Below are 57,554 nucleotides of genomic sequence, written 5' to 3'. Positions count from 1 at the left end.
AGCCAGTCCTCGACCTCTTCAGTGAGGTTGACTTCCCAGCTGCCCATGGGTGGACTATAGCCCACCGCATCACGTCTGCGTTATGAATTCATCCGCTGCCGACGACGAGCCCTGAATGCGGCCGCCGGGTCCGGGGGCCGTGCGCGGGTCAGCGGGCGACGGCCCAGGCCAGGATCGCCGCGAGGATCAGCCCGTTGAGCGCCGCCAGGACGAGGTAGGCCGCAGGCGGGATGCGACGACCCTTGCGGACGAAGGTGACCAGTACAGCGGCGTAGCCGATCAGCAGGACGGCGATGGCGACCAGGAAGTAGAACACCCGAAGACCTTAGCGGTCCTCCCGCAGGCCGAGCCGACGCAGCTCCAGCGCGGCGAGCGCGTCGACGGTGGCTTCGTCGCCGCGTCGCCACGCCTCGGCCACGTCGGGCGCGATCCGGGTCAGCCGGCCCAGCGGCTGACCGGCCAGCGCGCGTAGGGCGAGCAGGTCCCGCCCGGCGGGTGCCGCGGCCAGCTTCGCGGCCGACCCGGCGCGGCGCATCCAGCGCACCCGCAGCGGCAGCCAGCCGACGAGCACCAGGCCGAGCGGGAAGATCAGCACGGCCACGGCGAGCGCGAGGGCCAGCTGGTCGACGAGTTCCTGCTGGTCGCGGCCGGCCTCTGCCAGCGCCCGGGCCGCATCGGCGGCGCGTTCGAACGGAGCGGTCAGCTCGTCGCCGACCAGCGGCACCCGGCCGACTTTGCCGCCGGCGTCGGCCAGGTTGTCGGCGAGCCCACCGCCGGCGCCCTCCAGCTTCTGACCGGGCACGGCGAGCTTCTGCACCAGGTCGTGCAGCCACAGCGCGCCGCGGATCGCGGCGTACACCCAGACGACGACGAGCAGGTCGGTGAGGAACTGTCGGACGGCGGTCGGGAAACGATCGGCATAGATCTTCACGCCGGACAGCGTGTCACGGGCGACGACCGGCGGCGAGGGTCAGCCGGCGCAGCCGGGGCAGGTGCCGAAGATCTCCATGGTGTGGCTCACGTCGGCGTAGCCGTGCTGGGCCGCGACCCGCTCGGCCCAGCTCTCCACGGCCGGGCCCTCCACCTCGACCGTCCGCCCGCAGACCCGGCAGACCAGGTGGTGGTGGTGTCCCTCGCTGCACCGGCGGTAGAGGTGTTCGCCGCCCGGCGGGCGCATCACGTCGATCTCGCCGGCGTCGGCGAGACCCTGAAGCGTCCGGTAGACCGTCGTGAGACCGACCCGCTCACCGCGGTCGCGCAGCATCGAGTGCAGGTCCTGCGCGCTGTGGAACCCCTCGACCTCGGCCAGCAGGGCGCTGACCGCACTGCGCTGACGGGTGTTGCGCAGGGTGGCGTTCATCTCGCTCATCGAGGACCCCCTCCCGCCCGTCGCTTCGTCATGATCCCTCCCCGGCGTGGCTGACGGCGTCCGCCACGATGTGCGCGACGTGCTCGTCGACCAGGCAGTACGCGATCTCCCGACCCCGTCGGGAGCCGCGCACCACACCCGCCCCCCGTAGCACCCGCAGGTGCTGGGAGACCAGCGGCTGCGCCACGCCGAGCTTCTCCACCAGTTCGTGCACGCACCGCTCGCCCGCGGCGAGTTCGCTGACGATGGCCAGCCGGATCGGGGCCGAGAGCGCGCGCAGCAGCTCGCTGGCACCTTCGAAGCCGTCGTAGCCCGGTCCGTCGCTCACCTCGCAACGATAACCACTTCCGCCCGGCTCGTGCGCGCCGCGGTCAACCGATCAGGACCTCGTGCGGCTCCGGGGCGGCCGGCGCCGCCGCGGGCACCCGCCGGCGACGCAGCACCCGCCAACCCGCGGCGGCCAGCGCGATCACCAGGAACGAGGCGATCGCCATCAGCACCACCGACGCGCCGGGGGCGGTGTCGGCGTTGGCCGCCACCCAGACGCCCGAGCCGGCGGCGAAGAGCCCGAGGGCCATCGCCGCCGTCATGGTGCTCCGGAACCCGCGGGTGACCTGCTGGGCGCTCGCCACCGGCACCACCATGAGCGCGCTGATCAGCAGTACGCCTACCGCGCGCATGGCGATCGTCACGGTGACCGCGGTGGTGATCGCGATCAGCATGTTCAGCGTCCGCACCGGCAGGCCGGAGACCCGGGCGTACTCCTCGTCGTGGCTGACCGCGAAGAGCGCCGGGCGCAGCACGAGCATCGCGACGAGGATCACCACGCCGAGCACCACGATGGTGGTCAGGTCGGTCGGCGAGATGGTGGTCAGCGACCCGAAGAGGTACGCGTTGAGGTTCGCGCTGGGGCTGTGGGAGAGCCCGACGAGCATCACGCCGCCGGCGATGCCGCCGTAGAAGAGGAGCGCCAGGGCGAGGTCGCCGGAGGTGCGTCCGCGGGAGCGGACCAGCTCGATGGCGATCGCGCCGAGGGTCGCCACGATCACCGCCACCAGCACCGGGGAGCGGTTGAGCAGCAGCCCGGCGCCGACGCCGGTCAGCGCCACGTGCCCGATCCCGTCGCCGATCAACGCCAGCCGACGCTGCACCAGGTAGATGCCGAGCGCCGGGGCGGCGAGACCGATGACCAGCGCCGCGATCAGGGCGCGCTGCATGTACGGGTACTGGAAGAGTTCCATGGGGTCAGATGCTCCAGAGCCGTGCCGGCTCGTCGTCACAGTGTGGGTGAACGTGGTCGTGGTCGGGCTCGGCGTGGTGCCCGGCCGGCTCCGGCACCGGGCCGTCGTGGCAGATGCCGCCGTCGTGGACGACGATCGCCCGGCTGATCACCGGCCGCAGCGGGCCCAGCTCGTGCGCCACCAGGAGCACCGTCCCGCCGTCGGTGACGAACTCGCGCAGCGCTCCGGCGAACGCCTCCTGGCTGGCCGCGTCGACGCCCGCGGTGGGCTCGTCGAGCACCAGCAGTTCGGGCCGGCCGGCGAGCGCCCGGGCGATCAGGGTGCGCTGCTGCTGGCCGCCGGAGAGGGTGGCGACGGCGTCGTTCGCCCGGTCGGCGAGCCCCACCGCGTGCAGGGCGCGGTCGACCTCGGTCCGGTCGGCGGCACCGGGCGGGCGGAGGATGCCCCGTCGGGCTAGCCGGCCGGAGGCCACCACCTCCCGGACCGTGGCCGGTACGCCACCGCCCGCGCCGAGCCGCTGCGGGACGTACCCGATCCGCTCCCACTGCCGGAAGCGGCGCAGCGGGCGGTCGAAGAGCGTGACCGACCCGGCGCTCAGCGGCACCAGCCCGAGCACGGATCGGACGAGGGTGGACTTGCCGGACCCGTTGGCACCGAGTACGGCGACCACCTCGCCGGCGGTGACGGTCAGCGAGACGTCACGCAGCACGGCGCGGCCGTCGTAGCCGACGGCCGCGTGTGCGACGGTGATCACGGGTGGGTTCACGAGCAACCCAGCGCCGTACGCAGCGCTTGCAGGTTCGTACGCATGACTGAAAGGTAGTCCGCCGAGCCGCCGTCCTCGGTGAGGCCCTCGATCGGGTCCAACACGGCGGTCTTCGCGCCGACCTCGGCGGCGATGGTCTCGGCGATCTTCGGGCTGACCAGCGTCTCGAAGAAGATCGTGGTGGTCTTGTGCTCCCGCGCCTCCTCGGCCACCTCGGCGAGTCGCTGCGGCGAGGGCTCGCTCTCCGGGGTCAGGCCGGTGATGCCGACCTGCTCCAGCCCGTACCGCTGCGCCAGGTAGCCGAAGGCGGTGTGGCTCGTCACGATCTCCTGGCGCTGGCAGGTCTTGAGCCCGGTGGCGTACTCGGTGTCGAGCTTCGCCAGGTCGGCGTGGAGCGCCTCGGCGCGGGAGGTGAAGTCGGCGGCCCGGTCCGGGTCGGCCTTGCCCAGCCGGTCGGCGAGCTGGTCGGCGACGGTGGCGAGCCGGGTCGGGTCGAGCCAGAAGTGCGGGTCCTTGCCGCCGAGCGCGGCCGTCTCCTCGGCCTCCTCGCCCTCCTCACCCTCGTGTTGGTGGCCACCGGCGGCGGCGTCCCGCAGCGGTTCCACGGTCGCGACGTCGAAGGACCGGTCGGCGGCGTTCTGCTGGACCGCCTCGTCCAGCGCCGGCTGGAAGCCCTTCAGGTAGACGACCACCTCGGCCTGGCTGACCTCGCCGACCTGGCTCGGGGTGAGTTCGAGGTCGTGCGGCTCGGCGCCCGGCTTGACCAGGTTGGTCACCCGGACCGCGTCCCCGCCGATGCGCTCGGCGATGAACTGGAGGGGGTAGAACGCGGCCACCACGTCCACCCGCTGCGGGTCGGCACCGGCGCTGCCGCCGGAGGAGCAGGCGGCGGCACCGCCGAGAGCGAGCAGTGCGGCGGTGGTGGCGGCCAGGGTGCGGACAGCGGCGCGGTTGTTCATGTCGTCAACTGTCCGCGATAACGACAATGATTGTCAAAAACGCATGTGTGCATGTCACAGCAGCTTGACCAGGGCCACCGCCACCAGCAGCGTCAGCATCAGCAGCCGGATCAGGCGGGTCTGCGGCGCCTGCACCGGCCAGGTCTTGGCCAGCAGCGCGACGAGGCCCCCGGCGAGCGCCAGCAACAGCACCCCGCCGACCGGACCCGGCGCGAAGAGCGCGACCAGCACCAGCGCCAGGGTGATCAGGAACACCGCCGTCGGGTTCACCCGGGCCAGCCGACCCAGCAGGGGGCTCTGCGTACGCTGCATCCCACAGACTCTACGAGGAGGACGCCCGTGCTGGTGACCAACCGGTTCGTGGTCGACGTCGATGTCGCCGACGAGTTCACCGAGCGCGCGCACGCCGCCCTCACCGCGCTGGCCGCCCGCCCCGGCTACCTGCGCGGCCAACTGGTCCGGGCGCTCGACGACCCGGCGCACTGGTGCCTGGTCACCGAGTGGGAGTCGGTCGGGGCGTACCGGCGCGCCCTGGGCGGCTTCGAGGTCAAGGTCAGCGCCGTGCCGCTGCTCGCACAGTCGCTCGACGAGCCGTCCGCCTACGAGGCGCTCGCCACCGCCGCGCCCGGCGGGGCGGTGGTGATCACCGCCAGCGATCGTGCCGCAGGTCCTTACCGCTGAGCCGGCGGGCACTAGATTGCTCGTATGACCGCTCCCGGACCGGCAGCCCCACCGCCGCACCACTCGCCGCCCGGGCCCCCCGGCGAAGAACCTCCCGCCGTGCCCGGTCCGCCGGCCGGGCCACCGGCCCCGCCGCCCGGGCCCGGGGTGTCGCCGCCGTTCGCCGCACCCCCCACCGAAGGACGCCGGGCCCGGCTCTGGCTGGGCCTCGGAGTCGGCGCGCTGGCCGTGCTGCTCTGCTGCGGTGGTGGCGGCGGCGCAGTGGTCGGCCTCGCGGTGAGCGGCGTGCAGGCGGTCCGTGAGCAGGGCCGGACGGTCTCCACCGACTACTACCAGGCGCTCGTCGACCGGAACTTCGGGCAGGCGTACGACCAGCTCTGCGACGACGCGCAGCGGCGCGAGTCGCGGACGGACTTCGAGCGCCGGGTGGCCGCGGAGCCGCAGGTGACCGCCTACCGGCTCGGTGAGGTCGACACCAACAACCTCACCGTGCCGGTCGACGTGACCCTGGAGGGCGGCCGGCGGGAGCGGCAGCAGGTCGTCCTCGGCCAGGACCAGCAGTCCGGCGGCCTGGAGGTCTGCGGGATCAACTGAACGGTCCCCGGTATTCTGCTGGGCTCGGGGCGCCGCCGTGGCTAGCGTTGTCCCGAACTGCTCGTTCCGTTCCCAAATCACGTCCCCGCCGACCGCCAGCCGGCGTAGGAGGAAACATGCCAGTCGACCGTATCGACGCCGTCGTCAGCCTCGCCAAGCGCCGAGGCTTCGTCTTCCCCTCCAGCGAGATCTACGGAGGCACCCGGTCGGCGTGGGACTACGGTCCGCTCGGCGTGGAGCTCAAGGAGAACGTCCGCCGGCAGTGGTGGAAGACCATGGTCCAGCAGCGCGACGACGTCGTCGGCCTGGACTCGGCCGTCATCCTGGCCCGCAAGGTCTGGGAGGCCTCCGGTCACATCGCCGAGTTCGTCGACCCGCTCACCGAGTGCCAGTTCTGCCACAAGCGGTTCCGCGCCGACCACCTGGAGGAGGCGTACGCCGAGAAGCACGGCAAGCCGCTGACCTCGCTGGCCGAGCTGAACTGCCCGAACTGCGGCAACAAGGGCACCTTCACGGAGCCGAAGATGTTCAACGGCCTGATGAAGACCTACCTCGGCCCGGTGGAGAGCGACGAGGGGCTGCACTACCTGCGCCCGGAGACCGCCCAGGGCATCTTCGTCAACTACAAGAACGTGGAGACGGTCGCCCGCAAGAAGCCGCCGTTCGGCATCGCGCAGACCGGCAAGTCGTTCCGCAACGAGATCACCCCGGGCAACTTCATCTTCCGCACCCGCGAGTTCGAGCAGATGGAGATGGAGTTCTTCGTCGAGCCGGGCACCGACGAGGAGTGGCACGAGTACTGGCTCCAGGAGCGCTGGAACTGGTACCTCGACCTCGGCCTGTCGACGGACAACCTGCGCCTCTACGAGCACCCGAAGGAGAAGCTGTCGCACTACTCGAAGCGGACCGTCGACATCGAGTACCGCTTCCAGTTCGGCGGCACCGAGTTCGCGGAGCTCGAAGGCGTTGCCAACCGGACCGATTTCGACCTCTCCACGCACAGCAAGCACTCCGGCGTCGACCTGTCGTACTTCGATCAGGCCAAGAGTGAGCGCTGGATGCCGTACGTGATCGAGCCCGCGGCCGGCCTCACCCGGGCGGTGCTCGCCTTCCTGCTCGAGGCGTACGACGAGGACGAGGCGCCGAACACCAAGGGCGGCGTGGACAAGCGGACGGTCATGCGTTTCGACCCGCGGCTCGCGCCGGTCAAGGTCGCGGTGCTGCCGCTCTCCCGCAACGAGGCGCTCTCGCCGAAGGCCAAGGAGCTCGCCGCCAACCTGCGCAAGCGCTGGGTGGTGGAGTTCGACGACTCGCAGGCGATCGGCCGGCGCTACCGCCGCCAGGACGAGATCGGCACGCCGTTCTGCGTGACCGTCGACTTCGACACCCTGGACGACAACGCCGTCACCGTGCGCAACCGGGACACGATGGGTCAGGAGCGGATCTCCCTGGACCAGGTCGAGCGCTACCTGATCGAGCGCCTCCCCGGCTGCTGAGCTGCGCTGCGGGGCTCCGGCGCTGCGCGAGAGCGCCGGCCGGAGCCCCGTACACTTGTGCGGTGAGTGCTCCGACCCTGCCCCGCCTGCGCCCGCTCACGCTCGGACGTCACCAGGTGTGGCCACCGGTCGTGCTGGCGCCGATGGCCGGGATCACCAACGTCGGCTTCCGGCAGCTCTGCCGGGAGCAGGGTGGCGGCATCTACGTCTGCGAGATGATCACCACCGTCGCGCTGGTCGAACGGAACCCGAAGACCCTGCGGATGATCGCCTTCGGTGCGGACGAGCAGCCCCGCAGCCTCCAGCTCTACGGCACGGACCCGGAGATCACCGCGGCGGCCGTGCGGATCGTCGTCGAACGGGATCTCGCCGATCACATCGACCTGAACTTCGGCTGCCCGGTACCGAAGGTGACCCGCAAGGGCGGGGGAGCGGCGTTGCCGTGGCGGCGTCGGCTCTTCGCCCGACTGGTGAAGGCCGCGGTGGACGCCGCGTCGCCGGCCGGGGTGCCGGTCACGGTCAAGATGCGCAAGGGCATCGACGACGACCACCTGACGTACGTCGAGGCGGGGCTCGCTGCCCAGGACGCCGGGGTGGCCGCGGTGGCGCTGCACGGGCGCACGGCCGCGCAACGCTACTCGGGCACCGCCGACTGGGACGCCATCGCCACCCTCAAGCAGGCGCTGGACGTGCCGGTGCTCGGCAACGGCGACATCTGGGAGGCAGACGACGCGCTGCGGATGGTCGCCCACACCGGCGTCGACGGGGTGGTGGTCGGCCGGGGTTGCCTGGGCCGACCGTGGCTCTTCGCCGACCTGGAGGCCGCCTTCAACGGCCGACCCGAGCGCCGGCTGCCCACCCTCGGCGAGGTGACCACGACCATGCGTCGGCACGCCGAGCTGCTGGTCGAGCAGTTCAGCGCCGGGGCGCGTACGCCGGAGCGGGGCGAGCGGGACGGCTGCACCGACTTCCGCAAGCACGTCGCCTGGTACCTGAAGGGGTTCCCGGTCGGCGGCGAGCTGCGCCGCGAGCTGGCGATGATCGAGAGCCTCGCCCAGCTCGACGACCTGCTCGCCAAGCTCGACCCGAGCGTGCCGTTCCCGGTGGAGACCCTGGGCCAGCCGCGCGGCCGTACCAACTCGCCGGGCAAGGTCTTCCTGCCCGACGGCTGGCTCGCGAGCCGGGACGACGACACCGTGCCGGAAGGCGCCGAGCTGGCCGACTCGGGCGGCTGACCGTCGGCGAGAATCCGATGCGGCGCCCGGCCGAAGTTCCGGACCCGGCCTTCGGCGAGACGACGAAAGGGCCGGCCCCGTTTGGGGCCGGCCCTTTCGGTTGGTGCTTCGGTCAGTTGGTGGAGTAGCCGCGGGTGGCGATCCAGTCGGCGAGGTGCTCGACGCTGATGCGGTAGGAGGCCATGTTCGGGTCGGCGCTGTCGGCGATGGTGACGGTGTTGCCGCCGTCGCGGTAGCCGATGACGCTGATGTAGTGGCCGCCTTCGTAGGAGTGGGTGTTGCCGTCGGTGTCGGTGCTGGTGCCGGCGATGTTGGCGACTACGGCGTGGCCGTCGTCGACGGTGCGGACGATGTCGTCACGCAGCTTGTCGGTCTGCTTGTCGTCGGCCATCTTGCTGGAGATTTCGACGGAGTGGTAGGCGTTCTTGCCGGTCTCCTTGTTCAGTACGGGGGTGATGTCGTTGATGGAGTTGGTGCCTGCCTCGGTGGTGCCCATTTCCTTGGCCATGGCGTCGACGTTGATGTCCTTGCCCTGGACGGAGAGGGCGTTGCGGGTGGCGGCGGGGCCGCAGTAGTAGAAGTTCGGCTGCGCCTCGTAGCGCACGTTCAGCTCACGTTCGCTGTGGCCCTTGCGGTCCTGGACCTGGCTGGCGGGCTTGGACTCAGCGGGGGAGGCGTTGGCGGCGATGGCGGGGCCGGCGATGCCTCCGCCTGCGGCGGCGATGCCGGCGGCGGTGAGGACGGTCTTGCGGATCAGATCGGTACGCATGATGTGTGCCTCTCTGTTCGGGGGTGCACGCGGAAGTGTGTCGGGGTCCGCGTGTGGTGAGGGGGAGGTTCGAAGGCCCGGCGGCGTGGCCTGCTCGGGCGGGTCCGGGGTGTAACGCGGCCGGGTCGGCCGGCATTCCGGGGCGTCTCGTGCGGGTGGCCCGACGGGTGGTCGGGGCGTGTCCCGTGGGGGTGTGCAACGGCCTCGGGCGGCCGGTCATTCCCGGGGGCCCGGCGGGGCGGCCCTGGTGGGGTGTGTTGCCGGGGTGTGCAACGGCCTCGGCGGGCCGGTCGTTCCCGGGGGCCGTCGCGGATAGCCCGGTGGTGCGGGGCTGGCGGCGGCGAGGGGGTTCAACGACCCGGGGCCGGTGATGATTCCCGGCCGGGCCGGTCCCTCGGGGGCTGGCGACCGGGGTCGCGCGCCTCGACCATGTTCAACGACCCGGGCCCGGCGATGATTCCGCCGCCGGGGTGGCCCCGACCACGGGACGCCGACCCCGAACCGGGCTATTCAGGCAGGAGCCGGCCAAGTCGGAACCGGACATCTCTCGCGAAACTCTGCGGACGTCGCGCGGCGGGGTCGCGGTTCCGTGCATGTCGTGGTGGCCGCCGAAGCGGACAGCCCGACATCCCGGTACCCGAATCGGCCCCGACCCCGATCCGCCTGATGGTCAACTCGGGTTCATTGATGTCGGGGCGTCCCGATGACGCGGATACCCCGACATCAAGGAACTCGAGTCGATCATCGGCCGGACGCCGGCTCGGCACGCCCGACTCGCTAGGCCGACGTCCCCCCGGCCCGACACCGGCGTCCCTGGATGGCACCCGCGTCCTCCGCCGGCACCCGCGCCCCGGCCCCGGCACCCGTGTCCCGGCCCGGCACCCGTGTCCCGGCACCCGTGGGGCGGACGCAGAATGGACGTCAGGGTGCATTTCGCCGCCGCAGACCTTCGGCGGCCGTTGATCGACTCGGGGTACGCGCATGTCGGGGTCTCCCGGTGGGCGGATACCCCGACATCAAGGAACCCGAGTTGACCATGGCACGGATCGGGCCCGCGCCACCGGATCAGGTCGGCGGTACGAGCCTGGATCGCGGACGGGCCGCGCTCGCTCAGGCGGGCCCGGCACGACTTCCGTGCATGTCGGGGTGACCGCCGAGGCGGACAGCCCGACATCCCGGTAAATCGAGTCGATCATGGCGTGAACGGCCCGCCAGCCACCGGTTCCCTCCGCGTCGACGGTCGACGGGGTTCCGGCCGGTCGCCGGATCGGGGCGGCCGGTCGATACCGGCGGCTGGTCAGGCGGGATCGGGCGCGGTGTCCGGTCTTGGCTGGCTGGGGATCGCGGCGGACTCCGTCACCGGTGCGCTGTCCGTCGCCCGATCGGCTTCCGGCGCCGGGTCGGTGCTCGTTCCGAGAGCCGCCGCCGGGTCGCTGGACAGAGCTGCGCCGGATGCGCCGGTGGCGTTGGCGGCGGCCACGGGCCAGGGCAGCTCCGGCGACGCGTGGTACGCGATCCCGGCGGCCGCCCAGCGTGGGCCGTGCCCGGCGAGCCGCTCGCGGAACCCGTCCCAGTCGTGCGTCGAGCGTGGTGACCAGCCCAGCTCCGCGAGGGCGGGGAGCCGCGGGAAGAGCATGAACTCGATCTCCGGCAGCGTGGTCACCGACTCGGTCCAGAGCGGCGCCTCCACGCCGAGCACCGCCTCGGCCGGTACGTCGGCGAGGTGGCTGCCCGGATCCCAGTCGTACGCCCGGCGCACGTCGACAAGTCCCGCCCAGTCCTGTCCGAGCGGGGTGTCCGGCGCGTACTTCATGTCGAGGTAGGCGTGGTTGCCGGGGGAGAGGATGAGCCGCGCGCCCCGGCGTACCGCCTCGGCGGTCGTCGGGTCGTCGCCGTCGGTGCCCCACCACTGCACGACCCGTCCGTCGAGGTGCGCGGCCGGGGCGATCTGGTGCCAGCCGACGACGGTCTTGCCGGTGTCGGCGACGATGCGCTGCACCCGCTCGACGAAGTCGGTGTACGCCGTCCCCTTGACCTTGAACGCCTCGTCGCCGCCGATGTGCAGGAACGGGCCGGGGCTGTTCGCCGCGACCTCCCCGAGCACGTCGGCCACGAACTCGTAGGTTCGTTCGCTCGCCGGGTCGACGTAGCTGAAGCCGACCTCGGTGCCGGTGTACGGCTGCGGCGCCACCCGGTCGGGGGCCAGCTCGCCGTAGGCGACGAGCGCGGAGTTGGTGTGTCCGGGCAGGTCGATCTCGGGTACGACGGTGATGTGCCGGGCGGCCGCGTACGCGACGATGCGGCGGTAGTCGGCGGTGCTGTAGTGCCCGCCCGGCCCGCCGCCGACCTCGGTCGCGCCGCCCACCTCGGTGAGGCGCGGCCAGCCGGGCACCGGGATCCGCCAGCCCTGGTCGTCGGTGAGGTGCAGGTGCAGCTGGTTGAGCTTGTACCGGGCCAGGTGGTCGAGGACCCGGAGCACGTCGGGGACCGAGAAGAAGTGCCGGGCCACGTCGAGCATCGCGCCTCGGTACGCGTAGCGGGGCCGGTCGAGGATCGACCCGCCGGGCAGCGTCCAGCGTCCGGCGACCGGCGTCCGGCTCTCGACGGCCGGCGGTAGCAGTTGGCGCAGGGTCTGCACGCCGTAGAAGAGGCCCGCCGGCTGCGCCGCCGTGATCCGTACGCGGTCGCGGGTCACGTCGAGGCGGTAGCCCTCGGGGCCGAGGGCTTCGTCGCCGGTGAGCGCGAGGACGATTCCGCGGTCCGAGTCCGGGTCGGCCGTGTCGGTCACCGGGAGCGGATAGCCGGTGGCCGGTCGGAGCAGCTCGGCGAGGTGCTCGGCGACGGGGAGCGCGCTCTCGGCGCTGACCCGGATCACCGTGTCGGCGGTCAGCAGGTGATCGTCGGCCGGCTCCGGGCGTACCTGCTCCGGCGCCGGGACGACGTCGGTGAGGCGTACCGGGGCGGCGGGGGCGAGCAGTTCGTCGGCGACTCGGGCGGCGCTGCGCGCGAGGTCGCCGGTTTCCGGCGTGCGCAGCGACAGCTGTTCGCGGTCGGCGGCGGAGGGGAGGGACGACACGGCGGCGGCTCCGGGGGTGTATTTGCGTCGGTTGTGGCAAATATGACGTTCACCGAAATCTGTGCCGTCAAGGGTACGGCGAAGGGCGGATCTGCGTGATCTTGCGCGTGGAACCGTTCCCAAAAACCGGTACGAACGCGGATAGTGGTGATGGCTGTGCCTATTGTCACCGAACGGTCCCAGTCCACGCTTTGTTCGCTTAGCCTTCGCCCACCGATTGCTGACGACACCGGGATTAACGGTGATCGCGCCCGGGGTATGTCCGAACTGAACCTTCGTTAAGTGTCGATGGCGTGCGGGAGGCTCTGGTGGCAGCGCAAGAGACGGTGGACCACAAGTACGTCTACGACTTCGCCGAGGGGAACAAGGACCTCAAGGACCTGCTCGGCGGCAAGGGCGCCAACCTGGCCGAGATGACCAACCTCGGCCTGCCGGTGCCGCCCGGCTTCACGATCACCACCGAGGCCTGCAAGGCGTACCTCGCCACCGGTGAGGAGCCGGCCGGGCTCGCCGACCAGATCGAGGCGCACCTGGAGGCGCTGGAGCGGGAGATGGGCCGGCGGCTCGGCGATCCGGACGACCCGCTGCTGGTCTCCGTCCGCTCGGGCGCGAAGTTCTCGATGCCCGGGATGATGGAGACCGTCCTCAACGTCGGTCTCAACGACCGCAGCGTCATCGGCCTCAGCGCGCAGGCCGGGCGGAACGACCGCTTCGCCTGGGACTCGTACCGCCGCCTCATCCAGATGTTCGGCAAGACCGTCTGCGACGTGCCCGGCGAGGAGTTCGAGCACGCGCTCGACGAGGCGAAGCGCGCCAAGGGCACCACCGACGACCTCGACCTGGACGCCGACGACCTGCGTGGGCTGGTCGACGCGTACAAGAAGATCTTCGCCAAGCACACCGGGCGCGAGTTCCCGCAGGCGCCCCGGGAGCAGCTCGACCTCGCCATCCGGGCGGTCTTCGAGTCGTGGAACGCCGAGCGGGCCGTGGTCTACCGCCGGCAGGAGCGCATCCCGGCCGACCTGGGCACGGCCGTCAACGTGGTGGCGATGGTCTTCGGCAACCTCGGGCCGGACTCCGGCACCGGCGTCGCCTTCACCCGCGACCCGGCCAGCGGCGCGCAGGGCATCTACGGCGACTACCTCGCCAACGCGCAGGGCGAGGACGTCGTGGCCGGTATCCGCAACACCGTCCCGCTCCAGGAGCTGGAGCGGATCGACAAGACCTCCTACGACGAGCTGCTCAGCTACATGGCCCGGCTGGAGGAGCACTACCGCGACCTCTGCGACATCGAGTTCACCATCGAGCGCGGCAAGCTGTGGATGCTCCAGACCCGGGTCGGCAAGCGGACGGCGGCCGCCGCCTTCGTGATCGCCGGCCAGCTCGTCGACGAGGGCCTGATCGACCTGGACGAGGCGCTGCACCGGGTCAACGGCGCCCAGCTGGCCCAGCTGATGTTCCCGCGGTTCCGGCTCGACCACGAGTTCGAGCCGGTGGCGAAGGGCGTCGGGGCCTCACCGGGGGCGGCCTCGGGGAAGGCGGTCTTCAGCTCCGACCGGGCGGTCGAGCTGGCCGCTCAGGGTGAGTCGGTGATCCTGGTCCGCCGCGAGACCAACCCCGACGACCTGAACGGCATGATCGCCGCCAACGGCATCCTCACCTCGCGGGGCGGCAAGACCAGCCACGCGGCGGTGGTCGCAAGGGGGATGGGCAAGACCTGCGTCTCCGGTGCGGACGCGCTGGACGTCAACGTCCCGCAGCGGAGGTTCACCGTCGGGGAACACACCGTCGGGGAGGGGGACGTGATCTCGGTCGACGGCACCACCGGGAAGGTCTACCTCGGCGAGGTGCCCGTCATGCCCTCCGAGGTGGTGCAGTACTTCGAGGGCAACCTCGAGCCGGAGCGCAGCGAGAACCCACTGGTCCGGGCCGTACACCGGATCATGACCCACGCCGACCAGCGGCGGCGCCTGGCCGTGCGGACGAACGCCGACACCGCCGAGGACGCGGCGCGGGCTCGCCGGTTCGGCGCGCAGGGCATCGGCCTGTGCCGTACCGAGCACATGTTCCTCGGCGACCGGCGGGAGCTGGTCGAGCGGCTGATCCTCGCCCGCACCGACGACGAGCGTGAGCAGGCGCTGGCCGCGCTGCTGCCGCTGCAGCGGGCCGACTTCGTGGAGATCTTCCGAGCGATGGACGGGCTGCCGGTCACCGTCCGCCTGATCGACCCGCCGCTGCACGAGTTCCTGCCCCCGCTGGAGCAGCTCGCGGTGAACGTGGCGGTCGCCCAGGAGCGCGGTGAGGACGTGGCCAAGGAGGAGGCGCTGCTCGCCGCGGTGCGGCGGATGCACGAGGAGAACCCGATGCTCGGCCTGCGCGGCGTACGCCTCGGGCTGGTCATCCCGGGCCTCTTCGCCATGCAGGTCCGCGCGATCGTCGAGGCCGCCGTCACGGTCGTCCGGGACGGCGGGTCGGCCCTCCCGGAGATCATGGTGCCGCTGGTCGGCGCGGTGCAGGAGCTGGAGACGGTACGCGCCGAGGCCGAAAAGATCATCACCGAGGTGGTCGGGGAGAGCGGCGTCGAGGTGCTGATCGGCACGATGATCGAGGTGCCCCGGGCGGCGCTGACTGCCGGGCAGATCGCCGAGGCCGCCGAGTTCTTCTCCTTCGGCACCAACGACCTCACCCAGATGGGCTGGGGCTTCTCCCGCGACGACGTGGAGGCGGCGTTCTTCTGGCGCTACCTGGAGCTGGGCATCTTCGGCATCTCGCCGTTCGAGTCGATCGACGCGGAGGGTGTGGGCCGGTTGGTCCGGATCGCCGCCGAGGAGGGGCGGGCCGCCCGACCCGGGCTCAAGCTGGGCGTCTGTGGTGAGCACGGCGGCGACCCCGACTCGGTGCACTTCTTCCACTCCGTCGGGCTGGACTACGTCTCCTGCTCGCCCTTCCGGGTGCCGGTGGCGCGGCTGGAGGCCGGCCGGGCCGTCCTGGAGGCGGCCGGCTCGGACAGCCGTTGAGCCGCGCCTGCGGCGGGGCGCCGTCCGCCCCGCCGCAGGCGGTCCTCAACGCCACCCGATCCGGGTCGCCGAGGCGGATTCACCCGGCCCCGACCCGGGAACTGTCACTCCGCGAGCGGGGATCGCCGGCGCGCCGTACGGCGGTCGCGGGCGTAACCTTGGCTCGCTCGTACTCCGTCGATGCGGAAGGGTGGCTGCATGACCAGCGTCTGGGAGAGCCTGACCGTCGACGCCCACGACCCGCCGCGGCTGGCCCGGTGGTGGGCCGAGGCCCTCGGTTATCAGCTCGTCACCGAGAAGCCCGACGAGGTGGAGATCCGACAGTCGTCGCAGCGGCTGCCCGGCATCGTCTTCGTGCCGGCCACCGAGGGCAAGGAGACCAAGAACCGCCTCCACATCGATCTGCGTCCGGACGACCGGGAGGCCGAGGTCGAGCGGCTGGTCGACATGGGTGCCCGGCACGTCGACATCGGGCAGGCCGACGTCGAGTGGACCGTGCTCGCCGACCCGGAGGGCAACGAGTTCTGCGTGCTGCGGCAACGTGACTAGGTCGGCTGTCGAAGTCCGGGCCGGGGACTTCGGCCCGGGCGCTCGGACGACCGGTTGAGCGGGCAACCGTCCGCCGCGCCGGACGCGCAGCGGCGGGTCGCGGAGACGCCCAAGGACACCGGGCACGGCCGGTCCCCGTACGAGCGGGATCGCGCCCGGGTGCTGCACTCGGCGGCCTTCCGGCGGCTGGCCGCGAAGACCCAGGTGCACACGGCGGGCACCGACGACTTCCTGCGTACCCGGCTGACCCACTCGCTGGAGGTGGCGCAGATCGCCCGGGAGATGGGTGCCCGGCTGGGCTGCGACCCGGACGTCGTCGACGTGGCCGGGCTCGCCCACGACCTCGGGCACCCGCCGTTCGGGCACAACGGCGAGGCCGCGCTGGACCTGCTGGCCGGGGAGTGCGGCGGTTTCGAGGGCAACGCGCAGACGCTGCGGGTGCTGATCCGGCTGGAGGCGAAGGTCTTCGCCCCCGACGGCTCCTCCGCCGGCCTGAACCTGACCCGGGCCTCGCTCGACGCCGTCGGCAAGTACCCCTGGCCGCGCAGTCCCGGCCGACGCAAGTTCGGGGTGTACACCGACGACGCCGAGGTGTTCGGCTGGGTCCGCGCGGGCGCGCCACCCGGGGAGCGGCGCTGCCTGGAGGCGCAGGTGATGGACTGGGCGGACGATGTGGCGTACTCGGTCCACGACGTCGAGGACGGCATCCACGGCGGGTACGTGTCACTGCGGCCGCTGCTCGACGACGCCGACGAGCGGGCGGCGCTCTGCGCCGACGTGGCGGAGATCTACTCCGGCGAGTCGCCGGCGGATCTCGGTGCGGTGCTGGTCGAACTCCTCGCCGACCCGGCGCTCGCCCCGCTCGCCGGGTACGACGGCAGCCACCGCGCCCAGGCGGCGCTCAAAGCCACCACGAGCGTGCTGACCGGCCGCTTCGTCACCGCCGCGGTGGCCGCCACCGAGGAGCGGTTCGGCGCCGGCCCGCACCGCCGGTACGGGGCCGACCTGGTGGTGCCACGGGAGGTGCGGGCCCGCTGCGCGCTGCTCAAGGGGATAGCGCTGCGCTACGTGATGCGCCGCCCCGGTGCGCACGCCCGGTACGACTGGCAGCGGCAGGTCCTCGCCGAGCTGGTCGCCGCCCTGCTCGCCCGGGCGCCGGAGGGGTTGGACCCGGTCTTCGCCCCGCTCTGGCGGGCGGCCGCGAACGACACCGCGCGGCTGCGCGTGGTGATCGACCAGGTCGCCTCGCTCACCGATCCGGCGGCCGTGGCCTGGCACGATCGCCTGGTCACGGATGAGGTACCCCGCCGAACCGGCATCGGAAGTTAGGGTAGCCTAACCGCATGACGGAGCGCCGCACGAAGGTCAAGTCCGCCCGGGTCCTGCGCACCGAGCGGCTCACCCCGCACCTGATCCGACTGGTCCTCGGTGGTGAGGAGCTCACCGGCCTGCCCCTGGGCCACTGCACCGACCACTACATCAAGCTGGTCTTCCTGCAGCCCGGTGTGGCTTACCCGACCCCGCTCGACCTCGGCGATATCCCTCGTGCCCAGTGGCCCCGGCTGCGGGCGTACACGGTGCGGGCCTGGGACGCGGAGGCCGGCGAGCTCACCGTCGACGTGGTGCACCACAGTGACGAGGGGCTGGCCGGGCCGTGGGCGGCGGCGCTGCGCCCCGGCGACCCGGTGCGCTTCATCGGCCCCGGTGGCGGGTACGCCCCGAGTCCGGAGGCGGACTGGCACCTGCTGGTCGGGGACGAGAGCGCGCTGCCGGCGATCGCCGCGTCGCTGGAGCGGCTGCCGGCCGGTGCGCCCGCGAAGGTCTTCGTCGAGGTCGACGGCCCGGCCGACGAGCTGCCCCTGATCAGCCCGGGGAACGTGGAGCTGCACTGGCTGCACCGGGACGCCCGGCCGGTCGGCGAGGCGCTGGTCGCCGCGGTGCGGACGCTCGACTTCCCGCCCGGGGCGGTGCACGCGTTCGTGCACGGTGAGGCGACGTTCGTGAAGGAGCTGCGCCGGCTGCTGCGCATCGAGCGGGGCATACCCCGGGAGATGCTCTCCATCTCCGGCTACTGGCGGCGGGGCATGGACGACGAGGGCTGGCGGGCCTGGAAGTCCGAGTGGCGGCAGCAGGCCGAGGCCGAGGAGGCGCTGGCGGCCGCCTGAGCCGACGTACGCACGGTGGGGTGGGGCTTCGGTCCCACCCCACCGGTGTCTCCGGCGGCGGTTCGGAGATCCGCCGATGGCAGCGGTCCTACCCCGAGACGTAGTAGGTCTGCTACATTCTGGCGCAGTGATTCGTCAGTTAGGGAGGGCCATGACCGCCGTCGAGCTCCCCGGAACCGTTGCCGCCCCGCCCCCGCCCGACGGGGACCTCGTCCTCGACGTGCGCGACCTGCGCATGCGCTACGGCACCGTCGACGTCCTGCACGGTGTCGACCTCACGGCCCGCCGGGGTGAGGTCCTCGCGCTGCTCGGCCCCAACGGCGCCGGCAAGACCACCACCATCGAGATCCTCGAAGGCTTCCGGATGCGCTCCGCCGGGGAGCTCCGCGTCCTCGGCGTCGACCCGGCCCGGGGCGACGAACGCTGGCGCGCCCGGATGGGCGTGGTGCTCCAGTCCTGGCGCGACCACGGCAGGTGGCGCGTCCAGGAGCTGCTGACCCACCTGGGCAGCTTCTACGCCCCGTACTCCACCGACCGGGTCCGCCGGCCGTGGCCGGTGCCGGAGCTGCTGGACGCCGTCGGTCTCGCCGAGCACGCCCGCAAGCGGGTGAGCCAGCTCTCCGGCGGCCAGCGCCGCCGGCTCGACGTGGCCGTCGGCATCGTGGGCCGCCCCGAGCTGCTCTTCCTGGACGAGCCGACGGTCGGCTTCGACCCGGCCGCCCGGCGCGAGTTCCACGAGTTGGTGCACCGGCTGGCGGACCTGGACGACACCACGATCCTGCTCACCACGCACGACCTGGACGAGGCGGAGAAGCTCGCCGACCGGATCCTCATCCTGGCCGGTGGCCGGATCATCGCCGAGGGCTCGGCGGACGAGCTGTCCCGCCGGATCGCCGGGAACGCGGAGATCCGCTGGAGCCGCGACGGCGAACGGTTCGTCCACTCCGCGGCCGACGCCACCGCCTTCCTCCGTGAACTGTTCCGGCAGCACGGCGACGAGGTGCAGGAGCTGGAGGTCCGCCGGCCCAGCCTGGAGGACGCGTACATGGCACTGGTCTACGAGCAGGAGTCCGGGGCCCGCGACGGCGGGGCGGCCCGGGCGTGGCAGCAGGGGAGCCAGGGATGAGCCCGACCACAGTGGCCGTCCGGGCCGGATTCCGGCGCGGGGCGATCGAGCTGCGCAACACCTTCACCAACGCACAGGACCTGTGGGGCTACCTCTTTCCCACCCTGATCCTGGTGGTCACCATCTTCTTCATGCGCGGCTCGACGGTGCCCGGCACCGACTTCTCGCTCGGCGCCCGGACACTGCCCAGCGCCCTCGGGATGGGGTTGGCCTTCGGCGGCCTGATCGCGCTGGCGCAGCAGCTCGTCGTCGAACGGGAGGACGGCACCCTCCTGCGGGCGAAGGCCACTCCGAACGGGATGCTCGGCTACCTCGTCGGCAAGCTCACCCTGATGTCGACGACCGCGTTGGCGAGCATGCTGATCCAGCTCGTACCGTCGCTCTTCCTCGTGGACGGGCTCCGGCTGACCAGCGCCGGCGCCTGGCTCACCCTGCTCTGGGTGGCGGTGCTCGGCCTGGTGGCGACCCTGCCCCTCGGCGCGGTCATCGGGTCGCTGATCGAGAGCGCCCGCAACCTCGGGCTGGTCATGCTGCCCATGATGGGGCTCATCGCGCTCTCCGGCATCTTCTACCCGATCAACGGCTACCCGGGCTGGCTCCAGGCCGTCGCGCAGGTCTTTCCGATCTACTGGCTAGGGTTGGGGATGCGCTCGGCGCTCCTGCCGGACGCGCTGGCCGCGGTCGAGCTCGGCGGGTCGTGGCGGCACCTGGAGACGCTCGGGGTGCTCGGTTCGTGGGCGGTGCTCGGACTGGTGCTGGCGCCCGTCGTGCTGCGGCGGATGGCCCGTCGTGAGTCCGGCTCGCGGGTGGCCGCCCGCCGGGAACGGGCCATGCGGCAGGTCTTCTGAGAGGGCGTCGATGAGCGAGACCGTGCACAACCGCCTCGCGGTGCTGCGGGCCGAGCGGGGCATCTCCCGACGGCAGCTCGCCGACGCGTTGGGTGTGCACTACCAGACCATCGGCTACCTGGAGCGCGGCGAGTTCCGCCCCAGCCTGCACCTGGCGCTGCGGATCGCCGCGTACTTCGAGGTGCCGGTCGAGGTGGTCTTCTCGATCGAGCCGTTCCCCCGGATCGGGGACGCCGCCACGGGGGCGCGCCGCCCGGCGTGAGCCCGCCACACCGGGTCAGCTCCGCCCGGGTGACGCCCCGGTGTGGGCGTGTTCGCGGCTCAACCGGTTCAGCTCACGGGTACGCAGCACCGCGTACCCGAGCATCGCCGCGGCGAGCAGCGCCAGCAACAGGGCCGGCGACGGCACCAGGAAGACGACGAGTCCCACCGACGTGACTCCGTACGCGGCAACCGCCCAGCGCTCCCCGCTGATCGACGCGACCAGCGCGCGCAGGGCCAGCTCGCAGCCCATCCAGACGAAGAGCGAACCGGCCAGCACCAGCCGCAGCTCGATCGACATCCGGGTCGCGTCGGAGTCGATCACGCGAACCGTCTGGCCGAGGGCCCAGCCGAGCAGCAGCAACGCGCCGAGCAGCGGGGTGTGGATGTAGGAGTACGCGTGCCCGGCCTTGAGCCGATCGACGCCGACCCCGGTGCCCACGAACGCCGTGTAGATCCACCAGATGCAGGCCGGCACGACGAAGGCGAGCGCCGCGTACAGGATCATGATCGTGCCCGGGTAGCGCGGTATCGCCCCGAGCAGGTCCGCGACCGAGCTGCCGAGCACGATGATGGTGAACTGCCCGATGCGCTCCGGCAGGTGGCGGGCGTCCACCGGAAACCGGTTGAGCCGCCGGTAGCCCACCCACGGGGTGGCGAGGTCGACGCAGATGCCGACCACCCAGAACCATGGCCGCAGGTGCGACGGCACGAAGAGGGAGACCAGCCAGATCAGCCAACCGGCGCCGAACCCGATCAGGTAGACCGTGGTCACCATCCGGGCGCCCTCGCTGGTCGGTCGCGCCCGCAGGTAGAGCAGGAGGAGCACCCCCCGGACGATCAGGTAGCCCACCGGGAAGAGGAGCCCCTTCGGCACCTCGTCGACGCCGAGGGTGATCGCACCCGCCCCGAGCAGCGCGCCGAGCATCATCAGCCGGTGCACGCTGTCGTCCGGGTCGTACCGGGTGTCGTAGTAGACGTGACCCACCCAGGCCCACTCCACCACCACGAAGATCCCGGCGGCGGCGAGCACGCTGGTCAGCCGTGGTGTCGGATCGTGTCCGAGCCGGCCCGCCACGGCGGCCAGGGCGAAGACGAAGACCACGTCGAAGAAGAGCTCCAGCCAGCTGGCGTGCCGGTGCCCGGCCTCGTCCCCGAGGACCGCGGGACGGCTCTGGACCAGGCGGTCGGTCAACCACCGCCACCGGGAACCGTCATCGGGCCGTACCGTCCGCACCTGGTCATGATTTCCGTAGCCGGGCGATCCCGGTGGCGGAACCGGCGACTCGCTCGCGGCCCCCGCCACACGCCGTGCCCCCGGGGGCACGATCGTCGGCCCGGCAGGGCAGGATGTAGGCCGAGGAGGTGGCGGAGATGGCGGGGCGGATCCGGGACGAGGACATCGCGTTGGTCCGGGAACGCACCTCGATCGAGGAGATCATCTCCGAGACGGTGACGCTCCGGTCCGCCGGTGGCGGCAACCTCAAGGGGTTGTGCCCGTTCCACGACGAGAAGAGCCCCTCGTTCAACGTGTCCCCGGCGCGCAACGTCTGGTACTGCTTCGGCTGCGGCGCCGGCGGCGACGCGATCAAATTCCTGATGGACGCCGACCACCTCAGCTTCGTCGAGGCGGTCGAGCGGCTTGCCGGCCGCGCCGGGATCCAGCTGCGGTACCTGGAGACGGACTCGGGCCCGTCGCGGAGCCGCCCGCAGCAGGGGCAGCGGCAGCGGCTGGTCGCCGCGCACGCCGCGGCCGTCGAGTTCTACCAGTCCCAGCTCACCACGGCCGGCGCGCGACCGGCCCGCGAGTTCCTGGCCGCGCGCGGCTTCGACCGGGCGGCGGCCGAGCGCTACGCCTGCGGCTTCGCCCCCGACGCGTGGGACCAGCTCACCAAGCATCTGCGCCAACGTGGGTTCACCGCCGACGAGCTGGTCACCGCCGGGCTGTCCCGCCCGGCCCGGTCGGGCTCGCTCATCGACCGGTTCCGCCGCCGGCTGCTCTGGCCGATCCGGGACCTCACCGGGGACGTGATCGGCTTCGGGGCGCGCAAGCTCTTCGACGACGACGACGGCCCGAAGTACCTGAACACCCCCGAGACGCCGATCTACAAGAAGTCGCACGTCCTCTACGGCATCGACCAGGCCAAGCGGGAGATCGCCAAGCAGGGCAAGGTCGTCGTCGTCGAGGGCTACACCGACGTGATGGCCTGCCATCTGGCCGGCGTCACCACGGCCGTGGCCACCTGCGGCACCGCCTTCGGCGCCGACCACATCGGCGTGCTGCGCCGGCTCCTGCTCGACACCGACGCGGTGGCTGGCGAGATTATCTTCACCTTCGACGGGGATGCCGCCGGGCAGAAGGCCGCCCTGCGCGCCTTCGAGGACGACCAGCGCTTCGTGGGGCGTACCTTCATCGCGGTCAGCCCCGACAACATGGACCCGTGCGAGCTGCGCCTGGCCAAGGGCGACCTCGCCGTCCGCGACCTGGTCGCGCGCCGCGAACCGCTTGTCGACTTCGCGCTGCGACACGTCATCAGCCGCCACGACCTCGACACCGTCGACGGCCGGGTGGAGGCGATGCGCCGGGCCGCACCCCTGGTCGCCAAGATCAAGGACCGGGAGAAGCGCCCCGAGTACGTCCGCAAGCTCGCCGGCGACCTCGGCATGGAGATCGAGCCCGTGCAGCGGGCCGTGCAGGCCGCCGCCTCGGGCGCGGGGGAGCGCGAGGCGCCCGCCCGGACACCCCGACCGGCCGCCGAGCCCGGCGTGGACAGCCCGCAGTCGATGGTCGAACGCGAGGCGTTGAAGCTCGCCCTCCAGCAGCCGGTGCTCGCCGGCCCGATGTTCGACGCGGTGGAGGCCCCCGAATACCGGCACCCGGTCCACGTGGCCGTTCGCGAGGCGATCGCGGCGGCCGGTGGTGCGGTGGCGGCGGCCGGCGGGGCGGTGTGGATCGAATCGGTCCGGGACGCCTGCGCCGACCTGGCCGGCCAGGCCCTCGTCGCGGAACTCGCCGTCGAACCGCTGCGGATCGACGGCGAGCCGGACCCCCGGTACGTCTCGGTGACCATGGCCCGGCTGCAGTGGGGTTCGGTGACCGCGCGGATCAAGGACCTCAAGTCCCGGATCCAGCGAATCAACCCGATCAGCAACAAGGACGAGTACTTCGCGCTCTTCGGCGAACTGCTGTCGCTGGAACAGCACGCCCGGGCGCTGCGCGAGCAGGCCGCGGGAGGACTGTAGATGGGACTGTTCAACCGTCGACCGAAGCTCCGCCCGGCCGACCGGCCACCCCTCGCCCGCGACGAGCGGGTGCTCGCCTGGGCCTCGGCCGGGAACGGCGAGGGCGGCGGAGTCCTGGTCGCCAGCAACCTCGGCATCTGGCTGCCCGGCCGGTCGGAGCGGGTGGGCTGGCACGAGCTGATCAAGGCGACCTGGTCCGGCCGGGAGTTGACGCTCACCGTGGCCGAGCACGTCGGCGAGCGGGACGGCTACCTGGTGGTCGCCGACGCCGCCCCGCAGACGTACCTGCTGCTCGACCCGGGTGACCTGCCGCACCAGGTGCGGGCGCGGGTCACCCGGTCGGTCGCGTACACCCAGCACCACCGGGTGCCCGGCGGCGCCGGCCGGATCGCCGCCCGGCGGGCCCCCGGCGTCGACGGCCTGACCTGGACCGTCCGCTACGACCCGGGGACCCCACCCGACGACGCCGAGGTGACCGCGGAGACCGACCGGTTGGTGGAGGCGGCCCGGGCCGCTACCGCCCCCGCCGACGTCTGAGCCGCAGCGGCCGGCGACCGCGGATCAGCGGGCGCCCAGGTCCTGCAGGGCCTTCTCCGCGCCCCGGTGCAGCGGCACCGGGTCGGTGCGCCGGGCGTTCTCCAGCGAGATCCCCTTCGCGGCCGGGTTCGCCTGCGCCAACGCGTCCTTGCGGTCGAAGACCGTACGGGTGATGGCGCAGGCGACGTTCGCGTCCAGGTTCGTCCGCACCAGCAGCACGTTCGGCACCACGATGGTCGGGGTGTCCGCGGCGGTCCGGTACGCGTCCCGGCCGATCGTGCCGGCCTGGTAGGCCGGGTTCAGCTCGGCCATCTTCGGCAGCAACGGGGTGATGTCGAGGAACCGCACCCGGTCACCGGCGGTGGTGAACAGGTCGGTCACCCCGCCCGTGGGGAGCCCGCCGGACCAGAAGAAGGCGTCGATGCTGCCGTCCTTCATCCCCTCGACGGTCTTGGTGAGGTCGAGCCGCTGCGCCTGGATGTCCTTCGCCGGATCGAGCCCCGCCGCCTGGAGCAGCCGGTGGGCGATCACCTCGGTGCCGGACTTCGGCGAGCCGGTGGAGATCCGCTTGCCCCGCATGTCGGCGACCGAGGAGATCCCGGCGTCGTTGCGGACCACGACCTGGGTGTAGTTGTCGTAGATGCGGGCCAGCGCCTGCACCGGCTGGGCGGCGGTGAAGCTCTCCTTGCCCTGGACCGCGTTGACCGCCGTGTCGAAGAGGGAGAAGGCGACGTCGTACTGGCCGGCGACCAGCTGCTCGATGTTCTGCACCGAGGCGCCCGTCTCAGCGGCGGTGCCGCTCAGCCGGCCGCCGGTGGCGTCGGGGAGTTGACCGGCGAGGGCGTTGCCGACCACGTAGTAGACGCCTGTCGAGTTGCCGGTCGCGATGCCGACCCGGGTGTCCCGGTCCACCTCGCAGCTGACCTCGCTGGCGGTGTCGTCCTCCGCCGCGCCACCCTGCCGGCCACCGCAACCCGCCAGTCCCGCGGCCGCGACGGCGAGCACGCCCACGCCCGCGAGGAGCCGAACCTTCATCCCGCTCACCGTGTTACCTCCCTCAGCTCAGCAGTTGTCCCGGCCTGCCCGCCGGACCGACCGGCGGAGCCGCGTCGTACGAGCACCCCCGCGACGGCCACGGCGGCCAGCCCGACACCGATCGCCACCGACACCGGCTCCAGGCGGAGCAGGACCACGCCGGCGAGCGCGGCGAGCACCCGTTCCGGCGTACCGGCCGGTCCCACACCGGGCAGCCAGCCGCCGGCCGCGACGGCGAGTACGGCGACGCTGAGCGCGAGGACCACGGTGGCCGTCAGGATCTGCCGCGGCCCGCCGATGCCGAGCAGCCCGAGGCCCGCGGGTGTGATCACGAAGGCGATCGGGATGAGGTACGCCGGCAGCGCGTAGCGCAGCGTCTGCCACATGGTGGGCACCAGCCGGCCGCCGGTGACCGCCGCCGCGGCGACAGCGGCGAGGGCGGTCGGCGGGGACGCCTCGGAGAGCACCGCGAAGTAGAAGACGAACATCGCGGCGGCCGGCGTGGCCACCCCCAGGTCGAGCAGCGCCGGCCCGATGATCACCCAGCCGATCACGAAGGAGGCGGTGACCGGCACGGCGAGCCCGAGCAGGGTGAGCGCGACCGCGGCGAGGAGCGCGGTGAGCACCAGCACCACGGCCGGGTCGTCGGTGACCGCTCGGGCGCCGTCCAGCAGCAACGCCGCCGTCTGCGGGCCGAGCCCGGTCTTCGTGGTGGTCGCCGTGATGATGCCGGCGGCGGCGCAGACGGCGGTGACCGCCAGCACGCCGCGTACGCCGCCGACCAGGGCGGCGGTCAGCCGGCCCGGGGTGAGCCGGTGGGCCCGGTCCAGGAAGGAGAGTGCGGCGGCGAGCACTGTCGCGAGCACCACGGCCCGGGTGGCCGACATGCCCACGGCGAGCAGCACGATGATGACGACCAGGGACGCGAAGTGGTAGCCGAACCGGCCGAGCAACCGCCACGGGGAGGCCACGTCGACGAAGACCGCCCGGACGCCCGAGCGGCGGGCGTCGATCTCCACGGAGAGCAGGATGCCGAGGTAGTAGAGGACGGTCGGCACGGTGGCCCAGCCGAGCACCTGCAGGTACGAGACGCCGAGGTACTCGGCGATGATGAACGCCGCCGCGCCGAGCGTGGGCGGGGAGAGGATCGCGCCCACCCCGGCCGCGGCCAGCATGCCGCCGGCGCGCTCCGCCGGGTATCCGGCCCGCCGCAGGATCGGCCAGGTCACCGCGCCGATGCTGACCGTGGTGGCGGCTCCCGAACCGGAGACGGTCCCGAGCAGGAATCCGGAGGCGACCGCGGTGCGTCCGGCGGCCGTCCGGGACCGGCGGAACGCCGCGCTGGAGAGCTCGACGAAGAACCGGCCCGCGCCGGAGAGGTCCAGCACCGCGCCGTAGATGGTGAAGAGCACGATGTACGACGCGGCGACGTCCAGCGGGGTGCCGTAGAAACCGCTGTCGGAGTTGTAGAAGGCGTCGACGAGTTGGCTGAAGTCGAGCCCGGCGTGGGCCACCGGCCAGGACTGCGGGAGCAGGCCGCCGTAGTAGCCGTAGCCGAGGAAGAGCAGGCAGACCGCGGGCAGGATCCACCCGGTGGTACGCCGGCACGCCTCCAGCAGCAGCAGGAGCAGCACGGTGCCCATCGCCAGGTCGGCCGGGGCGAGCAACCCCTGCCGGTCGAGGAAGGCGTCGTAGCCGCCGCCACCCGAGCCGAACGGGATCGGTAGCACCGGGTAGAGGCAGGCGACCAGCGCCAGCGCGGCGAGCGACCAGTCCGCCACGGTGGGCCGGGACCGGCTGCCGGCCGCGCCCGGTCGTACGGTTCGCGGTTCGGGTTCGGCCCCGGCCGGTGGGCGCTCATCGGACCGCCGCCCGGCGTGCTCGTGCGTCGGCTCACCACTCGGCCCGGCGTGGTCGTGCGTCGGCTCACCACTCGGCCCGGCGTGGTCGTGCGTCGGCTCACCACTCAGCCCGGCGTGGTCGTGGGTCGGCTCGGCACCCGGCCGGGCGTGGAATCCGGCGGGCTGATCGGCGCGGCGGCGCAGCCGCAGGCCGGAAGGGTAGGCGAGGAAGACCAGCGGCAGCACACCCGCGAGGAAGATGATCAGGTAATACTTGCTGCCCTGCGGCAACGGCCGGAAGACCTGCCAGAGGGCGAGCACGCCGACGGCCACCGCCGCCGCGCCGACGAGCAGGTTGACCGTGCCGGTGAGCGCCCGGCCGGGCTTCTCGTCCTCGAACTGCGCGGCCAGCTCGGGCAGCCCGTCCGGGTCGGGCCGCGGCACCGTGCCGGAGCGTCCACTGTGTTTCCCGGCCGGAGCCTCGTCGACGGCGGCGCGCGCGGTCTCGCCGGGCGCGGCGGATCCCTCGGGCGCGCGGGCCGGGTCCGGGCCGGTCGCGGCCTCGGTCGGGCCGTCCACGGCCTCCTCCGGGGCCGGGCGGCGCGGTGCCGGCGGCGAACCGTCGGGAGAGCGGGTGGACGCCACAAAGGGAAGATACACGCCTATTGATGGCCGGCGGGGGTGGCGCCGCCCGGGTAAATCGGGTGGAGCTGTCGGACCCGGCGGTTAGGGTCGGGCGGTGACCAGGGCACTCATCGAGGCACGTCGGCTGGTGAAGAGGTTCGGTGACTTCACCGCGGTCGATGGCATCGACGTAGCGGTTCTTCCCGGGGAGGCGTTCGGCTTCCTGGGGCCCAACGGCGCCGGCAAGTCGTCGACCATGCGGATGATCGGTTGCATCTCCCCGCCGAGCGGGGGCGCGCTGCGCATCCTGGGCATGGACCCGGTCCGCGACGGGCCGGCGATCCGGGCCCGGCTCGGGGTCTGCCCGCAACTGGACAATCTCGACCCCGAGCTCACCGTTCGGGAGAACCTGACCACCTACGCCCGCTACTTCGGCATTCCCCGTCGGGTCGCCCGGCAGCGGGCGGGCGAGCTGCTCGACTTCGTCCAGCTCGCCGAGCGCGCCGACAGCAAGGTCGAGCCCCTCTCCGGCGGCATGAAGCGGCGGCTCACCATCGCCCGCGCGCTGGTGAACGAGCCGGAGATCGTGCTTCTCGACGAGCCGACCACCGGGCTCGACCCGCAGGCCCGCCATCTGGTGTGGGAGCGGCTGTTCCGGCTCAAGCAGCAGGGCGTGACGCTGGTGCTGACGACCCACTACATGGACGAGGCCGAGCAGCTCTGCGACCGGCTGGTCGTGATGGACGGCGGCCGGATCGTCGCCGAGGGGTCGCCTCGCGTGCTGATCGAGCGGCACTCCACGCGTGAGGTGGTGGAGCTGCGCTTCGCCGCCGAGTCGCAGGAGGCGTTCGCCGGCAAGCTCGACGGGCTGGGTGAGCGGATCGAGGTGCTGCCCGACCGGATCCTGCTCTACGTCGCCGACGGTGACGCGGCGGTGGCCGAGGTGCACGCGCTCGGCCTCAACCCGGCCAACGTGCTGGTCCGCCGCAGCAGCCTGGAGGACGTCTTCCTGCACCTCACCGGCCGCACCCTCGTCGACTAGGGCGTGTGTGCCTTGCCGGACCGCCGCGTGGACTCCGCCTCGGCTCGACCGAGGACCTTCGGGGACTCGTTCGGATACCGGTGTCGTATCCGGACGAAGCGCCGACGCGGCCGATCGTCGTCTGGGCCCGCCGCAGGCCGGCCAGGACTTTGACACACGCCCTAGGGCAGCGGCGCGGGCACGGGCATTTATAAGATCAACCCCGCTGGTTCCGGCGGACGTACGAGCGAGGGGTGATCCGGTGTCCGGTGTGGAGGTCGGCCTGCGACGCCAGGAGGGGCTGGGCGCTCTATACCTCGGTATCTTCGCCACCATCTGGTTCAGCGTGCCGGCCGCGGAGCAGCCACTGCGCGGCCTGCTGGTGGCGGGCAGTGTGGCGGCGCTGCTCACCGCGGTGGCCGGCGGTGTCGTCACGGCCCGGTCCCGGGGTGCGGCCGCCGGCCCGCGAGATCGGGCGAACGACCGCCGTTACCTCCTGATCGTCGTGGCCGAGTTCGCGCTCGCCGGCCTCGGTGCGGCGGCGTTGGCCGTCGCCGGCTGGTCGGAGTACATCCCTGTGCTGGTCTGCGCCGTGGTGGGGCTGCACTTCTTTCCGCTCGCCCCCGTGCTGGGCAGCCCGCCGCTGCGACACCTCGGCGTCGCGACCTGCGCCGTGGCGGTGGCCGGTTTGTTGACCGGGCTGCTGACGGGGGTGTCGGCCGGCGTGGTCGTGGGCACCGGCGCCGGAGTCCTGCTGCTCGGCTACGCCCTCCGATCGCTGCTGCGCAGCGTCCGCGGCTGAGCCACTGCCACCGTCGCCGGTCATCGCTCCGCTCCGCGACGGACCGGTCCGGCGCTGGGTGCGGCGTCAGCCGGCGATGAGCAGACCCGCCCCGGCCAGCAGGGCCAGGGTGAACACCGCGGCGAGGGCGGCGGCGCGCCGGCGTGCGCCGGCACCGCCGACGAGACGTAGGGCGAGGGCGAGCGGGCCGATGGGCAACATGGTCCGGGTCTCCTTCCGGTCGACGACGGCGATCAGGGCGGCGGCACCGAGGATGCCGGCGGCGAGCCGTAGCGGTGACACGCCCAGCTCGGTCGCGCCGTGCACGTCGGCCTGCCACTGTTCGAGGTAGCGGGCGCGCCGTTCGCGGGCGAGCAGGCGGGTGGCGCAGCGGACGACGGTGAGCGCGACGCGCTCGGACGGCGTCATCAGGCCTCCCGGGGTCGGGTGAGACGCTGCCGGGCCTTCCGCGTGGCGGCCTGCGCGCAGACTCGTCGTGCCGCCACGGCACCGTCGACGGTCAGCTCGTACATCCGCCGTCGGGGACCGCGACGCTCGGTCTCCTCCCAGCGCGACGTCAGCCAGCCGTGGCGTTCCAGCCGCTCCAGCAGCGGGTAGACGCTGCCCGAGGGGCGCCCGGTCAGCTTGATGATCTCCAAACCCCACCGGGGCCGGTCACTGTCGAGCAGCACGCGGAGTACGTCGACCGTCGCGGCACCGATGCGTTCGAGTGGCTGCACGCATCAAGGCTACCTATGTAGATTAACCCTGTCCAGCAAATGCGGAACCGAGACTGTCGCTGTCTTCTCGTTCCCCGCCCGCCATTCTCCCGCACCGGTCCGAACTCGTGCTCACCCTCCCGGCGGGCGGCGGGCGGCGCGGCGGAAACTGCCGCGACACGTACGCCGGCCGGCCGTAGGGTGGCGGCGGCTGTCGTACCCCTCCGGTACGAAGGCTGCGACGGGCGGAGAGCGGTCGGGGGTGGTCGTGGTGGGCGTGGCCCCATCGGTGCGGGAACGGACCCGCCCGCCGCTGCCACGGGTGCCGGCGTTCACCGTCCTCAATTTCTTCCTGGTGGGCTATCGCCGCACCTGGCGGGCCGGGGTCTTCTCGTCCTTCCTGCTGCCGGTCCTGACGGTGCTCGGGTTCGGTGTCGGTGTCGGCGCCTACGTCGACCAGGGCGTCGACGGCGTCAGCTATCTCGACTGGTTGGTGCCCGGCCTGATCGCGTCGACGGCGCTGCAGGTGGCGCTCGGCGACTCGACCTGGCCCGTGTTCAGCAACTTTCAATGGATCAAGACGTACTACGCGCAGAGCGCCGCGCCGCTGCGGGTCGGTGACATCCTCGTCGGCCACCTGCTGTACGTGATGTTCCGGGTGCTCACCACGATCGCCGCCTTCCTGTTGGTCACCGCGCTCTTCGGCGCGCTGCGATCACCCTGGGCGCTGGCCACCCTGCCGGTGGCGGCGCTGCTCGGCCTGGCGGTCGCCGCACCGACCTTCGCCTACAGCGCGGCCGTCGACAGCGACAGTTGGCTCGCCCTGCTGTTCCGCTTCGCAGTCATCCCGATGACCCTCTTCGCCGGGGTGTTCTTCCCGGTCGACGGCCTGCCCGTGGGGCTGCGCTGGCTGGCGTACGCGGCACCGCTCTGGCACGCCGTCGACCTGTGCCGGGCGGCGACCCTCGGCGTCGCCGCGGAGTGGTCGGTCGCCGGTCACCTGCTCTACCTCGTGGCCTGGGCGCTCGCCGGCGGCCTGCTGGCCCGCCGGATGTTCCGCCGCCGACTCGTCGTCTAGGAAGGGCCGATCGTGGTCGCTCTGGTCCTGCCCCGGCTGATCGACGTCTCCGCCGCGTCCCGGCGGTCGGTCTCCGTCACCGAGCGCAACATCGCGGCGCTGCGGTCGGTCTACTGGCTGCTGCTCGTCTCCGGTTTCGTCGAGCCGCTGCTCTACCTGCTCTCCATCGGGGTGGGCGTCGGCGCGTTGGTCGGTGACCTGAACCTGCCCGACGGGCGGCTCGTGAGCTATGCGGCGTTCGTCGCCCCCGCCATGCTCGCCTCCTCGGCGATGACGGGGGCGCTCGCCGAGACCACCTTCAACTTCTTCGGAAAGATGAAGTACATGAAGCTGTACGACGGGGTGATCGCCACCCCCGTACGGCCGTTCGAGATCGCCCTCGGGGAGCTGGGCTGGGCGATGCTGCGGGGCAGCGCCTACTCGGCCGCCTTCCTGGTGGTGATGACCGCGATGGACCTGACCACCGTCGGGCGGGCGGCGATCGCCTTCCCGGCCGCCGTGCTGGTCGGCTTCGCGTTCGGCGCGTCGGGCATGGCGCTCGCCACGTTCATGCGCAGTTGGCAGGATTTCGACCTGATGGGCTCGGCCCAGTTCACCCTCTTCCTCTTCTCCGGCACGTTCGTTCCGGCCGAGGCCTACCCGACAGTGCTGCGCTGGCTGGTCGAGGTCACTCCGCTCTACCGGGCCGTGCACCTGATCCGCGACGTCGCGCTCGGCACCTCGGGTCGGTCCTGGCTGATCGACGTGCTCTACCTGCTCCTCGTCGTCGCGCTGGGGCTGCTGGTGGCCTCGCGCCGGATGGGGCGGTTGCTCTACCGGTAGGTGGTTACCCACCGCGTCGTCGGGGCATCTCCGCAAGGCACACGCGACGACGAGGAGGGGTGAATGGCCGCCGACGAGTCCGCCCGCCGAGGACCCGACCGTGACGACGGCGCCGCGCGGGAAGCCGCCGACCACCCCCAGGGAACCCGGGAGCCGGCCGGGCCGGAGGCGGGCCCGGAGAGCCCCGCTCAACTGCCGGGCACCGGGTGGCTGGCGGCCCTGCGCCGGACGGTTAAGGAGTTCCAGGAGGACAATCTGACCGACTGGGCCGCCGCTCTGACCTACTACGGGGTGCTCTCCATCTTCCCCGGCCTGCTCGTGCTCATCTCCATCATCGGCCTGCTCGGCCCAGGGGCGACCGAGGGCGTCAAGGACACCGTGGGTCAGGCCATCCCACAGGGCAATATCCAGCAGATCCTCGAGAGGGCGATCGAGCAGGCGCAGAAGTCCGGAGGGTTGGCCAGCGCCGGTGCGGTGCTCGGTCTGCTCGCTGCCTTCTGGTCCGCGTCCGGCTATATCGCGGCCTTCATGCGCGCCTCCAACGCCATCTACGACGTGCCGGAGGGGCGACCGATCTGGAAGACGCTGCCCACCCGGATCGGTGTGACCGCCGTGATCGGAGTGATGCTCCTGGTCAGTGCGGTGATCGTGGTCTTCACCGGCCGTCTCGCCCGGTCGGCCGGGGAGGCGATCGGGCTGGGCTCCACGGCGGTGACGGTCTGGAACATCGCGAAGTGGCCGGTTCTACTCATCCTGGTCAGCCTGATGTTCGCGATCCTCTACTGGGCCTCGCCGAACGCCCGGCACGGCGGCTTCCGCTGGGTCAGCCCCGGCGGGGTGCTGGCCGTGGTGATCTGGCTGGTGGTCTCCGCGCTCTTCGCCCTCTACGTGAGCAACTTCGGTTCGTACAACAAGACGTACGGGACCCTCGCCGGTGTGATCATCTTCCTGGTCTGGCTCTGGCTCACCAACGTCGCGATCCTGCTCGGGGCCGAGTTCCAAGCCGAGCTGGAGCGCGGCCGGGCGATCTCGGCCGGTCACGATGCCGACGAGGAGCCGTACGTGGAGCTGCGCGACGACCGCAAGCTCCGCAAGGCGGCGCGTCGGCGTCCGGAACGGTGAGCGGGTGCGCCCCTGTGCGCCGGCGTACTGCCTGCCGCGCCGGTGGACGGCGCGGCAGGCAGCGGCAATTCAATGCGACCGGGTCAGCTGCAGTAGTCCAGGTCGCACCAGCCGTTCAGGGTGATTTCCTGAAGGTCGTTGACCTTGTGCCACCCCGGGTAGTACCTGTTTCCGACGGTGTCGGAGTAGTAATAGCCGGCCGGTACCTGGAATCCGTCGGTGTCCCGGAATTCGTAGTAGCTGCTGGAATCGGAGCCAGAGCCGGCACCCGCCGGGAGCATCATGGTCTTCGTGTTCGACGGCCAGTTTCCCGAGATCTTCAGGGACCGGCCGAGTCGGTTCTTCACCTCGCCGCAGAAGATGCCCGCGGTGCAGTTGCCGAGCGGCGCGAAGTCCCCACCGGCTGCCGTCGATGCAGCCTGCGGCGCAGTTACGGGGGCGATGGTTCCGGTCGCGGAAGCCGACTCCGGCGCTGCCGCCTCGGCGGCGGACGGTGCGACGAGCGCGAAGAGCGCCGCCGCTGAAACGGCCGCGAGAAAGCGCGTCCTGCGATTCATGGGATTCCTTCCTGCCGGGGTGTTCGGGCACGCCAAAACGGAAGGTGGCCGCAATGCAGCAATTGCGGTCCGCGACCTCGCCCCCGTCGCTGTCGTCGCTCGGGACGCTATCCGCCACGTTGATCGGTGTCAATCGATTGAGAATGCCGGCCGGGACGGTAATCGCGCGTTGATCATGAGGTTGGCGGCTTCTTTGGAGATCGAATCCCTCGTCAACCTCATGATCAGCGTGGCGGCGGGCGTTGGGTGACGCGGAGAGGTCGGCCCGGTTCGGCCCCAGGGGCTCTGCCGTGGTTGCGGGACCTTGCGATGCCCGCTGCTACCAAAACTTCTGTCCGAATGAGCAAAAGTTAGCGACGGATTAGCCGAAGCCCTGGACATGCAACGCGGAAGGCTCCTACTGTGTCGGACACAACGCATAGACGGAACGTCGATGTGAAGGATGCCGATGTGGAGGTGAGTCCAGTGCGGAGCGACGACCCACTGCACGTACGCCTTCTGCGGTTGCTCCGCGACGAAGGTGCCGTCTCGCGGGCCGAACTCGGCGACCGGTTGCAGATGCCACGTCCTCGGCTCCTCGCCGAACTGGAGCGGCTCGTCAACCTCGGCTACGTCGCCGAGGCCGGGCTCGCCGCCTCCCGCGGCGGACGTCGGTCCACCCTGGTCGAGCTCAACCCTCGGCTGCGGTTCGCCGCTGTCGACCTCGGTGCCTCCTCGATCGACGTCGAGGTGGTCAACGGGCGGCTCGAACCGGTCGCGGCGTACGGGGAGGCGGCGGACATCCGCTCCGGCCCGAAGGTGATCCTGCAACGGGTCAACGAACTGCTGCACAAGGCGAAAGTCGACGGCGCGTACGAGCGGCTGGACGGCGTCGGTGTCGGCGTACCCGGCCCGGTGAGCTTCCGCGACGGGCTGCCGGTGTCACCGCCGATCATGCCCGGCTGGGACCGCTACCCGGTGCGCGAACTGCTCAGCCGCGAGCACGGCTGCCCCGCCGTGGTCGACAACGACGTCAACATCATGGCGATCGGCGAGCGACACGGCGGCGTCGCGCACTCGGTCGACGACTTCCTGTTCGTGAAGATCGGTACGGGCATCGGCTGCGGCATCTACCTCAGTGGCGAGGTCTACCGGGGCACGGACGGCTGCGCCGGCGACATCGGGCACATCCAGGTCGACTCGCACGGTCCGATGTGCTCCTGCGGCAACATCGGCTGCCTGGAGGCGCTCTTCAGCGGCGCCGCGCTGGCCAAGGAGGCCGCCACCGCCGCCCGCAGCGGAACGTCGGCGGCGCTCGCCGACCGGCTGGCCGCCAACGGCGTGGTGACCGCCCTCGACGTCGCCGAGGGCGCCGTCGAGGGAGACGTCACCTGTATCCAGCTGATCCGCGACGGGGGGCGGCGGGTCGGCGGCGTGCTGGCCGGACTGGTGAGCTTCGCGAACCCGTCCATGATCGTGATCGGCGGCGGCCTCGCCCAACTCGGTCACATCCTGCTCGCCGAGATCCGCAGCGTGGTCTACCGCCGGTCGCTGCCGCTGGCCACCGGCAACCTGCCCGTCGTCCTCTCCGAGCTCGGCCCACGGGCCGGGGTCGCCGGCGCGGCGGTGCTCGCCAGCGACGTCGCTTTCGGGGAGGCATCGTGAGCGCGAGGAGTGAGCCGGGTTTGCGAGCCCCGCAGTCGCGATCTGTGGGTGTGGTGAGCGCGAGGAGTGAGCCGGGTTTGCGAGCCCCGCAGTCGCGATCTGTGGGTGTGGTGAGCGCGAGGAGTGAGCCGGGTTTGCGAGCCCCGCAGTCGCGATCTGTGGGTGTGGTGAGCGCGAGGAGTGAGCCGGGTCTGCGAGCCCCGCAGCCGTAGGTGGACTGGTTGTGACCGAGCGGGAGGAGGCGTGGTGACCGAGAGGGAAGCGAGCCCGACGGGCGGCAGCGCGGAGGGCGGGTCCGTGGACGCCCCGCTGCTCGAGGCGCCGGCCGACGCGGTCGCGGGCGAGGTGGTGCTGCGCCTCACCGACGTAGTCAAGACCTTTCCGGGCGTACGCGCCCTCGACGGCGTGCAGCTGGAGGTCCGCGCCGGCGAGGTGCACTGCCTGCTCGGCCAGAACGGTGCGGGCAAGTCGACCCTGATCAAGGTGCTCTCCGGGGTGCACCGGCCCGACGCCGGTCAGGTCGAGTGGCGCGGCGACCCGGTCACCTTCGCCAATCCGCAGGCCGCGATGCGCGCGGGTATCGCCACCATCTACCAGGAGCTGGATCTCGTCGAGGACCTCTCGGTCGGCGAGAACGCCTTCCTCGGTCACGAGCCGCGCCGCTTCGGCTTCGTGCGCCGTGGCCACATGGCTCGGCGTACCCGGCAGATCCTCGGCCGACTCGGCCACGCGGAGATCCCGCCGAACCGGATGGTCCGCGCCCTGCCGGCCGCCGGCAAGCAGGTCGTCAGCATGGCTCGCGCGCTCTCCCACGAGGCGCGACTGATCATCATGGACGAGCCGAGCGCCGTGCTCGCCCACGACGAGGTCGGCAACCTCTTCCGCATCATCCGCGAACTGACGGCCCAGGGCATCGCCGTCATCTACATCTCGCACCGGCTCGAGGAGATCCGCGAGATCGGTGACCGGGTGACCGTACTCAAGGACGGCCGGACCACCGCGGCGAACCTGCCGGCGCGCGACACCCCGACCCGCGACCTGGTCAACCGGATGACCGGCCGCACGATCGAGTACGTCTTCCCGGAACGCCCGGTGGCCGCCACCACGGCGGACGCCGACCTGCTCGAGGTGGAGGGGCTCACCCGGGCCGGGGAGTTCGCCGACGTGTCGCTGCGGGTACGCCCCGGTGAGATCGTCGGCATCGCCGGGCTGGTCGGCTCCGGACGCTCCGAGCTGCTGGAGACGATCTACGGGGCCCGCCGGCCCGAGGCGGGGACGGTGCGGATGGCCGGCCGGGCGCTGCGGCCGGGCAGCGTCGGCGCGGCGGTACGCGCCGGGATGGGCATGGCCCCGGAGGAGCGCAAGAGTCAGGCGTTGCTGCTCGGCGAGCCCATCTACCGCAACGTCACCCTGGCCACCTTCGCCCGGTACGCCCGGGCCGGTTTCACCGACACCGGCCGCGAACGCGCGGAGGCGGACCGCGTCGCGGAGAGCCTGGAGCTGCGCCCGCGCGACGTTCGCCGTCCGGTGCGCACCCTCTCCGGCGGCAATCAGCAGAAGGTGGTGGTCGGGCGCTGGCTGCTCGGCGACACGAGGCTGCTGCTGCTCGACGAGCCGACCCGCGGTGTCGACGTCGGCGCGCGGGCCGAGCTCTACCAGGTCATCCGCACCCTCGCCGAGCGGGGCGTCGGGGTGCTGCTGGTCTCCAGCGAGGTTCCCGAGGTGCTCGGCCTGGCCGACCGGGTGCTGGTGATGCGGGAGGGGCGGGTCGTCCGCGAGGCCCCGGCCGGCGAACTTGACGAGAACACCGTCCTCGACCTCGTCATGGCGGGGTCCCTGATGGAAGGCGCGGCGGCATGAGCGACGTGACCGACACCTCGACCCCGGAGCGGCCGGCGCAGTTGCCGGCGCAGTCCCCTCCGGTCGACCCGGCGGAGACGGCGGCGGCCGAGCAGCGCGCCGGGGGCCGGCTCTCCTGGTGGCGCGGCGAAGGCGGCGAGGGGGCGCGGCGAAATCTCTGGCTCATCGGGGTGCTGGTGGCGCTGATCGTCATCGGCGTCATCACCCGACCGGACCTCTACGGCGACTCCAGCTGGGTGTGGAGCAACATCCTCGTCATCCTGAAGCTGGCCTCCGTGGTCGGTGTGGTGACGGTGGGGATGACCTTCGTCATCATCGGTGGCGGCATCGACCTGTCGGTCGGCGCGATCGTCGCCCTGGCCGGGGTCTGGGCGACCACGGTGGCGACCCAGAGCTACGGCGCCGGCGGCATGATCTTCTGCGCGCTCGCCGTCGGTCTCTGCGTCGGCCTGGTCAACGGCGTGCTCATCTCGTACGGCCGGCTGGTGCCGTTCATCGCCACGTTGGCGATGCTGGTGGCCGCCCGCGGTCTGGCCGCCGAGCTCTCCGACAAGCAGACCCAGGTCTCCGACAACGCCACCATCAACGGCATCGCCAGCACCAACCTGTTCGGTATCCCGCTGCTGGTCTACATCCTCGCCGCGGTGGTGCTCGCCGGGTGGGTGCTGCTCAACCGCACCACGTTCGGACGGCGCACGGTGGCGGTGGGCGGCAATCCGGAGGCGGCCCGGCTGGCCGGCATCGACGTCAAGCGGCACACGGTGCTGCTCTACGCGCTCTCCGGGCTCTGCTGCGGCATCGCCGCGATCATGCTCACCGCCCAGGCCACCTCGGCCCAGGCGGCGATGGCGAACCTCTACGAGCTCGACGCGATCGCCGCCGCGATCATCGGCGGCACGCTGCTCAGCGGCGGGCGGGGCACCATCATCGGCTCCCTGCTCGGGGTGATCATCTTCTCGACGATCACCAATCTCTTCGCGATCAACGGTCTCACCACCGAGGCCCAGAACATGGTCAAGGGCGGCATCATCGTCGCGGCCGTTCTGGTCCAGCAGGTGCAGTTCCGCAGCCTCACCCAGTTCCTCGGACGTAACCGACTCACCACCAACTGACCCACCGCAGCACACCCGGTCACCGTGCAGGCGACGGTGACCGGGCCCCGCACACCCTTTTCCCACTCCCACCACCGCGAATTCAGGAGGTCGTCATGACCGAGCACAGTCGCGACCTGTCCCGCCGCCGCCTGCTCTTCGGCGGGGCTGCCGTCGGCGCCGGCGTGCTGCTCGCCGGCTGCACAAGCAACGAGTCCGATCAGCCCAGCACCGCGCAGACCAAGGGTGCCGACGCCGCGGCCGGCGGGAACGCCGCCCCGGGCGAGCGGGTGACGATCGGCTTCTCCGCCCCGGCCGCCGACCACGGCTGGCTGGCCGCGATCACCACCAACGCCAAGGCGCAGGCCGCCGCGTACTCCGATGTGGAGTTCAAGACGGTCGAGGCCGGCGCGGACGCCGCCGCCCAGCGGGCCGCGCTCTCCACGCTGATCTCCCAGAATCCGGACGTCATCGTGCTGCTTCCGGCGGACGGCAAGGAGCTCAACGCCGCCGGCCTGGAGGCGATGAAGGCCGGCATCCCGGTGGTCAACCTGGACCGGGCCTTCCCCGACGCGCTGGCCTACCGGCTCCAGATCAAGGGCGACAACTACGGCATGGGGGTCGCCGCGGCCAACTACATCGTGGCGCAGCTCAAGGCCAAGGGCGTCAGCGCCCCGATCATCGGTGAGATCGCCGGCACGGACTCCCTGGAGCTGACCCAGGAGCGTTCGAAGGGCTTCGCCGACACCCTCCGCCAGAACGGGCTGACGGTGAACAACCGCCGTCCGGCCGAGTTCACCGCCGACTCCGGCCAGCAGGCCGCGACCAGCCTGTTCCAGGCGCTGCCGAAGATCGACGCGATCTGGAACCACGACGACGACCAGGGCATCGGCGTGCTGGCCGCGGTCACCCAGGCCAACCGCAAGGAGTTCTTCATGGTCGGCGGCGCCGGCTCGAAGAAGGCGATCGAGGACATCCAGGCGGACAACACCGTGCTCAAGGCGACCGTCACCTACAGCCCGTCGATGGCGTCCTCGGCCATCTCGCTGGCTCGGCTGATCGCCCAGGGCAAGGGCATGTCCGACCTGGTGGAGCTCCAGGTGCCCAAGGAGATCATCCTCGCCTCCGAGACGATCACGAAGGAGAACGCGAGCAGCTACCTCAAGCTCGGGTTCTGACACATTGGGGGGAGACCCACCTTGTCCACTACAGGTAAGCAACTGCGGGTCGGCATGGTCGGCTACGCGTTCATGGGTGCCGCGCACTCGCAGGCGTGGCGCACCGTGAACCGGGTGTACGACCTGCCGGCGCGGGCCCGGATGGCGTTGATCTGCGGCCGGGACTCCGGGAAGGTGGCCGAGGCCGCCGACCGGCTCGGTTGGGAGGCGTACACCACCGACTGGCGTGACCTGGTCAACCGGGACGACATCGACGTCGTCGACGTCTGCACCCCGGGCGACAGCCACGCCGAGATCGCACTCGCCGCGTTGGCCGCCGGCAAGCACGTGCTGTGCGAGAAGCCGCTGGCCAACACAGTGCAGGAGGCGCGGGAGATGGCCGCTGCGGCGGCCACGGCCCAGGCCTCCGGTGTGCGGTCGATGTGTGGATTCAACTACCGCCGGGTGCCCGCGGTCACGATGATGCGCCAGTTGGTCGCCGACGGACGGCTCGGAGTGATCCGGCACGTCCGGGCGGTGTACCTGCAGGACTGGATCGTGGACCCGCAGTTCCCGCTGGTCTGGCGGCTGCAGAAGGACAGGGCTGGGTCCGGTGCGCTCGGAGACATCGGCGCGCACATCGTCGACCTGACCCAGTACGTGACCGGCCAGCGGATCACGGGGGTGAGTGCCGTGACCGAGACGTTCGTCAAGGAGCGGCCGCTCTCCGCCGAATCGAGCGGGCTGGCCGCCTCCGCGAACGGCGGTGACGGTCAGGTCGTCGACGGGGCCGGCCCGGCAACGGGTCCGGTGACGGTGGACGACGCCGCGCTCTTCGTGGCCCGGCTCGACGGCGGTGCGCTCGCCACGTACGAGGCGAGCCGCTTCGCCACCGGGCGCAAGAACGCCCTGCGGGTGGAGATCAACGGTTCGCTGGGGAGCGTGGTGTTCGATCTGGAGCGCCTCAACGAGCTGGAGTTCTACGACGCGACGCGGCCGACGGCCGAGCAGGGCTTCAGCCGCATCCTGGTGACCGAGGGCGAACACCCGTACATGTCGGCCTGGTGGCCGCCGGGGCACATCATCGGCTACGAGCACTCGTTCACGCACCAGATGCGCGACTTCATCGAGGCGATCGCCACCGGTGCGGATCCGGCTCCCTCCTTCGCCGACGCGTTGCAGGTCCAGCTGGTGCTGGACGCGGTGGCCCGTTCGGCGGAGCTGGGCTCGTCGTGGACGGAGGTGGAACCCGCGCTCACCGCGGTGGCCGTCTGATCCGATCCGGTCCGGCCGGGCAGCCCGGCCGGACCGGCCCCCGATTCGCCCGCGGTGGCGGCGTCGCCGCCCCGCCCGATCAGTACCTCCGTTCCGACCGGTGAGGGCCGGCCGCGGTTGCGCCCCGCGGCTGGGACGAGGTCGAGTCCGGAGGGAGTGCGCCCGGGCCCGTGCCCGGTGGGCACACGCAGGACGGCTCTCCGGTGCGGCCGGACCGGGATTCCCCGGCCACACCGGAGGGCCGCCACCACCGTCGACGATCCGGAGGAGCAGATGGCACGTCCACCTCTTGTGAGACCGTCACCGACCGTTCCCGCCGGCCCGCGGTGAACCTGCACCACTGAGACGTCCGGCCGGGGCGGTGGGCCACCGCCCCGACGCGGATGCGGGGGAGGCAGGGTCGAGACGCCGACCGACCCTGCCTGCCAGCCTCGTCCGTCCGCACCCGAACCGGGGGTCGGCCGGTGTCGTCGCCGCCGACTTCGACGCCGGACCGTCCCGGCGGACGGGCGGACGGGGCCCATCCGCTCGAACCCATAGTTTTCCGAAGCAACTTCTGATATCAATGTAATTCGATGCACAACGGTCCTCCTGATCGGGGAAGGAGCGCCATGCGTACGGGTGTCTGGCTGGTGGGAGCGCGCGGATCGGTCGCGACCACGAGCATCGTCGGAGGGCTCGCTCTGCGAGCCGGCCTCGCCGGGCCGACCGGCTGCGTCACCGAACTTCCCGAGCTGCGCGGGCCTGCCCTTCCTGCCTTCGCCGACCTGGTCTACGGGGGCCACGACGTGGTCACCACGCCGCTGTGCAAGCGGGCCGAGGCGCTCGCCGCCGCCGGCGTGCTGCCCGGCCGGCTGGTCGCCGCGCTCCCTGACGAACTGGCCGCGGTCGAGGAGGAGCTGCGCCCCGCCCCCACCGGCGCCACCCAGGCGGTGCGGGCGGTCGCCGCCACCCGGGACCTGATCGGCTTCCGCGACCGGCACCAGCTGGACCGCGTCGTCGTGGTCAACGTCTCGGCCACCGAGCCGCCCGCCCACCCCCATCCCGGGCACGCCGACCCGACCGCGCTGCGGGCCGCGCTGACCGGCCCACAGGAGGTGCTGCCGGCCAGCTCCCTCTACGCGTACGCGGCCCTGGAGGCCGGTTGTGCGTACGTCGACTTCACCCCGTCGACCGGGGCGCGGCTGCCCGCCCTGCACACGCTGGCGGTCGAACGTGGACTGCCGTACGCCGGGCACGACGGCAAGACGGGGGAGACCCTGGTCAAGTCGGTGCTCGCCCCGATGTTCGCGATGCGGCACCTGCGGGTGCGCTCCTGGTCCGGGCTGAACCTGCTCGGCGGCGGCGACGGCGCGAACCTCGTCGATCCGGGTGCCAACGCCGCGAAGGTGGAGAGCAAGCAGCGCGTGCTCGGCGAGACGCTGGGCTACGTGCCGCAGGGCGAGACCCGGATCGACTTCGTGGAGGAGTTGGGGGACTTCAAGACCGCCTGGGATCTGATCACCTTCTCCGGGTTCCTCGACACCCGGATGCGGATGGAGTTCACCTGGCACGGCTGCGACTCCGCGCTCGCCGCGCCGCTCGTGCTCGACCTGGCCCGGCTCACCGCGGCCGCGCACGCCGCCGGAGAGGTCGGCCCGCTGACCGAGTTGGGCTTCTTCTTCAAGGACCCGCTCGGCTCACCGTCCCACTCGCTCGCCGAGCAGTGGGGCCGGCTCGTGAACTTCACGCGGGGCCTGCACGCCGGGCACGGGGGCAGCGATGAGCACGCTGGCTGACCTGGCCGAGCTGGTCCGCGCACCGGCCGCGCTCTCGGTACCCGGGGACGTCGTCGCCGGGGCCGCCGCGGCCGGAACGCTCGACCGGCGTACGCCCGCGCTGGCCGGCGCGTCGGTGCTGCTCTACTGGGCCGGAATGGCCGCGAACGACTGGGCGGACCGGGGGCTGGACGCCGTCGAGCGACCGGAGCGCCCCATCCCCAGCGGCCGGATCCGGCCGGGCGCCGCGGTCGGCCTCGCCGCCGGCCTCACCGCCGCCGGGGTGGCCCTGGCCACCGCGGCCGGGGGCCGACGCGCCGCCGCGATCGCGGTGCCGCTCGCCGCCACCGTCTGGGGATACGACCTGCGCGCGAAGAACACCGCGGCCGGTCCGGCCGTGATGGCCGCCTGCCGAGGGCTGGACGTGCTGCTCGGCGCGAGCGGCGGTCGGCTGACCCGCGCGATGCCGGCGGCGCTCACCGTCGCCGCGCACACCTGGACGGTCACCGCGCTCTCCCGTCGGGAGGTCAGCGGCGCCGACCCGGCCCTGCCGATCGGCACCCTCGCCGGCACCGCGGTGGTGGCGGCGGCCGCCGCCAGGGCGTCCCGGCGCACCCTCGACCGCGATCCGCTCGGCCGTGACCGGCGAGCCGGTGACGGCACCGGGCCGGATTCCGCCGCGCCGCACCGGAACGGACGGCCGTCCACCCTGCTCGGTCGTGGCCGCAGCCGGCGCGGGGCCGCAACCGGTGAGCCGCGGGGCGGGACGCTCGCCGCCCTGGTGCCGGCGGCGCTCGCCGCCTGGTACGCCGTCGGTTACGGCACCGCGCAGGCCCGGGTGGTGGCCGAGCCCAGCGCCGGTCGGGTCCGGGCTGCGGTCGGGGCGGGGATCACCGGACTGCCCGCGCTCCAGGGCGCGCTCACCGCACGTGGCGGGGCCGGCCTGCTCGGCCTGGTGGTCGCCGCCGCGGCGCCGCTCGGGCGGCGGCTGGCCCGGAAGGTCTCGCCGACATGAGCGCCGTGCCGACCGCTCCGGCGCCCGGCCCGGGCCCTGCCACCGAACGCCCCGTGGATGCGGGCCCCCGCTTCGGGTACGGCACGAACGGCTTCGCCAACCACCGCCTCGACGACGCGCTCGCCGTCCTCGCCGACCTGGGATACCAAGGGGTGGCGCTCACCCTCGACCACGACCACCTCGACCCGTTCGCGCCGGGGCTGCCGCACCGGGTCGCCGCGCTCCGGCGGCGGTTGGACGCCCTCGGCCTCGGCGTGATGATCGAGACGGGTGCGCGTTACCTGCTCGATCCGTGGCACAAGCACGCGCCGACGCTGCTGCACGACGACCCGACCCGCCGCGTCGAGTTCCTGCGCCGGGCCGTCCGGATCGGCGCGGACCTCGGCGCCGAGGCGGTGTCGTTCTGGGCCGGCGTACGCCCCGAGGCCGTTGCGCCCCGGGCCGCCTGGGACCGGCTGGTCGCCGGCTGCGCGACGGTGGTCGACGCGGCCGACCGGGCGGGCGTGCTGCTGGGTTTCGAGCCGGAGCCGGGCATGCTGGTCGAGGACATCGCCGGCTGGCGACGGCTGCGCGCCGCGCTCGACGCAGCGCCCTGCTTCGGCATCACCCTCGACATCGGGCACTGTCGTTGCCTGGAGCCCCAGCCGGTGGACCGCTGCGTCCGCGACGTCGCCGAGCACCTGGTCAACGTGCAGATCGACGACATGCGCCGTGGGGTGCACGAGCACCTCGAGTTCGGCGAGGGTGAGATCGACTTCCCGCCGGTGCTGCGGGCGCTGACCGACGCCGGCTATCGCGGTCTCGTCGCCGTCGAGCTGCCCCGGCACTCGCACGCCGCGCCCGCCGTCGCCGCGCGTTCGCTGGAGTTCCTGCGCGCCGCCGCGGCCCGGGCGCGCACGCTGCCGGCCGAGGCGGACCCGCCCGGTCCGTCCCCGGCCGTGCCCACCCCGGCCGGCCCGGTCGCGGCCGTACCCAGCTCTGCACCCACCGACGTGTCGTCGACCGGAACGGCCCCGGTGCGTATGTAGGTGCAGAGCAGAGGGGGTCCGAGGCGTCCCCACGCCGGCAGCACGATCGCGGCGCGGCCGACGGCTCTCCGGTCGCATCACGGCGAGCGGGCCACGGCAACCGCCGCGGCCTCCGGCCGGAAGGGGCGGCGCCCGGGCACCCACGGCGATACCGCGCAGGCTCCGGCTCCGGGGCGGCGCCGAGGGGAGGCACGATGACAGCGGATCATCTCCGGGTGGCCCTGGGGGGCGTACCCGACCCGGACTGGCTGGACGAGGCGCTGCGGCAGGTGGCGGCCGACCCGGCCACGATCACCCGGTTCTTCCCGGCCGTCGGCCGGCGCTGCGGTCGGGAAGCCCTGCCCGACGCGCCCGGCTGGACCGCCGACGAGGCCGCCCGCGCGCTGCTGCTCACCGCCCTGCCCACCGACCACGCCGGGTACGCCGACGCCCTCTACCGGCGCGGTGACGCGGCCGAGAAGCGGGCGGTGCTCAAGGCGCTGCCGCTGCTGCCGATCGGTGCGGCGGGGGTGCCCCTGCTGCACGACGCGATCCGCACCAACGACACCCGGCTGGTCGCCGCCGCGCTCGGCCCGTACGCCCGGCACCTCGACGCCGCCGCGTGGCGGCAGGCGGTGCTGAAGTGCGTCTTCACCGGGGTGCCGCTCGCCGTCGTGGCCGACCTCGACAGCCGCGCCGACGGCGAGCTCGCCGTGATGCTCGCCGGTCTCGCCGACGAGCGGCACGCGGCCGGGCGGGACATGCCCGCCGACGCCACCGACCTGCTCGACCGGCTCACCGCCGGCTCCGGCCGACCCACCGCCCGGGAGGCGTGATGCGCATCTTCGACCCGCACATCCACATGACCTCGCGCACCACCGACGACTACGAGCGGATGGCCGCGGCCGGCGTCCGGGCGGTGGTGGAGCCGGCGTTCTGGCTCGGGCAGCCGCGCACCGGCCCCGCCTCCTTCACCGACTACTTCGACTCGCTGATCGGCTGGGAGCCGTTCCGGGCCGGGCAGTTCGGCGTGCGGCACCACGCCACGATCGCGCTGAACCCGAAGGAGGCGAACGATCCGCGCTGCCGCCCGGTGCTCGAGCTGCTCCCCGACTACCTGGAGAAGGACGGCGTGGTGGCGGTCGGCGAGATCGGGTACGACTCGATGACCCCGGAGGAGGACGAGGTGTTCGCCGCACAGCTGGCGCTCGCCGTGGCGCACGAGCTGCCGGCGCTGGTGCACACCCCGCACCGGGACAAGGCCCGGGGCGTGGAGCGCAGCCTCGCGGTGGTCCGCGAATCCGGCATCGAGCCCGGCCGGGTGGTGCTCGACCACCTCAACGAGGTGACCGTGCCACTGGCCCGGGACTCCGGCTGCTGGCTCGGCTTCTCCATCTACCCGGACACGAAGATGTCACCACCGCGGATGGTGGAGATCCTGCGGGAGCACGGCACCGAGCGGATGCTGGTCAACTCGGCGGCCGACTGGGGCCGGTCGGACCCGCTGCTCACCCGGGCCACCGGCGAGGCGATGCTGGCGGCCGGATTCAGCGACGACGACGTCGACCGGGTGCTGTGGCGCAACCCGGTGGAGTTCTACGGCCAGTCCAAACGGCTCGACCTGGACCCCGCCGACCTCGCTGCGCCGAGCGCCACCTTCGCCGGTAACTCGATCCTGCGCGGGGGGAGCTGATGCGGCTGCGACACACGTCCGGTGAGCTCGTCCACCTCGGCTACTGCACCAACGTGCACCCCGCCGAGGACCTCGCCGGCATCCTCGCGCAACTCGACACCTACGCCCTGCCGGTCCGACAGGAGCTCGACTCCGACCTGCTCGGCCTGGGGCTCTGGCTGGCCGCCCCGGTCGCCGCCGAGCTGGCCGCCGAGCCGGCCGCCCGCCGCCGGCTGCGGGCCGAGCTGACCGCGCGGGGCCTGGAGGTGGTCACCCTCAACGGCTTCCCGTACGCGGCCTTCCAGGCCCCGGTGGTCAAGGGTGACGTCTACCACCCGGACTGGACCACCCCGCAGCGGCTCGCCTACACGCTGAACCTGGCGCGGATCCTCGCCGATCTGCTCCCCGACGACGCGGCCCGGGGCTCCATCTCCACCCTGCCGCTGGCGTGGCGCTCGCCGTGGGACGCCGACCAGGCCGGGGCGGCCCGGGAACGGTTGGACCAGCTCGCCGCTGGGCTGGCCGAGGTGGAGCGGGAGACCGGCCGGCGGATCCGGGTCGGGTTCGAACCGGAGCCCGGCTGTCTGGTGGAGAGCACGAGCCAGGCCGCTGCCCTGCTGTCCGCGATGGACACCGAGCGGCTCGGCGTCTGCGTCGACCTCGCGCACCTCGCCTGTGCCTGGGAGGAGCCGGCTGCGGCGCTGGCCCGGTTGCGGGCGGCCGGCCTGCCGGTGGTGAAGGTGCAGGTGTCGGCCGCGTTGGAGACGACCGATCCGGTCGGCTCGGCCGAGGCGCTGCGGCGCTGGGTGGAGCCGCGCTTCCTGCACCAGACCCGGGCCGACGGCTGCGCGGGCGGCCACGACCCGGCCGATCCGGCGTACGCGGCGGACGACCTCGACGCCGCGCTCGACGCGCGGCTGCCGGGGCGGTGGCGGGTGCACTACCACGTGCCGCTGCACGCGCCGCCCGAGGCGCCGCTGGAGTCCACCGTCGGCGTGCTGCGCGCCGCCCTCGCCGAGCTTTTCACCGGCCCGGACGCGGGCTGCGACCACCTCGACGTGGAGACGTACACCTGGGGGGTGCTGCCGCAGGCGCGGCGCCCCCGCACCGACGCGGAGCTGGCCTCGGGGATCGCCGCCGAGCTCGCCTTCGCGCGGGCCGAGCTGACCGCGCTCGGCCTCGTGCCCGTCGACCGGTCGGGTCCGGCGGGAGTTCTGGATCAGGGATCGCCGCGCGGCGGCGTCGAGCGGAGCGAGGTGCCGGCATGAGTCGTCGTCTGGTCGTGCTGGACGTGGTGGGGCTGACCCCCCGGCTGCTGGCGCACATGCCGCGGTTGCGGGCCGTCGCCGAGCGGGGCTTCCAGGCGGAGCTGGGCACCGTGCTGCCCGCGGTGACCTGCTCGGTGCAGTCCACCTTCCTGACCGGGGAGCCGCCCGCGGGGCACGGCGTCGTGGGCAACGGCTGGTACTTCCGGGAGCTCGGCGACGTGCTGCTCTGGCGGCAGCACAACGCCCTCGTGGGCGGGGAGAAGCTCTGGCAGGCGGCCCGGCGGGTCGAGCCCGGCTACACGGTGGCCAACGTCTGCTGGTGGTACGCGATGGGCGCGGACGTCGACTGGACGGTCACGCCACGGCCGATCTACCACGCGGACGGGCGCAAGGACCCGGACTGCTACACCGACCCGCCGCAGCTGCACGAGGCGCTCACCGGGCGGCTCGGCACCTTCCCGCTCTTCAGCTACTGGGGGCCGGGCGCCGGGCTGGCCTCCTCCGCCTGGATCTGCCGGGCGGCCGAGCAGATCCTCGCCGACCAGGCGCCGGATCTGACCCTGGTCTACGTGCCGCACCTCGACTACGACCTGCAGCGGCACGGCCCCTCCTCGCCGCAGGCGGCGGCCGCGGCGGCGGAGCTGGACGGGGTGCTCGGCCCGCTGCTCGACGCCGCGCAGGCCCGGGACGCGACGGTGGTGGTGCTCTCGGAGTACGGCATCACCGATGTGTCCCGCCCGGTGGACGTCAACCGTCTGCTGCGGGCCGAGGGGCTGCTGCGGGTGCACACCCAGGCCGGCATGGAGTACCTGGACCCGTGGACGTCGCGGGCGTTCGCGGTCGCCGACCACCAGGTCGCGCACGTCTACGTGCGGGACCCGGCGGACGTGCCGGCGGTGGCGAAGCTCTGCGCCGGCCTGCCCGGGGTGGCGGAGGTGCTGGAGGCCGAGGGGAAGGCCGCGTACGGGCTGGACCACCCGCGCGCCGGCGAGTTGGTGCTGGTGGCGGAGCCGGACGCCTGGTTCACCTACTACTACTGGCTGGACGACGAACGGGCACCGGACTTCGCCCGGCTCGTGGAGATCCACCGTAAGCCCGGGTACGACCCGGCCGAGCTCTTCTTCGACCCGGCCGCCCCGGCGGCGGCGAAGCGCCGGGCGGCCGTGGCCCTGGCCCGTAAGAAGCTCGGCATGCGCTACCTGATGAGCGTGGTCGGGCTGGACGCGGGCGCGCGGGCGGTACGTGGTTCGCACGGGCGGCTGCCGGCCGACCCGGCGGACGGGCCGGTGCTGCTCTGCTCGGACCCGAGCGCGACCCGGGAGCGTCTCGCGGCGACGGATGTGAAGTCGTTGCTGCTGGAGCTCGCCGGGCTGGGCGGGGCCACGAAGGGGGACACCCGGTGACGGTCACGGTTGCGCCGACCGACGTGAGCGGCCTGCGGGCGCGCTTCGACGCCGAGTTGGCCGCGTTCCTCGACCGCCAGGGGCCGGACTGGCCGGACGGCGCGCCGCGCGGCGTCTTCACGGCGTTGCAGCGGTTCGTGCTGGCCGGCGGGAAGCGCCTGCGCCCGCTCTTCTGCTACTGGGGCTGGCGCGGGGGCGGTGGTCAGGACGGCGTCCCCATCGTGATGGCCTCGGCCGCCCTGGAGCTGTTCCACGCGTTCGCCCTGATCCACGACGACATCCTCGACGGCAGTGACCGCCGCCGGGGTGAGCCGTCGGTGCACCGGCTCTTCGCCGACCTGCACGCCCGCTCGTCGTGGCGGGGCGACCCGGAGGCGTACGGGCGCAACACCGCGCTGCTCTGCGGGGATCTCTGCGCCGCCTGGTCGGACCAGATGTTCCACGAGTGCGGCCTCCCCACCGAGCAGGTGCACCGGGGGTACGCGATGTTCGCGCTGATGCGTACGGAGGTGATCGCGGGGGAGTACCTGGACCTCGTCTCCGGGGTCGGGGACGGCTCGGTGGCCAGTGCCCTGACGGTGATCCGGATGAAGGCCGCCCGTTACACGGTCACCCGGCCGTTGCAGATCGGTGCGGCGTTGGCCGGCGGGTCGCCGGAGCTCATCGAGGCGTTCGCCGAGTTCGGTGATCCGCTGGGTGACGCGTTCCAGCTCCGGGACGACGTGCTCGGCGTCTTCGGTGATCCGGCGGTCACCGGCAAGTCGATCCTCGACGACCTGCGTGAGGGTAAGCCGACGGTGATGATGGCGCTGGCCCGCAGCGTCGCCGACCGGGCGCAGACGGCCCGGCTGCGGGAGCTCTTCGGCAACCCGGAGCTGGACGCCGACGGCGCGGCCGAGCTGCGTGAGTTCATCGAGGCGACCGGCGCGCGGACGCGGATCGAACAGATGATCCGGGTGCGTACCGAGCAGGCGTTGACCGCGCTCGAACAGGCGCCGGTGGACGGCGAGACCCGTTCGGCTCTGGTCGGCCTCGCCGAGCAGGCGATCGACCGCCGCTCCTGACCGGCCCCGACCCGTCGACTTTCCGCCGATCGAGCGAAAGTCCGGCTCGGCTCGGCAGAAGGTATAGACACATTCAAGTGTCTAAATTAGTGTCGTGGTCAATACCACACTGTTTCGTCGAGGTGAACCGGCGGCGCGGTAACCCATCGACTGGTGACCCTCCGTGCGGGTGGCTCCACCGTCGGAGTGCTCACGGCGCGCCGGACCGGCACCCCGGCGGCCCCCACCGCACAGCCCGCTACGGCCCCGGCGCGTCGGCGCGCGCCCCGCCCTGGCAGTCAGTCGTCAGGAAGGGACAGCCAAACCATGTCCAGATCGGACAACCTCCACCACCGCCCCCGACGATGGTTCACCGCCGGTTCGGCCCTGCTGCTGGTCGCCGCGGCCGGCACGGTCGCCCTCGGCGCCGGCCCCGCCGCCCTCGGCGGCCCCACCCCCGCACAGGCGCACCCGATCAACGCCACCGACTTCCAGCAGGTCGAACTCGCCCGCGGCGTCGCCGAGATGGGTGAGCCGATGTCGCTGGCCGTGCTGCCGGACCGCTCGGTGCTGCACACCGCGCGCAACGGCACCCTGCGCCGCACCGACGCGAACGGCACCACCACGGTGATCGGCAACATCGCCGTCTACACGCACGACGAAGAGGGGCTGCAGGGCGTCGGGGTCGACCCGAACTTCGCCAGCAACCGGCAGATCTTCCTCTACTACGCGCCGCCGCTCTCCACCCCCGGCGGGGACGCCCCAGCCACCGGCACCGACTTCTCCGCCTGGCAGGGCGTCAACCGGCTCTCCCGGTTCACCCTGAACGCCGACTTCACGCTCAACCAGGCCAGCAAGGTCGACGTCCTCGACGTACCGGCCGACCGCGGGCTCTGCTGCCACGTCGGTGGCGACATCGACTTCGACGCCGCCGGCAACCTCTACCTCTCCACCGGCGACGACACCAACCCGTTCGACTCCGCGGGCTACGCGCCGATCGACGAGCGCACCAACCGCAACCCCGGCTTCGACGCGCAGCGCAGCGCCGGCAACACCAACGACCTGCGCGGCAAGATCCTCCGGATCAAGGTGAACGCGAACGGGACGTACTCGATCCCGACCGGCAACCTCTTCGCGCCCGGCACGACGGGCGCCCGCGCCGAGATCTACGCGATGGGCTTCCGCAACCCGTTCCGGATCAGCGTGGACAAGGCCACCGGCGTCGTCTACGTCGGCGACTACGGGCCGGACGCCGGCTCGACCAGCTCCACCCGGGGCCCAGCCGGTCAGGTCGAGTTCAACCGGGTCGCCGGCCCGGGCAACTACGGCTGGCCCTACTGCACCGGTACGAACACCAGCACCGAGACCTACAACGAGTGGAACTTCGCCACCAACGCCACCGGCCCGAAGTTCAACTGCACCGGCGGCCCGACGAACAACTCGTTCCGCAACACCGGCCGGGGCACGCTGCCGCCCGCCCAGCCCGCCTGGATCCGCTACGGCGGCGACGCCGGCAGCCCCTCCGAGTTCGGCGGCGGGTCGGAGTCCCCGATGGGCGGCCCGGTCTACCGGTACAACGCCGCCAACCCGTCGACCACGAAGTTCCCGCAGTCCTTCGACGGCCAGTTCTTCGCCACCGAGTTCGGCCGCGGCTGGATCAAGCCGATCCACGTCAACACCGACGGCTCCCGGGGCACCATCGACACCTTCCCGTGGGTCGGCAAGCAGGTGATGGACTCGGCCTTCGGCCCGGACGGCGCGTACTACGTCCTCGACTACGGCACCGGCTACTTCAACGGGGACGCCAACTCTGCGCTGTACCGCTTCGACCACATCGGCGGCGGCAACCGTGCACCCACGGCCCGGGCGGCGGCCGACAAGACCTCCGGCGCCGCGCCGCTGACGGTGGCCTTCTCCTCGGCCGGCTCCTCGGATCCGGAGGGCTCGGCGCTTACCTACCAGTGGGCGTTCGGTGACGGCACCACCTCCACGGCGGCCAACCCGACGAAGACCTACACCGCCAACGGCACGTACACGGCGACGCTGACCGTACGCGACCCGCAGGGCGCCACCGGCAGCGCCAGCGTGGCGATCAGCGTGGGCAACACCGCGCCCACGGTGACCATCACCAACCCGGGCAACGGCAAGCTCTTCTCCTTCGGCGACGCGGTGCCGTTCAGCATCACGGTCACCGACCCGGAGGACGGCACGATCGACTGCACCAAGGTCAAGATGACCTACGTGCTCGGGCACGACCAGCACGGTCACCAGATCACCTCGCAGAACGGCTGCTCCGGCACCACCACCATCCCGGTCGACGGTGAGCACGACTACGCGGCCAACATCTTCGCCATCTTCGACGCCGAGTACACCGACGCGGGCGGGCTGACCACGCACACCCAGCACATCCTCCAGCCCCGCCACCGCCAGGCCGAGCACTTCAAGACCTCGTCGGGGATCAACACCTTCGACAAGGCCCCGGCCGAGGGCGGCAAGACCGTCGGCGACATCAACAACGGCGACTGGATCGCCTTCGAGCCGTACCAGGTCGGCAACGTGACCTCGTTCACCGCCCGGGTCTCGTCGGCCGGCGCCGGCGGCACCCTCCAGCTGCGGACCGGCTCGGCCACCGGCACGGTGATCGGCTCGGCCACGGTGCCCGTCACCGGCGGCTGGGAGACCTTCACCACGGTCACCGGCACCGTCGCCAATCCGCCCGCCGGCACCACCACGCTCTACCTGACCTTCGCCGGGTCGGGCACCGGCGCGCTCTACGACGTGGACACCTTCACCCTGAACACCGGCGGCGGAGGCACGCCCGGCACCGGCCCGATCCGGGGCCTGGCGAGCAAGTGCCTCGACGTACGCAGCGGCGCGACCGCCGACGGTACGCAGGTGCAGCTGTACACGTGTAACGGGAGTGCGGCGCAGTCGTGGTCGGTGACGTCGAATTCGACGGTTCGGGCGTTGGGTAAGTGTCTGGATGTGTCGGGTGGTGGTTCGGCGGACGGTACGAAGATTCAGTTGTGGACGTGTAATGGTTCGGGTGCGCAGAACTGGTCGGCGCAGGCGGATGGGACGTTGCGTAATCCGCAGTCGGGTAAGTGTCTGGATGTGTCGGGGAACAACTCGGCCGACAGCACGCCGGTGCACCTGTGGGGTTGCACGGGTGCGGCGAACCAGAAGTGGATCCTGCCCTGATTTGAGCGGAGGGGCCCCACCGACGCACGACGATGTGCCCGGGGCCCCTCCCGACCGATCTGAGGAGAGCTGAGATGCGCAGACTTCTGCGATCCGTCCTCGGTGGGGCCACCGCCGCCCTCGCCGTCATCGCCTGCACCAGCCCCGCCACCCCGGCCAGCGCGGCCGACACCCCGTACGACGTGTTGGTCTTCTCCAAGACCGCCGGCTTCCGGCACGACTCGATCGCGGTCGGCACCCAGGCCATCCGCGACCTCGGCGCGGCGAACAGCTTCACGGTCACCGCGACCGAGGACGCCGCCGCCTTCACCACCGGCAACCTCGCCCAGTACGAGGCGGTGGTCTTCCTCAACACCACCGGCGACGTGCTCAACGCCGGCCAGCAGACCGCCTTCGAGCAGTACATCGGCTCGGGCGGCGGCTACGTCGGGGTGCACGCCGCCGCCGACACCGAGTACGGCTGGTCCTTCTACGGCAACCTGGTCGGCGCGTACTTCGCCTCGCACCCGGCCATCCAGCAGGCCAACGTGAAGGTGGAGAACCGGGCGCACGCGGCGAGCGCGCACCTGCCGCAGACCTGGACCCGCACCGACGAGTGGTACAACTACCAGACCAACGCCCGCTCGACGGCGCGGGTGCTGGCCACCCTCGACGAGTCGTCCTACTCGGGCGGCGGGATGGGCGCCGACCACCCGCACTCCTGGTGCAAGACGTACAACGGTGGCCGGGCCTTCTACACCGGTGGCGGTCACACCCAGGCGTCGTACGCCGAGCCCGCGTTCCGTGCCCACCTGCTCGGCGGGATCCGCTACGCGGCCGGCCGCACCAAGGCCGACTGCCGGCCCGAGACCGGCTACACCACGCTCTACAACGGCTCGACCGCCGGCTGGTCACAGGCCGGGCCGGGCAGCTTCACCAACACCGACGCCACCCTCACCTCGGTCGGTGGCATGGGTCTGTTCTGGCACAGCGCGAAGCAGTTCACCAACTACTCGCTCAAGCTGGACTGGCGGATGGCCGGCGACGACAACTCCGGGGTCTTCATCGGCTTCCCACCGTCGAGTGACCCGTGGTCCGCGGTCGACAACGGGTACGAGGTGCAGATCGACGCCACGGACGCGGCCGACCGGACCACCGGCGCGGTCTACACCTTCAAGTCCGCCGACCTCGCGGCCCGGGACGCGGCGTTGAACCCGCCGGGGGAGTGGAACAACTACGAGCTTCTCGTCGAGGGGGAGCGCCTGCAGGTCTTCCTCAACGGCGTGAAGATCAACGACTTCACGAACACCAACCCGGCCCGCTCGCTCGCCGGGCACATCGGCCTGCAGAACCACGGCGCCGGCGACGACGTCTCGTTCCGCAACGTGCGGATCAAGGAGCTCGGCGGTACGCCTCCGCCGGGCGGCAACCTCACCGTCCAGGCCGAGGCGTTCAGTTCGGCCAGTGGGGTCAGCGCGGTCGGCAAGGGTGGCGCGAACGGTGGCCAGACCCTCGGCTACGTCGAGCCGGGCGACTGGGCCGCGTACAACGGGCTCGACCTGACCGGCGCGACGTCGTTCCGGGCGCGGGTGGTCTCCGGCGGCCCGGGCGGCACCATCCAGGTGCGGACCGGTTCGACCACCGGTCCGGTGCTCGGCTCGGTGGCGGTGCCGAACACCGGCGGCTGGAACACCTTCGCCGATGTCACCACGACCCTCTCCGGCGTGCCGTCCGGCGCGCAGAACCTCTACCTGACCTTCACCGGGTCGGGCGGCGGCCTCTTCGACGTGGACGACTTCACGCTGGTGAAGGGGGGCGGGGGCACGCCCGGCACGGGTCCGGTCCGGGGTCTCGCCGGGAAGTGTCTCGACGTGCGCAACAGCGCGACCGCCGACGGTACGCAGGTGCAGCTGTACACGTGTAACGGGAGTGCGGCGCAGTCGTGGTCGGTGACGTCGAATTCGACGGTTCGGGCGTTGGGTAAGTGTCTGGATGTGTCGGGTGGTGGTTCGGCGGACGGTACGAAGATTCAGTTGTGGACGTGTAATGGTTCGGGTGCGCAGAACTGGTCGGCGCAGGCGGATGGGACGTTGCGTAATCCGCAGTCGGGTAAGTGTCTGGATGTGTCGGGGAACAACTCGGCCGACAGCACTCCGGTGCACCTGTGGGGTTGCACGGGTGCGGCGAACCAGAAGTGGATCCTGCCCTGACATAACCCCCTGAGGGGCGGCCCCGCGCCGGCGTACCACCCGGCACGGGGCCGCCCCGCCCTCTTGCAGTTGATCATGAGGTTGGCGGGGGCGCAGGAGATCGAGACCGCCGTCAACCTCATGATCAACAGAAGGTCGGTGGGGTGGGACGGTCCGGGGAGGCGGGGCCTTCCGTGTCGGTGCCGGCGGCCATAGAGTGGGGACGGCGACCGTTCACGGTGGCCGGTGACCCGGCGGGAGGCGCAACCCGGCGGGCCCAGGTGTGTTCCGCACCCGCCGGCTCCCCGCCCACGGCCCCGCCTGGACACCGGTTCGACCGGTCACCTCGCCCCGGTCCGCCCGTACGGAATCCCCATCACCACAGGGGAGAGAAGGACAATGGCGCGACCCATCACGCTCTTCACCGGCCAGTGGGCCGACCTTCCGTTCGACGAAGTGTGCCGGCTCGCCTCCGAGTGGGGGTACGACGGCCTGGAGATCGCCTGCTGGGGCGACCACTTCGAGGTCGACAAGGCGCTGGCCGACGACTCGTACGTCGAGCGCAAGCGGGAGACCCTCGCCAAGCACAACCTGAAGGTCTACACGATCTCCAACCACCTGGTCGGTCAGGCCGTCTGCGACCACCCCATCGACGAGCGGCACCAGGACATCCTGCCCGCCCGGATCTGGGGCGACGGCGAGCCGGAGGGGGTGCGCCGGCGCGCCGCCGAGGAGATCAAGGACACCGCTCGCGCGGCCGCGAAGCTCGGCGTGAAGACCGTCGTCGGCTTCACCGGCTCGTCGATCTGGCACACCCTCGCGATGTTCCCGCCGGTGCCGCCGTCGATGATCGAGCGCGGCTACCAGGACTTCGCCGACCGGTGGAACCCGATCCTCGACGTCTTCGACGAGGTCGGCGTGCGCTTCGCGCACGAGGTGCACCCGAGCGAGATCGCGTACGACTACTGGACGACGAAGCGCACGTTGGAGGCGATCGGCCACCGGCCCGCGTTCGGGCTGAACTGGGACCCGTCGCACTTCGTCTGGCAGGAGCTGGACCCGGTCAACTTCATCTTCGACTTCGCCGACCGGATCTACCACGTCGACTGCAAGGACGCGAAGGTGCGTACCGGTGACGGCCGGCGCGGCCGGCTCTCCTCGCACCTGCCCTGGGCCGACCTGCGCCGCGGCTGGGACTTCGTCTCCACCGGCCACGGCGACGTGCCCTGGGAGGACTGCTTCCGCGCGTTGAACGCGATCGGCTACGACGGGCCGATCTCGATCGAGTGGGAGGACGCCGGCATGGACCGGCTCGTGGGCGCCCCGGAGGCGCTCCAGTTCGTCCGCCGGCTCGCCTTCGACGCCCCGGACGCCGCGTTCGACGCCGCGTTCAGCAGCAAGGACTGAGCGAGGCCGCAGGTCCGGGCCGGCGCTCGCCGCCGACCGGAGACGTCACGGGCCCGACCGCCGAGTTGGCGGCCGGGCCCGTACGCGTCGCGATCAGAGGGTGTTGCCGGTGCCGCCCGAGCCGGACGGCTTGGCGGAGGTCGACCTGGTGGCCGCGCCGCCCGCCGACGAGTTGGTGCCGGACTTCGCGCCGACGGCGGCCGGCGAGCCGGCGAAGGCGTCGTCGGCGGCGGTCATGCCGTGCTTGCTGCCGTTGCCGCTGAGCTTCTCACCCAGCTTGGTCTGGCCGATCTTGTCCTTGCCCTCGCTGTAGAGCCGGGTCGCCTGGGCCTGCGCCACGCCCGCCGCCTCCTGCACGGTGGGGTGGTCGAGCACCTTACGGCCCCGGATCATCAGCTCCTCGTACTTCTCCCGGCCGGCGCGGGCACCCAGGACGAATCCCGCAGCCAGCCCGCCAAGAAACATCAGTTTTCCGCGCATGGCGGCTCCTTCCGTACCTGACGCGCCGTCGCCCCCGGGCTCGCGCCCGGGCGTACGCCGTCTCGCGCCTGCGTTCTGTCGTCCGCAGCTAACTACCCATCCTGCTCTGCGCTCATGCCTGCTTGTGCCGTGATGGCGATTTGCCCGAATTACTACTTCTGGGAACCGCCCGGCTCGCTGTCCGCCGCCCGCACCTCCGGCGCGGTAACCCCCTGGACCAACACCCCCTGGAGTCCTGTACGCTTGTCCCCGTCGCACGGTGCCGGAGAGATCCGAAACCGAGCAATGGCAGTCCCCTGTAGCTCAATTGGCAGAGCAGCCGGCTGTTAACCGGCAGGTTATTGGTTCGAGTCCAATCGGGGGAGCCAACCGTCCCGCCCGTCGGCCCTGCCGGCGGGCGTTCGTCGTTCCGCCCGTCACCCGAACGGGTCTCGCCACTTCGCAGCCCTCGGCGCTGGTGCCCAATTCGCCCGTTCCGCCCGAACTGACCGGGTCGGCCCGGCACGATGGTCCGTGTCGGCGTCAGGGATCGACCACGCCGATCGGTGCGTCGACTCACGGGTGGGAGCGGATG

53 protein-coding genes and 1 tRNA gene (2 of these 54 only partly in view) are annotated in these 57,554 nt (G+C 72.1%); 36 read left to right on the top strand and 18 right to left on the bottom strand.

Annotated elements, in window-relative coordinates:
* The 9 genes from D7147_RS17085 to D7147_RS17050 all read right to left on the bottom strand — a co-directional run.
* Nucleotides 1-47 carry the 5' end (the start) of a type II toxin-antitoxin system RelE/ParE family toxin gene (locus D7147_RS17085; protein ID WP_120678724.1) on the bottom strand. 325 nt of this gene lie to the left of the window's left edge, so only the first 47 of its 372 coding nucleotides appear in the window; the start codon lies at nt 45-47; its stop codon lies beyond the left edge, outside the window.
* 101 nt (nt 48-148) lie between these two features.
* Complete coding sequence (locus D7147_RS32690) at nt 149-316, bottom strand: hypothetical protein (protein ID WP_187398843.1); 168 nt, start codon at nt 314-316, stop codon at nt 149-151.
* Between the two features lie 9 nt (nt 317-325).
* Nucleotides 326-931, bottom strand: a complete 606-nt coding sequence (locus D7147_RS17080) for a hypothetical protein (RefSeq protein WP_120678722.1) — start codon at nt 929-931, stop codon at nt 326-328.
* Between the two features lie 39 nt (nt 932-970).
* Nucleotides 971-1,369 carry a Fur family transcriptional regulator gene (locus D7147_RS17075; RefSeq protein WP_120678721.1) on the bottom strand — a complete coding sequence of 133 codons (399 nt, stop codon included), beginning with the start codon at nt 1,367-1,369 and terminating at the stop codon, nt 971-973.
* A 28-nt stretch (nt 1,370-1,397) separates the two neighbouring features.
* Entirely contained in the window at nt 1,398-1,697 is a 300-nt protein-coding gene (locus D7147_RS17070) for an ArsR/SmtB family transcription factor (RefSeq protein ID WP_120678718.1), read from the bottom strand.
* Nucleotides 1,698-1,740: 43 nt separating this feature from the next.
* Nucleotides 1,741-2,610, bottom strand: a complete 870-nt coding sequence (locus D7147_RS17065; RefSeq protein ID WP_120678717.1) for a metal ABC transporter permease — start codon at nt 2,608-2,610, stop codon at nt 1,741-1,743.
* A 4-nt stretch (nt 2,611-2,614) separates the two neighbouring features.
* Nucleotides 2,615-3,376, bottom strand: a complete 762-nt coding sequence (locus tag D7147_RS17060; protein WP_120678715.1) for a metal ABC transporter ATP-binding protein — start codon at nt 3,374-3,376, stop codon at nt 2,615-2,617.
* On the bottom strand, nt 3,373-4,335 hold the full coding sequence (locus D7147_RS17055; RefSeq protein ID WP_120678713.1) for a metal ABC transporter substrate-binding protein: 963 nt from the start codon (nt 4,333-4,335) through the stop codon (nt 3,373-3,375). Before D7147_RS17055 ends, D7147_RS17060 begins: the two co-directional genes overlap by 4 nt.
* 54 nt (nt 4,336-4,389) lie before the next feature.
* On the bottom strand, nt 4,390-4,647 hold the full coding sequence (locus D7147_RS17050; protein WP_120678711.1) for a DUF6703 family protein: 258 nt from the start codon (nt 4,645-4,647) through the stop codon (nt 4,390-4,392).
* A gap of 27 nt (nt 4,648-4,674) precedes the next feature.
* Between D7147_RS17050 and D7147_RS17045 the strand changes: the two genes are divergently transcribed.
* The 4 genes from D7147_RS17045 to dusB all read left to right on the top strand — a co-directional run bounded on the left by D7147_RS17045 (nt 4,675) and on the right by dusB (nt 8,341).
* Complete coding sequence (locus D7147_RS17045) at nt 4,675-5,016, top strand: antibiotic biosynthesis monooxygenase family protein (protein ID WP_120678709.1); 342 nt, start codon at nt 4,675-4,677, stop codon at nt 5,014-5,016.
* A gap of 24 nt (nt 5,017-5,040) precedes the next feature.
* Nucleotides 5,041-5,610, top strand: coding sequence for a hypothetical protein (locus D7147_RS17040; RefSeq protein WP_325050661.1), 570 nt, complete (start codon nt 5,041-5,043; stop codon nt 5,608-5,610).
* A gap of 116 nt (nt 5,611-5,726) precedes the next feature.
* Nucleotides 5,727-7,106: a glycine--tRNA ligase gene (locus D7147_RS17035; RefSeq protein ID WP_120678706.1), complete on the top strand. Its 1,380-nt coding sequence runs from the start codon at nt 5,727-5,729 to the stop codon at nt 7,104-7,106.
* Between the two features lie 62 nt (nt 7,107-7,168).
* Entirely contained in the window at nt 7,169-8,341 is a 1,173-nt protein-coding gene (dusB, locus tag D7147_RS17030) for a tRNA dihydrouridine synthase DusB (RefSeq protein ID WP_120678705.1), read from the top strand.
* A gap of 112 nt (nt 8,342-8,453) precedes the next feature.
* On the opposite strand, the gene D7147_RS17025 is transcribed toward dusB, so the two are convergent.
* Complete coding sequence (locus D7147_RS17025; RefSeq protein ID WP_120678704.1) at nt 8,454-9,110, bottom strand: C39 family peptidase; 657 nt, start codon at nt 9,108-9,110, stop codon at nt 8,454-8,456.
* A 1,297-nt stretch (nt 9,111-10,407) separates the two neighbouring features.
* Nucleotides 10,408-12,186, bottom strand: a complete 1,779-nt coding sequence (locus tag D7147_RS17020) for a beta-N-acetylhexosaminidase (RefSeq protein ID WP_407663355.1) — start codon at nt 12,184-12,186, stop codon at nt 10,408-10,410.
* Nucleotides 12,187-12,494: 308 nt separating this feature from the next.
* Between D7147_RS17020 and ppdK the strand changes: the two genes are divergently transcribed.
* The 7 genes from ppdK (at nt 12,495) to D7147_RS16985 (ending at nt 20,153) form a co-directional block, all read left to right on the top strand.
* Nucleotides 12,495-15,203 carry a pyruvate, phosphate dikinase gene (gene ppdK, locus D7147_RS17015; RefSeq protein WP_120678963.1) on the top strand — a complete coding sequence of 903 codons (2,709 nt, stop codon included), beginning with the start codon at nt 12,495-12,497 and terminating at the stop codon, nt 15,201-15,203.
* 198 nt (nt 15,204-15,401) lie between these two features.
* Nucleotides 15,402-15,752 carry a VOC family protein gene (locus tag D7147_RS17010; protein WP_120678703.1) on the top strand — a complete coding sequence of 117 codons (351 nt, stop codon included), beginning with the start codon at nt 15,402-15,404 and terminating at the stop codon, nt 15,750-15,752.
* A 54-nt stretch (nt 15,753-15,806) separates the two neighbouring features.
* Nucleotides 15,807-17,081, top strand: coding sequence for a deoxyguanosinetriphosphate triphosphohydrolase (locus D7147_RS17005; RefSeq protein ID WP_120678702.1), 1,275 nt, complete (start codon nt 15,807-15,809; stop codon nt 17,079-17,081).
* A gap of 14 nt (nt 17,082-17,095) precedes the next feature.
* Nucleotides 17,096-17,917 carry a siderophore-interacting protein gene (locus D7147_RS17000; RefSeq protein ID WP_120678701.1) on the top strand — a complete coding sequence of 274 codons (822 nt, stop codon included), beginning with the start codon at nt 17,096-17,098 and terminating at the stop codon, nt 17,915-17,917.
* Between the two features lie 151 nt (nt 17,918-18,068).
* Nucleotides 18,069-19,043 (top strand): ABC transporter ATP-binding protein, encoded by a 975-nt coding sequence (locus tag D7147_RS16995; protein WP_120678699.1) that lies wholly within the window; start codon nt 18,069-18,071, stop codon nt 19,041-19,043.
* Nucleotides 19,040-19,891: an ABC transporter permease gene (locus D7147_RS16990; protein ID WP_120678697.1), complete on the top strand. Its 852-nt coding sequence runs from the start codon at nt 19,040-19,042 to the stop codon at nt 19,889-19,891. The genes D7147_RS16995 and D7147_RS16990 overlap by 4 nt, the downstream gene beginning before the upstream one ends.
* Nucleotides 19,892-19,901: 10 nt before the next feature.
* Nucleotides 19,902-20,153 carry a helix-turn-helix transcriptional regulator gene (locus tag D7147_RS16985; protein WP_120678695.1) on the top strand — a complete coding sequence of 84 codons (252 nt, stop codon included), beginning with the start codon at nt 19,902-19,904 and terminating at the stop codon, nt 20,151-20,153.
* Nucleotides 20,154-20,168: 15 nt separating this feature from the next.
* Here D7147_RS16985 and D7147_RS16980 read toward each other — a convergent pair whose 3' ends face one another.
* On the bottom strand, nt 20,169-21,389 hold the full coding sequence (locus D7147_RS16980; RefSeq protein ID WP_158609363.1) for a low temperature requirement protein A: 1,221 nt from the start codon (nt 21,387-21,389) through the stop codon (nt 20,169-20,171).
* 137 nt (nt 21,390-21,526) lie between these two features.
* Between D7147_RS16980 and dnaG the strand changes: the two genes are divergently transcribed.
* The gene (gene dnaG, locus D7147_RS16975) at nt 21,527-23,395 is read left to right on the top strand and encodes a DNA primase (RefSeq protein ID WP_120678961.1); all 1,869 of its coding nucleotides are present in this window, start codon (nt 21,527-21,529) and stop codon (nt 23,393-23,395) included.
* Nucleotides 23,396-23,932, top strand: coding sequence for a hypothetical protein (locus D7147_RS16970; RefSeq protein ID WP_120678691.1), 537 nt, complete (start codon nt 23,396-23,398; stop codon nt 23,930-23,932). It begins immediately after the preceding gene.
* Between the two features lie 24 nt (nt 23,933-23,956).
* Here D7147_RS16970 and D7147_RS16965 read toward each other — a convergent pair whose 3' ends face one another.
* Together D7147_RS16965 and D7147_RS16960 are read right to left on the bottom strand one after the other, a co-directional pair.
* Complete coding sequence (locus tag D7147_RS16965; protein ID WP_120678688.1) at nt 23,957-24,967, bottom strand: TAXI family TRAP transporter solute-binding subunit; 1,011 nt, start codon at nt 24,965-24,967, stop codon at nt 23,957-23,959.
* 5 nt (nt 24,968-24,972) lie between these two features.
* Complete coding sequence (locus D7147_RS16960) at nt 24,973-27,453, bottom strand: TRAP transporter permease (protein ID WP_233563172.1); 2,481 nt, start codon at nt 27,451-27,453, stop codon at nt 24,973-24,975.
* 94 nt (nt 27,454-27,547) lie between these two features.
* Between D7147_RS16960 and D7147_RS16950 the strand changes: the two genes are divergently transcribed.
* A complete protein-coding gene (locus tag D7147_RS16950; protein ID WP_120678686.1) occupies nt 27,548-28,474 on the top strand; it encodes an ABC transporter ATP-binding protein in 927 nt (308 codons plus the stop codon).
* A 241-nt stretch (nt 28,475-28,715) separates the two neighbouring features.
* Nucleotides 28,716-29,255, top strand: a complete 540-nt coding sequence (locus D7147_RS16945; RefSeq protein WP_120678683.1) for a hypothetical protein — start codon at nt 28,716-28,718, stop codon at nt 29,253-29,255.
* Between the two features lie 66 nt (nt 29,256-29,321).
* Here the strand turns inward: D7147_RS16945 and D7147_RS16940 are convergent, their stop codons facing one another.
* Together D7147_RS16940 and D7147_RS16935 are read right to left on the bottom strand one after the other, a co-directional pair.
* The gene (locus D7147_RS16940) at nt 29,322-29,663 is read right to left on the bottom strand and encodes a hypothetical protein (protein ID WP_120678681.1); all 342 of its coding nucleotides are present in this window, start codon (nt 29,661-29,663) and stop codon (nt 29,322-29,324) included.
* Nucleotides 29,663-29,974: a PadR family transcriptional regulator gene (locus D7147_RS16935; RefSeq protein WP_120678679.1), complete on the bottom strand. Its 312-nt coding sequence runs from the start codon at nt 29,972-29,974 to the stop codon at nt 29,663-29,665. Before D7147_RS16935 ends, D7147_RS16940 begins: the two co-directional genes overlap by 1 nt.
* A 256-nt stretch (nt 29,975-30,230) precedes the next feature.
* Between D7147_RS16935 and D7147_RS16930 the strand changes: the two genes are divergently transcribed.
* From D7147_RS16930 to D7147_RS16920, 3 genes are all read left to right on the top strand, one after another.
* Entirely contained in the window at nt 30,231-31,031 is an 801-nt protein-coding gene (locus D7147_RS16930; RefSeq protein ID WP_120678959.1) for an ABC transporter permease, read from the top strand.
* Nucleotides 31,032-31,043: 12 nt separating this feature from the next.
* A complete protein-coding gene (locus D7147_RS16925) occupies nt 31,044-31,853 on the top strand; it encodes an ABC transporter permease (protein WP_120678677.1) in 810 nt (269 codons plus the stop codon).
* Nucleotides 31,854-31,916: 63 nt separating this feature from the next.
* The gene (locus tag D7147_RS16920) at nt 31,917-32,975 is read left to right on the top strand and encodes a YihY/virulence factor BrkB family protein (protein WP_120678675.1); all 1,059 of its coding nucleotides are present in this window, start codon (nt 31,917-31,919) and stop codon (nt 32,973-32,975) included.
* 83 nt (nt 32,976-33,058) lie between these two features.
* Here the strand turns inward: D7147_RS16920 and D7147_RS32125 are convergent, their stop codons facing one another.
* The gene (locus D7147_RS32125) at nt 33,059-33,532 is read right to left on the bottom strand and encodes a hypothetical protein (protein ID WP_147437407.1); all 474 of its coding nucleotides are present in this window, start codon (nt 33,530-33,532) and stop codon (nt 33,059-33,061) included.
* A 465-nt stretch (nt 33,533-33,997) separates the two neighbouring features.
* On the opposite strand from D7147_RS32125, the gene D7147_RS16905 reads away from it, so the two are divergent.
* The 16 genes from D7147_RS16905 to D7147_RS16830 all read left to right on the top strand — a co-directional run bounded on the left by D7147_RS16905 (nt 33,998) and on the right by D7147_RS16830 (nt 56,500).
* A complete protein-coding gene (locus D7147_RS16905) occupies nt 33,998-35,176 on the top strand; it encodes an ROK family protein (RefSeq protein WP_120678670.1) in 1,179 nt (392 codons plus the stop codon).
* Between the two features lie 345 nt (nt 35,177-35,521).
* Nucleotides 35,522-37,036 (top strand): sugar ABC transporter ATP-binding protein, encoded by a 1,515-nt coding sequence (locus D7147_RS16900; protein WP_199716782.1) that lies wholly within the window; start codon nt 35,522-35,524, stop codon nt 37,034-37,036.
* Entirely contained in the window at nt 37,033-38,148 is a 1,116-nt protein-coding gene (locus tag D7147_RS16895) for an ABC transporter permease (protein ID WP_120678668.1), read from the top strand. The genes D7147_RS16900 and D7147_RS16895 overlap by 4 nt, the downstream gene beginning before the upstream one ends.
* Before the next feature lie 95 nt (nt 38,149-38,243).
* A complete protein-coding gene (locus tag D7147_RS16890; protein WP_120678666.1) occupies nt 38,244-39,305 on the top strand; it encodes a substrate-binding domain-containing protein in 1,062 nt (353 codons plus the stop codon).
* Between the two features lie 54 nt (nt 39,306-39,359).
* Complete coding sequence (locus D7147_RS16885) at nt 39,360-40,559, top strand: Gfo/Idh/MocA family protein (protein WP_120678664.1); 1,200 nt, start codon at nt 39,360-39,362, stop codon at nt 40,557-40,559.
* A gap of 611 nt (nt 40,560-41,170) precedes the next feature.
* A complete protein-coding gene (locus D7147_RS16880; protein WP_120678662.1) occupies nt 41,171-42,337 on the top strand; it encodes an inositol-3-phosphate synthase in 1,167 nt (388 codons plus the stop codon).
* Nucleotides 42,321-43,331, top strand: a complete 1,011-nt coding sequence (locus tag D7147_RS16875) for an SCO3242 family prenyltransferase (RefSeq protein WP_120678660.1) — start codon at nt 42,321-42,323, stop codon at nt 43,329-43,331. The genes D7147_RS16880 and D7147_RS16875 overlap by 17 nt, the downstream gene beginning before the upstream one ends.
* Nucleotides 43,328-44,359, top strand: coding sequence for a sugar phosphate isomerase/epimerase family protein (locus tag D7147_RS16870; protein WP_120678658.1), 1,032 nt, complete (start codon nt 43,328-43,330; stop codon nt 44,357-44,359). Before D7147_RS16875 ends, D7147_RS16870 begins: the two co-directional genes overlap by 4 nt.
* A gap of 194 nt (nt 44,360-44,553) precedes the next feature.
* Nucleotides 44,554-45,174, top strand: a complete 621-nt coding sequence (locus D7147_RS16865) for an EboA domain-containing protein (protein WP_120678656.1) — start codon at nt 44,554-44,556, stop codon at nt 45,172-45,174.
* The gene (locus tag D7147_RS16860) at nt 45,174-46,031 is read left to right on the top strand and encodes a TatD family hydrolase (protein WP_120678654.1); all 858 of its coding nucleotides are present in this window, start codon (nt 45,174-45,176) and stop codon (nt 46,029-46,031) included. Before D7147_RS16865 ends, D7147_RS16860 begins: the two co-directional genes overlap by 1 nt.
* Entirely contained in the window at nt 46,031-47,278 is a 1,248-nt protein-coding gene (gene eboE / locus D7147_RS16855; protein WP_120678652.1) for a metabolite traffic protein EboE, read from the top strand. The genes D7147_RS16860 and eboE overlap by 1 nt, the downstream gene beginning before the upstream one ends.
* Nucleotides 47,275-48,681, top strand: coding sequence for an alkaline phosphatase family protein (locus D7147_RS16850; protein ID WP_199734191.1), 1,407 nt, complete (start codon nt 47,275-47,277; stop codon nt 48,679-48,681). Before eboE ends, D7147_RS16850 begins: the two co-directional genes overlap by 4 nt.
* Nucleotides 48,678-49,745 (top strand): polyprenyl synthetase family protein, encoded by a 1,068-nt coding sequence (locus D7147_RS16845; RefSeq protein WP_120678649.1) that lies wholly within the window; start codon nt 48,678-48,680, stop codon nt 49,743-49,745. Before D7147_RS16850 ends, D7147_RS16845 begins: the two co-directional genes overlap by 4 nt.
* A gap of 306 nt (nt 49,746-50,051) precedes the next feature.
* Nucleotides 50,052-52,925 (top strand): PQQ-dependent sugar dehydrogenase, encoded by a 2,874-nt coding sequence (locus D7147_RS16840; protein ID WP_120678647.1) that lies wholly within the window; start codon nt 50,052-50,054, stop codon nt 52,923-52,925.
* Between the two features lie 74 nt (nt 52,926-52,999).
* Nucleotides 53,000-55,114: a ThuA domain-containing protein gene (locus D7147_RS16835; RefSeq protein WP_120678645.1), complete on the top strand. Its 2,115-nt coding sequence runs from the start codon at nt 53,000-53,002 to the stop codon at nt 55,112-55,114.
* 378 nt (nt 55,115-55,492) lie between these two features.
* Nucleotides 55,493-56,500: a sugar phosphate isomerase/epimerase family protein gene (locus tag D7147_RS16830; RefSeq protein WP_120678643.1), complete on the top strand. Its 1,008-nt coding sequence runs from the start codon at nt 55,493-55,495 to the stop codon at nt 56,498-56,500.
* 93 nt (nt 56,501-56,593) lie between these two features.
* Here the strand turns inward: D7147_RS16830 and D7147_RS16825 are convergent, their stop codons facing one another.
* Nucleotides 56,594-56,980 carry a hypothetical protein gene (locus D7147_RS16825; RefSeq protein WP_120678641.1) on the bottom strand — a complete coding sequence of 129 codons (387 nt, stop codon included), beginning with the start codon at nt 56,978-56,980 and terminating at the stop codon, nt 56,594-56,596.
* Nucleotides 56,981-57,272: 292 nt separating this feature from the next.
* On the opposite strand from D7147_RS16825, the gene D7147_RS16820 reads away from it, so the two are divergent.
* Both D7147_RS16820 and D7147_RS16815 read left to right on the top strand, forming a co-directional pair.
* Nucleotides 57,273-57,348, top strand: a tRNA-Asn gene (locus tag D7147_RS16820).
* 203 nt (nt 57,349-57,551) lie between these two features.
* On the top strand, nt 57,552-57,554 hold the 5' end (the start) of the coding sequence (locus D7147_RS16815; RefSeq protein WP_120678639.1) for an MMPL family transporter. It continues 2,109 nt past the right edge of the window; 3 of the gene's 2,112 nt are visible here — the first part of the coding sequence; the start codon lies at nt 57,552-57,554; the stop codon falls past the right edge of the window.

The organism is Micromonospora musae, assembly GCF_003626545.1.
Lineage (GTDB): Bacteria > Actinomycetota > Actinomycetes > Mycobacteriales > Micromonosporaceae > Micromonospora > Micromonospora musae.
This window is presented reverse-complemented; position numbering and strand designations above follow the sequence as displayed.

Bases quoted from the DNA above. Each gene is read 5' to 3' on its own strand.
- D7147_RS17075 (WP_120678721.1), bottom strand. From the start codon at position 1,369: ATGAGCGAGATGAACGCCACCCTGCGCAACACCCGTCAGCGCAGTGCG.
- D7147_RS17065 (WP_120678717.1), bottom strand. From the start codon at position 2,610: ATGGAACTCTTCCAGTACCCGTACATGCAGCGCGCCCTGATCGCGGCG.
- D7147_RS17055 (WP_120678713.1), bottom strand. From the start codon at position 4,335: ATGAACAACCGCGCCGCTGTCCGCACCCTGGCCGCCACCACCGCCGCA.
- D7147_RS17050 (WP_120678711.1), bottom strand. From the start codon at position 4,647: ATGCAGCGTACGCAGAGCCCCCTGCTGGGTCGGCTGGCCCGGGTGAAC.
- D7147_RS17040 (WP_325050661.1), top strand. From the start codon at position 5,041: ATGACCGCTCCCGGACCGGCAGCCCCACCGCCGCACCACTCGCCGCCC.
- D7147_RS17035 (WP_120678706.1), top strand. From the start codon at position 5,727: ATGCCAGTCGACCGTATCGACGCCGTCGTCAGCCTCGCCAAGCGCCGA.
- D7147_RS17025 (WP_120678704.1), bottom strand. From the start codon at position 9,110: ATGCGTACCGATCTGATCCGCAAGACCGTCCTCACCGCCGCCGGCATC.
- D7147_RS17010 (WP_120678703.1), top strand. From the start codon at position 15,402: ATGACCAGCGTCTGGGAGAGCCTGACCGTCGACGCCCACGACCCGCCG.
- D7147_RS17000 (WP_120678701.1), top strand. From the start codon at position 17,096: ATGACGGAGCGCCGCACGAAGGTCAAGTCCGCCCGGGTCCTGCGCACC.
- D7147_RS16995 (WP_120678699.1), top strand. From the start codon at position 18,069: ATGACCGCCGTCGAGCTCCCCGGAACCGTTGCCGCCCCGCCCCCGCCC.
- D7147_RS16990 (WP_120678697.1), top strand. From the start codon at position 19,040: ATGAGCCCGACCACAGTGGCCGTCCGGGCCGGATTCCGGCGCGGGGCG.
- D7147_RS16985 (WP_120678695.1), top strand. From the start codon at position 19,902: ATGAGCGAGACCGTGCACAACCGCCTCGCGGTGCTGCGGGCCGAGCGG.
- dnaG (WP_120678961.1), top strand. From the start codon at position 21,527: ATGGCGGGGCGGATCCGGGACGAGGACATCGCGTTGGTCCGGGAACGC.
- D7147_RS16970 (WP_120678691.1), top strand. From the start codon at position 23,396: ATGGGACTGTTCAACCGTCGACCGAAGCTCCGCCCGGCCGACCGGCCA.
- D7147_RS16965 (WP_120678688.1), bottom strand. From the start codon at position 24,967: ATGAAGGTTCGGCTCCTCGCGGGCGTGGGCGTGCTCGCCGTCGCGGCC.
- D7147_RS16940 (WP_120678681.1), bottom strand. From the start codon at position 29,663: ATGACGCCGTCCGAGCGCGTCGCGCTCACCGTCGTCCGCTGCGCCACC.
- D7147_RS16920 (WP_120678675.1), top strand. From the start codon at position 31,917: ATGGCCGCCGACGAGTCCGCCCGCCGAGGACCCGACCGTGACGACGGC.
- D7147_RS32125 (WP_147437407.1), bottom strand. From the start codon at position 33,532: ATGAATCGCAGGACGCGCTTTCTCGCGGCCGTTTCAGCGGCGGCGCTC.
- D7147_RS16895 (WP_120678668.1), top strand. From the start codon at position 37,033: ATGAGCGACGTGACCGACACCTCGACCCCGGAGCGGCCGGCGCAGTTG.
- D7147_RS16890 (WP_120678666.1), top strand. From the start codon at position 38,244: ATGACCGAGCACAGTCGCGACCTGTCCCGCCGCCGCCTGCTCTTCGGC.
- D7147_RS16885 (WP_120678664.1), top strand. From the start codon at position 39,360: ATGGTCGGCTACGCGTTCATGGGTGCCGCGCACTCGCAGGCGTGGCGC.
- D7147_RS16880 (WP_120678662.1), top strand. From the start codon at position 41,171: ATGCGTACGGGTGTCTGGCTGGTGGGAGCGCGCGGATCGGTCGCGACC.
- D7147_RS16875 (WP_120678660.1), top strand. From the start codon at position 42,321: ATGAGCACGCTGGCTGACCTGGCCGAGCTGGTCCGCGCACCGGCCGCG.
- D7147_RS16870 (WP_120678658.1), top strand. From the start codon at position 43,328: ATGAGCGCCGTGCCGACCGCTCCGGCGCCCGGCCCGGGCCCTGCCACC.
- D7147_RS16865 (WP_120678656.1), top strand. From the start codon at position 44,554: ATGACAGCGGATCATCTCCGGGTGGCCCTGGGGGGCGTACCCGACCCG.
- D7147_RS16860 (WP_120678654.1), top strand. From the start codon at position 45,174: ATGCGCATCTTCGACCCGCACATCCACATGACCTCGCGCACCACCGAC.
- eboE (WP_120678652.1), top strand. From the start codon at position 46,031: ATGCGGCTGCGACACACGTCCGGTGAGCTCGTCCACCTCGGCTACTGC.
- D7147_RS16850 (WP_199734191.1), top strand. From the start codon at position 47,275: ATGAGTCGTCGTCTGGTCGTGCTGGACGTGGTGGGGCTGACCCCCCGG.
- D7147_RS16840 (WP_120678647.1), top strand. From the start codon at position 50,052: ATGTCCAGATCGGACAACCTCCACCACCGCCCCCGACGATGGTTCACC.
- D7147_RS16835 (WP_120678645.1), top strand. From the start codon at position 53,000: ATGCGCAGACTTCTGCGATCCGTCCTCGGTGGGGCCACCGCCGCCCTC.
- D7147_RS16830 (WP_120678643.1), top strand. From the start codon at position 55,493: ATGGCGCGACCCATCACGCTCTTCACCGGCCAGTGGGCCGACCTTCCG.
- D7147_RS16825 (WP_120678641.1), bottom strand. From the start codon at position 56,980: ATGCGCGGAAAACTGATGTTTCTTGGCGGGCTGGCTGCGGGATTCGTC.